Genomic DNA, 49,234 nt, shown 5'->3' on the forward strand with positions numbered 1-49,234 from the left:
GCGAAATAAAGGAGGAGGCCGAAGGCCGGGGGACATTCGCGGAGCAAGGTACCCCGTCGGCGTGATCGCGCCCCAAACAAGAGCGATGGCTCATCTCAAGGCCGCACAGACATTGCATGGTGAAAGATGTTGTTCGGGTCATACCGACGCTTCACCTTCCGCAGGAAGTCATAGAGCCCCTGGTCGCCGTAGTAGAGCTGCGACCAGAAGGGGTAGGCCAGCATGTCGCTGTCCGGGTAATTGATGTAGCAGCCCTCGTAGCGCTCGCCGGGGTAGGGCGTGCCGGCGTAACGCTCGGGCACGTCGGGTGTGCCGTACACGTCGCGGAAGAAATCACCGATCCAGCGCAGATGCCCGGCATCGTCCTTCGCATCGCGCCAGTAGGTCTGGTACTGCAGCTTCATGATCGAAGCGCGCTGCGGCACCGCCGTGTCGGCGATGCGCTCGGGCTTGTTGACGGCGCCGCCGTACGAATCCACCTGCACCAGCGACTGGCTGAGATCGACGCCCGGTATCACGCGCGTCAGGTGCGTGTAGATGCGCTGCGCCTCGCGGGTGCTGAAGTTCTGCTTCATGTAGGCCGACTTGTATTTGCCGCGCTGGTTGTCGCCCGAGCCGTTGAGGTACTGCGTGGCCGTGAGCCAGTCGTAGCGTGTCACCGTGTGCGGCTTGGAGCACAGCAACTGCCCCGCGTCGCGTTGCGGGGCCGGGCCCACGCCCGGCGGCCGGCCCTTGGCGGGCACCGGCGCGCAGGCGCGAAAGCGATCGAGGAATTCGTTGAGCACCGTCAGGTCGTTGCAGGTGCCGTCGGGGTTGCAGAACTGCGTCAGCATCACGATCTGGCCCGACGAGCGATGCGTGAGCTTGAGCAGCGAGAACATGCCCCAGGTGTCCGGCGACTTGCCGCGGGTCGCCCAGTATTCGCCGTAGGTGGAGAGCAAGGTGGCAAAGCGCTCGGGCGTCATGGTGGCCCAGTCGAAGGCGACCACCGCCAGCGCAACCTCGCGCGGCGCGGGCGGCAGGGTGTCGAACACGTAGCTGGTAATCGCGCCGAAGTTGCCGCCGCCCGCGCCGCGACAGGCGCGGAACAGATCGGGCTCGCGGCGCGCATCCACGGTGCGCGGCATCACCTTGCCGCGGGAGTCCACCGTGAGGATGTCTACCGCCGAAAGCCAATCGACCGTCAGCCCCTGCAGGCGCGACAGCAGGCCGTAGCCGCCGCCGCAGATGTGCCCGCCCGCGCCGACCGAGTAGCAAGAGCCGCCGGGCAGCGTGACGTTGCTGCGCTTGTACAGGTCGAGGTATTCGTTCCAGTTCTGCGTGCCGGGGCCGACACGGTAGCGCCCGTCGCCGCTGGTGGGGCTCGCCTGGTTGAGCAGGCTCAGGTCGAGGATCGCGCCGTCGGGGTTGTTGGAGACGAAGTCTTCATAACAATGCCCACCACTGCGCAACGTGGGCCGAAGGCCTGCATCGACGATGCGCTGCAGGGCGGCGGCCGCATCGCCGGCGTTCTCCGCCAGTTCGATGCGCGAAGCGGCGTCTGACTCCGTTGCAGGCCATCGCAGGTTGAAACCCTTTTTCAGGGTGTTGTAGCGAGCATCCTGGCGTGTCACGGTGATGGTCATGGGCACTTTCTGATGGTCGTCTTGCGACGGTGAGCGGGAAGCAGGCGCCTGAAATGAAAGACTTTTTCTTAATTTCCTTGATTTGACGAAAATATCGCGCTACGCCGCCTATATTGACGTCAATTATTGGATTGTTTGAAAGATATTTTCATAAGGACAACCCCGAATCGGTGCTCCTCAAAGTCAGGGGCCGCGGTACCGGCACTGCGTCGTATCCAGTTGAATATGACCCCACGACCCCTAAAGTTCTAACGCTCCCGGCAAAAATCGGTCAAACTGACGCACTCACCGGCCGTCGAATTCCGACTTGGAGCAAAGATGGACAAGGACGCTGAAGGCCTTGGCGCCGATTTCGAGCTGTGGCAGCAGCTCACTGACGACTACGAAGCAGCATTGGGCGCACTGGCCCGGGGTGAGCCGGGTGCGCGGGAGCGAGTGCTCCGGTTGTCTCTGGCGCTGCGGCAATTGCATCCGGACCTGTCCCCCGTCGACGACAACAGCTAGGACAGAAGCTCGCATTCAGCCGCGCGTCGTTTCCGTTTCCTCTTCTTCTCCCTCCGCCTGCGCCTGGAACATCCGCGTGAAGTCGCAGCATTCCTGCGCCAGCATCACGATGGACGAGGTGAGCGCGCTGCGATGCTCGCCCTTGTGCATCGCCACGTAGCGCACCACGGGCAAGGCTGGCGTCACGTCGATCACCGTAAGCATCCCCGCCGCCACCAGCGGCTGCAGGCACTCGCGCGGCAGGTAGCTCACGCCCAGCCCCGACACGGTGAGCCCGGTCAGCGCGACCAGGTTGCTCACCACGATCACGTTGGCGGGCTGTACGCCTTGCTCTTTCATCCATGCGTCGTAGGCGCGGCCCGTGCCGGAGTTGTTGCCCTGCACCAGCATGCGATGGCGCGCCAGTTCGTGCAGTCGCACGGTGCCGCCGGCCGGCACCACGCCGGGCTTGCACATCCACGCGCTCTTCACCTGGCCGATGACCTTGTGCGGCAGGCGCGAGTCGGCAAAGGTGTCGGGCACGATGACCAGGTCGAGCTCGTCGGCCAGCAGCTTGTCGCGCAGCTGCAGGCTGTCGTCCACGTCGGGCTCGAGGATCACCTTGGGATAGTGCTGCTGGATGAGGCCCACCAGCCGCGGCAGCCACGTCATCGCGGTGAGCTCGGTCACGCCCAGGCGGATGCGGCGCTCCACCACACCGGGCTTGCCGAACTGCTCGACGGCGGCGTCGCGCTGCTCCAGCAGCTTCCGGGCGAGCACGAACATCTCTTCGCCCTTCTCGGTGAGCCGCGCGGCGCGCTGGCTGCGGTCGAACAGCTCGGTGTCGAACAGCTGCTCCAGCTCGTGCACCCGCTTGGAGATGGCCGACTGCGAGGTGTTGAGCTGGTTGGCCGCCTGCGCGAAGCCGCCGAGCCGGGCGATCCAGTACAGGGCTTCGAGTTGCTTGAAGGTCATCACGGTGCGTTGCTCCTGTGAAGGCTGACTGAAAGAACGCTTTTATTCATGCGATTCGATCACAAAAAATCGCTTTTAGAAATTCATTGCGAGGCAGAAGATTCGCCAAAACCACCGCGTTCGACCAACGTCATCGACTCTTCAAGGAACTCTCCATGGACTTCAAGAAACTGCCCCTCGCGCTCGGACTTGTCTTTGCCTTCACCTGCGGCGCCGCCAGTGCCCAGGACGGCGGCACGCTGCAGAAGATCAAGGAGAGCGGCACGATCCAGATCGGCGCGCGCGACAGCCAGATCCCGTTCTCGTACAAGCTCAGCGCCGACAGCGCGCCCATCGGCTTCACCAACGACATCTGCCTGAAGATCGTCGACGCCGTGAAGGCCAAGCTGGGCCTGGCCAAGATCGAGGTGCGCTACACCATGCTCAACTCGACCAACCGCATTCCGCTGCTGCAGAACGGCACCGTCGACCTCGACTGCGCCACCACCACAAACACCACGCAGCGCCAGCAGCAGGTCGACTTCGCGCCCAGCCACTTCGTTACCAACATCACTGCCGCGGTGAAGAAGGCTTCGGGCATCAATGCACTGGGCGACCTCAACGGCAAGAACGTGGCCACCGTCTCGGGCAGCACCTCGATCCAGCTGCTGCGCGGCGCGCGCAAGAGCGGCACCATCGAAGTGAACGAGATCGCCGGCAAGGACACCTCCGACGGCTTCCTGCTGCTGTCCACCGGCCGCGCCGACGCCTATGTGCTCGACGACGTGCAGCTCGCCGGCATGATCGCCAGCGCGACCAACCCGGGCGACTACAAGATCCTGAAGGAATCGCTGCGCCAGGAGCCCTACGGGATCATGCTGCGCAAGGACGACCCGCAGTTCAAGGCACTCGTCGACGAGACCGTCACGGGCCTGATGAAGTCGGGCGCCATCGAGCAGCTCTACACCAAGTGGTTCATGTCGCCGATCCCGCCGAAGAACGCGAACCTCAACTTCCCGATGACGGATGCGGTGCGCGAGATCTACAAGAACCCGAACAACAAGGGCGTCTGAGCGATGACTCTCCAGCTTCCTGATCTCGACCGCGGCCAGGCCTTTTCCGATGCGCTGATGCGCGAGGTGAAAGCACGCTTCCTGCAGGTCGACCATGACCACCACGGCCGTGAGCGCCTGTACTTCGACAACGCCGGCGGCTCGTTCCGCCTCAAGGCCGCGGTCGAGCGCTTCGCGCAGGTCGATGCCATTCCCGACAACGCCGAGCGCATCCACGCCACGGCCGTCGAGCTGCAGAACATCCAGGCCAAGGGCAGCGCCGACCTGCGCACCATCCTCAACGCCACGGGCGGCAGCGTGTACGCCTCGTTCAGCGCCTCGGGCGCCATGTTCGACATGGTGCGCGCCGTCGCGGAGAACGTGCCGGGCACGAACATGGTCACCACCGTGCTCGAACACCCGTCGGCCTTCGACGCGATGAGCCTCTACGCCCAGCGCCTCGGCCGCGAGCTGCGCGTGGCGCAGAGCAACCCCGTCACCGGCGGTGTGGACGTGGAAGAGATCGTGCGGCTGGTCGACAAGGACACCTGCCTGCTCAACGTGATCTACGCGTCGAACATCTCCGGCGCCAAGCTCGACATGGCCGAAATCGTGCGCCACGCGCGCGAGATCAAGCCCGACCTGTACATCCTGGTGGACGCCGTGCAGCATGCGCCGCACGGCCTCATCGACCTGCAGAAGACGCCGGTGGACGGCATCAACCTCGCGCCCTACAAGTTCTTCGGCTGCCGGGGCTCGGGGCTGTCGTGGGTGTCCGAGCGCGCGGCCGTGCTGCCGCACCACAAGCTGGCGGGCAAGAAGCCCGACTACTGGGACCTGGGCAGCGCGGCGCCGTGGCAGTTCGCGGTGCTCACGGAAATCGTCGACTACGTTTGCTGGCTGGGCGGCCACTTCAGCGACGCCACCGACCGGCGCGCACTGTTCATCGCCGGCATCACGCACATCGAACTGCACGAGCGCGCGCTGCTGGCACTGCTGCTCGACGGCAACGCGAACACCACCGGCATGCGGGAGATGAAGGGCGTCAACGTCTTCCTCGACCACGAAGACCTGACGAAGCGCGACCTGATCCTGGGCATCGGCTTCGACCGTATCGACTGCACGCAGGCGGTGGTCGAGTACGGCAAGCGCGGCGTGACCGTCTACGAGCGTGTGGCGACCAGCATCTACTCGAAGCGAATGCTCGAATCCTTCGGGCTCGCGGGCACCGTTCGGGTGTCGCCGCTGCATTGCAATTCCGTCGCCGACATCGAGAAATTCCTGCGCATTACCCAGGAAATAGCCACCGACATCTGACTGTCACAAACCGTCATATTCGGTAGTTAGCATGTTTCTCTACCCCCGTTCACAGGGGGAGAGGAGCATGAGATTTGGAAATCCGCAAGCTGATCGCACCAGCGCTGGCCGTCGTCCTGCTGGCCGCGGTCGGGTCCGGCGTCTGGTATTCGAACACCCGCCTGCACGATGAATCGGCCACCGCCGCCGCCGCGCGCATCGAGCAGCAGAAACAGGTCACGCTGCGGGGCCTGATCGGCTCCGAAAAAGAAACCTTCTTTGCCGACCCGCGCGTGCAGAAGGCGCTGGCCGCGCAGGGCATCACCGTCACCGTCGAGAAGGCCGGCTCGCGTGCCATTGCCAGCCGCTACGACGCCACCAAGTTCGACTTCGGCTTTCCCTCGGGCGCGCCCGCTGCGGCGCAGCTCAAGACGCTCGCCAAGGCGCCGAACGTCTTCAACCCGTTCTACACGCCCATCGTGCTGGCCAGCTGGCGGCCGATTGCCGAGATCCTCGTGGCCAACGGCATCGCGCAGAAGCAGGGCGACTTCTACTACGTGGTCGACCTGCCGGGCCTGATGGCCATGATCGAGAAGGGCACGCGCTGGAAGGAGCTCAAGGCCAGCAGCGCGTTTTCCACCAGCAAGTCGCTGCTCATCAACTCGACCGACGTACGCACCTCCAACTCGGCGGCGATGTACCTTGCGCTCGCGAGCTACCTCGCCAACAGCCAGCAGATCGTGCAGAGCCAGGAAGACGTGGACCGCGTCATGCCCGTGGTTGCACCGCTCTTCCTGCGCCAGGGCTTCCAGGAGCAATCGTCGGCCGGGCCGTTCGAAGACTATCTCGCGCTCGGCATGGGCAAGGCGCCGCTGCTGGTGGCCTACGAGTCGCAAATGATCGAGTTCTGGCTGAAGAACCCCGACCGCCTCAAGAGCGACATGGTGCTGCTCTACTCCAAGCCCACCGTCTATTCGAAGCACGTGCTGGTGCCCTACACGCCCGGCGGCGCGCGGCTCGGAGCGGCGCTGGAGAACGACCCGGCCCTGCGCGAGCTGGCGCACGAATACGGCTACCGCACCGGCGGCGACGCCAAGGGCCCCGAAACCTGGGCCGCGCGCGGCGTGAAGGTGCCCGACGTGCTGGTCGACGTGATCGACCCGCCGAGCTTCGAGTGGCTCGAGCGAATGACCACGGGCATCGAAGCCCGCTTCAAGTGAACGACCGAACGACTGAACCAAGGAACGCATTCATGAACGCGCCTGTCACCGCAACCACCACCGCAACGGCCCCCGCGCCCATCGACCTGCAGCCGCCGCAGGCCTTCACGCTCGAACCGCCCGCGCCCGTTGCCCTGGTGCCGGTCGAGTCGGCCAGCGGCAAGGTGCGCCTGAAGCCCGAGGACGTGGCCGAGCTCGACGCGCAGGTGGCGCGCTTCATCGACGACATCACCGCGCACGACAGCCAGCATCCGCAGTTCAAGGAAGCCGTGGAGCGCATCCACTCGATGGGCAACAAGGACATCGAGGCCTCTGCATCGGTCTCCAACCGCATGCTCGACCGGCCCGTGGGTTCGCTGCGCAACGGGCTGTTCGACAAGGGCGCGCAGATCGGCCAGTCGCTGATCGACCTGCGCCACCAGGTGGAAGACCTCGACCCCTCGAAGCAGGGCGACCTGTTCTCGGCGCGCAAGCTGCTCGGCATCATTCCGCTGGGCAACAAGCTGCTCGCTTACTTCGAGCGCTACCAGTCGTCGCAGACGCATCTGAACGCCATCATCGAATCGCTCAAGCGCGGCAAGGACGAGCTGCTGCGCGACAACACCGCCATCGAACAGGAAAAGGTCAACCTCTGGACGCTGATGGAGCGGCTCGAGAAATACGTGCACATCGGCAAGGCCCTCGACGGCCAGCTCGACGCCAAGGCCCGCGCGCTGGAAACTACCGACCCCGAGAAGGCCCGCGTGATCCGCGAGGAAATGCTGTTCTATTCGCGCCAGAAGGTCACCGACCTGCTCACGCAGCTCGCGGTGAACATCCAGGGCTACCTCGCGCTGGACATGATCCGCAAGAACAACCTGGAGCTGATGAAGGGCGTGGACCGCGCCACCACCACCACCGTGGCCGCGCTGCGCACCGCAGTGATCGTCGCGCAGGCGCTGTCCAACCAGAAGCTGGTGCTCGACCAGATCAGCGCGCTCAATGCCACCACCGGCAACCTCATTGCCAGCACCAGCGAGATGCTGCGCGACCAGAGCAGTGCCATCCACCAGCAGGCGGCCTCCAGCACCATCGAGATCGCCAAGCTGCAGCAGGCCTTCGCCAACATCTACCAGACCATGGACACGATTGCCGACTTCAAGAGCAAGGCGCTCGACTCCATGCAGACCACGGTGGACACGCTGACGAATGAAGTCGCGAAGAGCCGCACTTATCTCGACCGCGTGCGCCGCCAGGAAACGACAGAGGCGCTGCAGTCGCCGCGCGGCGAGGTCGCGCTGTGAGCCTGCTGACCCGGCTGCTAGCTCTGACGGCTGTGGTGCTGGGCCTCGCGGCCTGTGGCAAGGAAGAGCCGCCACAGGCGATGAACGCCGCGCCGGCCGCGCAAGCCACCGCGACCTTCACCATCCTCGCGGGCTCCGAACTCAAGGACCTCGAAGCCCCTATCGTCGCCGCCGCGAAGGTGGCCGGCGTGGACGTGAAGCTCTCGTACGCCGGCACGCTCGATATCGTCGAGCGCATCAACGCCGGCGAGCGCTTCGACGCGATCCTGCCGCCCAACGGTGCGTATCCCGCGCTCGCGCTGCAGACCAAGCCGCTGGCGCGCGACAAGCTCTTCTATTCGCGCATCGCGCTCGGCGTGAAGAGCGCCAAGGCCGCGCAGCTCGGGTGGAACAAGAAACCGCCAGGCTGGGCCGAAATTGCGAAGGCCGCAGGCGCCGGCCAACTGCGCTACGGCATGACCAACGCCACCAGCTCCAACACCGGCATGAGCGCGCTGTTCGCCGTGGCCTCCGCGCTCGCGGGCAAGACCGAAGACCTGACCGCGCAAGACGTGGACGAGAAAACGCTGAAGGCCTTTCTCTCCGGCCAGAAGCTCACCGCCGGCAGCTCGGGCTGGCTGGCCGATGCCTACATCAAGGACCCGTCGGCCATCGACGCGATGGTCAACTACGAAGCCGTGATCCTGCGTGCCAACGAGAAGCTGCCCGCCGCCGACCAGCTCACGCTGATCTACCCGCGCGACGGCATGATCTCGGCCGACTACCCGCTGATGCTGCTCAACGCCGACAAGCGCGAGGCCTACACCCAGCTCGTGGCTACGCTGAAGGCCGCGCCGTTCCAGCGCGATGCACTCTCGACTGCCTTTCTGCGCCCCGCCAACCCCGAGGTTGCCGCCGCCGGCGCCTTGCCTACCGCCGCCGTGGCCGAGCTGGGCTTTCCCAACCGGCTGGAGGTGATCGACGCGGTGCTCGGCACCTACCAGTCGAAATGGCGCAAACCCGCCACATCGATCTTCGTGCTCGACCTCAGCGGCTCGATGGCGGGCAAACGGCTGGCGTCGATGCGCGAGGCGCTCAAGTTGCTGTCGGGTGCTGACGAAGCCACCACCGCCAGCGCCCGCTACAGCGCCTTCCAGAGCCGCGAGCGCGTGGTGCTGATCACTTTCTCCACCGAGGTGCAGGAGCCGGTGTGGGTGCGCTTCGATGCCGACCGGATCGATGCGGCCCGCGCCACGCTGCGCGAGCAGGCCGACGCGATGACGGCCAACGGCGGCACGGCCATCTATTCGGCACTCGCCGTCGCTGAAGAAGTGGCGCGCAAGGAACAGCAGCGCGAACCCGACCGCTTCGTGAGCATCGTGCTGCTGACCGATGGCGAGAACAACGCGGGCCTGAAGCCGCGCGAGTTCCGCGAGCGCTATGCCGCGGGCGGCCTGCCTGCGCGCATCTTCCCCATTCTCTTCGGCGAGGCCAACGTGAGCGAGATGCAGGAGATCGCGCAGCTCTCTGGCGGGCGCGAGTTCGACGGCCGCAAGCTGCAGCTGGGGCAGGTGTTCAAGGAAATCCGGGGCTACCAGTGATGCCGGAGCGCTCGCTCAAACTGCGCGCGCTGCTGTTTCTCTACGGCAACGGCAACATCCTCGGCTGCGCGCTGGCGCTGCTGGGGCCGGCACTGCTGTTTGCCGGCGTCATCGACACCGGGTGGCTGCTGATCACCGTCGGCCTGTACGTGGCCGGCTGGCTGCTGGGCCGCAGGGCACCCGAACTCGAACGCCGCATCGAAGACAGCCTCAGCGTCGAGCAGACGCTGGAGCGCCTCGACCGCGTGGTCGCGCAGGCGCAGCCGCACCTCACCGAAGACATGCGCAAGAGCCTGGACAACGTGCGCGGCTCGGTGGGCGAGGTGCTGCCGCGCCTCGTCGGTACGGGCTCGCACGGCGACGACCTGTTCACCGTGCGCGAGACCGTGCTGCGCTACCTGCCCGAAACGCTCGCCAACTACGTCGCGCTGCCGCCGGCCTTTCGCATCACGCATGCGGTGAAGGACGGCAAGACCGCGCGCCAACTGCTTGGCGAACAGCTGGGCCTGCTCGATGCAAAGCTGCGCGAGATCGTCGCCAACGTCGCTTCGAGCGATGCGGCCGCGCTGGTGGCCAACGGGCAGTTTCTTGAAAAGAAGTTTCGCCAGCCGGACTTTCTGGCGGGCTGAAGCGCTCTTTCAGAACGGGTAGTGCCGCGGCGTCGTCTGCACCGTGATCCAGCGCAGTTCCGTGAAGGCCTCCACGCCGGCCCGGCCGCCGAAGCGCCCGTAGCCCGATGCCTTGACACCGCCGAAGGGCATCTGCGCCTCGTCGTGCACCGTGGGGCCGTTGACGTGGCAGATGCCGGACTCGATGCGCTGCGCCACGTTCCACGCACGCGCCACGTCGCGGCCGAACACGGCCGATGAAAGGCCGAACTCGTTGTCGTTGGCAATGGCCACGGCTTCTTCCACGCCGCTCGCGCGCACCACCGCCTTCACCGGCGCGAAGGATTCCTCGTGGTAGATCTCCATTGCGGGCGTCACATGGTCGAGCACGGTGGCGGGCATCAGCGTGTTCTGGGCCTTGCCGCCGCACACCAGCTTCGCGCCCTTGGACAGTGCGTCGTCGATGAGCGCATTGCAGCGTTTCACCGTGCTCATATCGACCACCGAGCCGAGCACCACCGGGCCTTCGCGCGGATCGCCGAGCGGCAGTGCCTGCGCGCGGGCCGCGAACTTCGCGACGAATTCATCGGCCACCGCGTTGTCGACCAGGATGCGCACGGCGCTGGCCCTGCGCAGCAGCAAGCGCCTGCTGCACAGCGCCTTCGCGGACGACGACGAAACGCTGAACGGCTACATCCAGCACCGGCGACTGGCCGCGAGCATCCGCGAACTGCTCGACCCAGCAAACGCGGCAAGGTCGATCACCGACATCGCGCTGGCTTCGGGCTTCGGCAACCTCTCGCACTTCAGCCGAGTGTTCCGCGAGCACACGGGCGGCAGCCCGAGCGAATTCAGGCGGCAGGCGGCGTTGCGCTGATTGACGCAAATACTGCGTCTGCGGTGACGCAGAAAAGCGGCAACTCGGGCCGCAACAAATCAATGTTCGGGTCGATATCATCCTGGGCGGGTGCATCGAAGCAAGCCTGCAGGTCGATGACTTGCATGTTCCGGGGTACCCACATCAACAACGAGAAATTAATTTCCGGGAGGCCGTATGGCAATTCAAATTGACACGGATGGAATGATCATTCACGCGAAAGTCCGCAATGCGCGCAGCCCTGCGATCGAACGCGGTAGACGTACGAGCACGATCACAGGCATCGTTGTGCACCAGACCGATGCGGACACTTCAGCATCCTCGCTGAACAGCTACAAACGCCCAAAGGCCAATGGCGCGCACTTTCTTGTCGACACCGATGGAACTATTTACCAGACCGCCGCGATCTACCAGCGCACGAACCATGTCGGGCCACTGAAGGCGAGGTGCCTGATCACCGGGAAGTGCTCTCCGCGAGACTACCCTGCGGGCGTGAACGCGGTGGATCCGATGCATCGCATCGAGATGCGCAGGGCACCTAGCGACCGGTATCCAGGCAACATGGAGGGCATTGGCATCGAGATGGTGGGCAGGGCCAGACTACCAGCAGGGTTCCAGGTACCACGAAACAACAAACTCTCCACGGATGAATTGAGAGGACGGTACGGTGTATACGACACGCCGACCACCGCCCAGAACCAAGCACTCTCGTGGCTTGTCAAGGCGCTCGAGGACTCCATGCAGATCGCACCGAGCGAGATATTTCGACATCCAGAAGCCAGCAGAAAAAATACGACCGAGGCACAAGGTGCGAATTGGAATCTGGTGGTCCCGACGCCATGAGAAAAGTCATCGTTCTTGCGGTAACGCTGGCTACCGTAGCTATGGCCCTGTCAGTTCACGCGGCAGACAAGCGCTATCCGGCAGCCTTCGTAAAGTCGATCAAGATCGACAACCCGTCGGGGAAAACAGCGTGGGAGAACAAAGATTTTCTAGATTGTCAGGATGTTGTTTTGACCGTCGAAGATGTGTTCTATGCGCTACGTCATATGCGGAGGGTCTCAAAGAGGTCGTATCTCGTGCCGCAGGCGCAAGAAACCGGATGCGAGGGCAGTGCGCTCGTTACATTCAAGAACGGAAAAATCCTCGCTATCGGCATTGAGCCCACGGGGAGAATCAGTACCGCGGAGTTGGACGAGGCGCTTGGGCCCACGACTGATCCCGGAAGCTACTACGACTGCGAACCCTGCAACGATCGCAAGATGGCACTGCTCAAAGATGCTCTCAATCGGGCAGATGAACGGCGCCTCAAGCGACTGGAGGCAGAAGGTCGGATTCCACCAGGTCAGGCGAAACCACGGCTTAAAACTCTGCGGGAAAGCCGCGAGCCCAAGCCACCCCCCAAGAGCTGAAATCCACACGGTTGAACACGCTGCCTCCGACGGCAGGTGATCAAGAAGACCGTGGTGTCCTGTTTTCTGGTTGCACCGCATCGTCGACGCTCCAGGGCGCGTACACCTCGGCATGCAGGTCGGGCGAATTCACCTTCGCGAGCAGATCGCGCACGTCGTCCTTCACGCGCGCCAGCGACAGGCGCAGGCCGCGCACCCGCACGTATGCAGCGAAGTCGCACAGCGCCTCGATGCTCGTCGCGTCGAGGTCGGCCGACTCTTCCAGGCTCAGCACCATGCGCTGCAGCCCCGGCGTCGCGTCGATGCGCGCGCGGATCGATGCGAACACCGCATCCGCATTGCCGAAGAACAGCGGCACATCGGGCCGCGCGATCAGCACGCCCGGCGGCACCACGGCTTCGGGGTGGCGCGCGGTGTCTACAAAGTCGTGGCTCTGCCCAAGCCGGCCGAGCCAGCTCACGGTGGTGCGCGAGAAGCCGCGCAGCAGCAAAAGCAGGCTCACGCCGATGGCAGCCAGCAGCCCGTTGAGCACGCCCAGCAGCAGCACCGCGGCAATCGCCACCAGCGCCACCAGCCGGTCGCGCCGCCACTGGAAGTACGGCCGCAGCGCCGCCGGGCTCAGTGTGTGGCTTACCGCGTGGATCACGATGGCCGCCAGCAGCGGCTCGGGCGTGTGAGCGATCCACGGTAGCAGCGTGAGCACCGCCACCAGCACCACCAGCCCTGCCACGATGCCGGCCGCGCGAGTCTTCGCACCGGCCGATTCGTTGGCCGACGTGGCCGAATAGCCCGCGCCCACCGGCATGCCCTGGAACAGCGCCGACAGCAGATTCGCGCCGCCGAGCGCCAGCAGGTCGCGGTTGGCTGACACGTTGTCGCCATGGCGCATCGCGAAAGTGCGAATCGAGCCGTAAGACTCGGCATAGAGGATCAGCGCCATCGCGAAGGCCAGCCCGCCGAGGCTCTGCCACTGCTCCCGGTCGAGCTGCGGCACGCCCGGGTGCGAGAAGTCGAGCGAGATCGGCCCCACCGCCGCCACACCCCAGGCATGGCACAGGCCGCTCACGTCGAGCACGATGCCGGCCACGATCACCAGCAGGGCAGCCGGCACCGCGCGCCATCGTGCCAGGCCGCGCAGCAGCACCAGCGCGACAAGCGCCATGGCCGCGCCCGCAAGATTCCAGTGCCGCCATTCGGCCACCAGCCCCGCGGCGAGCCGGAAGAAATCGCTGTGCGCCGGCTGCACCGCGAGCACCTTTGGCAACTGCTTGACCACGATGGTGAGCGCCAGCCCCAGTGCGAAGCCGCGCAGCACCGGCTTGGCGATCAGGCTAGACACAGCGCCGAGTCGGGCGATGCCCGCAATCACGAAGAACACCCCGGCCAGCAGCACGATGCCCGCGCCCAACGCCAGCCGCGTGACCGCATCGACACCCGTCACCGACATCGTGGCCGCGAACAGCACCGCGGCGGAAGACGAAGTGGCCGAGACGATCGCGAAGCGGCTGCTGCCGAAGAGGCCGTACACCAGCAGGCCCGCAAACAGCGCGATCACGCCGGCCTGCGGTGGCAGCCCCGCTATGCCCGAATAAGCGACCGCCTCGGGCAGCAGCAGGCCCGCGATGGAGACGCCCGCGACGACGTCGGCAAGGCCGGGGCGGCGTGGGGCGGTCGTGGGCGTGGGCATCGGGGGAGTTTCTGCGGTCATGGGCAAGTTTGTTGTTGTCGCTTCATGCTGGCAATGGGTAGCGGACCGGAACCTGACGGCGCAGCGGGATACCGGCGCGCGACCGTGCATACTCTCGCGCGCCCTAAAAACCATATTTCAGCAAGGATCCCATGTCAGGACACGGCTTTCACGTGCACGGCCCGCACGACCACGAACTGGAACACGCTGCATCAGGCGGCCATGGCAGTGGCCATGACGACACAGCAGCAGCGCATTCCGGCGGCATGAGCATGACGAGCAAGATCGCGGTGTGCACCGCCGTGATCGCCACCGTCGGCGCGATCTTCTCGTACATGGGCGGGGCCACGCAGGCCAACGCCGGCCTCTACAAGAACAACGCCGCGATCAAGAAGACCGAGGCGTCGAACCAGTGGAATTACTTCCAGTCGAAGAGCACCAAGCAAGCGCTGGCCGAGTTCGCGCGCGACACCGCGACCGACGACACCCGCAGGCAGGGCTGGCAGGTCAAGGTAGCGCGCTACGAGCAGGAGAAGACCGACATCCAGACCGAGGCGAAGAAGCTGGAGGCGGAGGCGAGCCGGTGGGATGCGCAGTCTGATGAGCAGATGCATCAGCATCATCGGTGGGCTCAGGCTACTACTGTGTTGCAGGTGTCGATTGCGCTGGCTGCCATTGCGCTGCTGACGAAGAAGAAATGGCTTGAGCGGGCGATGTTTGGTGTGGCGGCTGCGGGGCTTGTGGTGGGTGGGTTGGCGGCGTTTCACATCTAGTGCGTACCGCCTTCGCTCAAGGCGACACGCAACGACTGCATCGTGGTGTCGGCTATTTCGATCCGCCGCTGCAGCTCCTCATTGACCACCCGCACCAGCGCGCTGAGCTCGGTGCGTGTCGGATAAACCTCTTCGGTATCGTTCACCCCCTGTGGAACGATGAGCTTTTCGAGACCCACGTACGCACGCTGCACCTCGTGAAGACTGTCGATGTCATCGCATGCTTGCAGCGCAAGCGATTCAACGCTGGTGGCTTCAGAAGATTCGGGAAATGAAGAGACTTGCGCGGACGCGCGAGCGGATGCAGCCATGAATGGCCTCCAAGTGATTGCGGTTTGCTGAAACCGACGCACTCAACGCCAATTGAGGGCGGCAGCTCGACGGGTTGGCGTACCGGGCAATCACTTGCGTGAAACCGGCAGGGCGCGAGCCCTCCCGTCGAGCCGCCAAAACTGGAGGCACGAACGACAAAGCCGCAGACTCTGCGGGGAAACTGCGGCTTGTGTCGCAGTGATTGCACGGGACGCCAATCCCGATCACGCCTGTTTTGACGTGACGGCGCGCAGTATAGCCACGCAGATACCTGTGATTCGAGGAGGGGCGGGATGGTCCTGCGCCTCACAGCCCCGGAGTTGGACCTGCTTCGGTGGAATGCTGCAGTGCGATACAAGCCAAGCCCATGACAGGTACGATTTCGCCGTGGCCGCATCCACACGGCCACCGTCTCCTCCCGCGTATGCCCCTAACCCGAGCAACCTCGTCCATGACCGCCTCCCACCGCCAGCCCGTTGCACTGAACAAAGCCTACCGCCTGCTGAACCACGGCCCCACCGTGCTAGTGAGCGCCGCGCATGGCGGCCAGCGCAACATCATGGCAGCGGCCTGGGCCATGCCGCTCGACTTCGATCCGCCCAAGGTGGCGGTGGTGCTCGACAAGAGCACCTGGACGCGTGTGCTGCTCGAAGGCGCCGGCAGCTTCGCGCTGCAGGTGCCGGTGCGTGCTCAGCTCGACCTGACCGAAGCGCTGGGCAACAGCTCTGGCCGCGAGATCGTCGAGAAGTCGGGGCAGGACAAGTTCGCCGCCTATGGCCTGGAGACCTTCGCGGGCACGGCCACCGATGCGCCGCTGCTCGAAGGCTGCGCGGCCTGGCTCGAATGCCGGCTGCTGCCCGAGCCCTCGATCCAGCAGCGCTACGACCTGTTCCTCGGCGAGGTGATCGCCGCGCAGGCCGATGAGCGCGTGTTTGCCAACGGTCGCTGGAACTTCACCGGGCACAATGAGCTACGCACCTTGCACCACGTGGCGGGCGGGCACTTCATCGTCGATGGCGATGCGGTCGACGCGCAGCCACTGCCGCCGCTGTCTCGCTAGAGGACGTTCAGGCTGAAGTCCCCCGCGCCGCGCGCGGCACCAGCATCGCCCGCAAGGCCAGCACGCCGCACACGGCTGCCGCCAGCGCCAGCAGCACGGCCCAGAGCAGGCGCGACGGCGACGCAGCGTCCAGCCAGTCGGCCAGCAGCAAGGTGGTTGTGTTGTAGGCGGCGTGCAGCGCAATGCACGGAATGAGTGAGCGCGTGCGCTCGTACAGCCACGCGAGCACGGTGCCCATCACGAAGCCGACCACGAACTGGTAGATGTTCATGTGCGCCGCGCCGAAGAACAGCGCCGACATGAAGATTGCCTGCCCCCGCGGATAGCGCTGCAGGAAGCCGCGCAGCACGATGCCGCGGAACAGCATTTCCTCCAGCAGCGGCGCCAGCACGCACACCGCGAGCACGGCGGCGATGCTGCCGTCGGCCATGCGGCTGAACATCGATTCTTCCCAGGCCGACAGCGGAACAACGCGCATCAGCAGGTTGAGCGCGGAAGTAATCGTCAGCAGCAGCGCGGGCACCAGCAGCAGCACCGGCGGCACCACGAGCATGAGCACTGCCCCGGCGGAAGCCGGCGACTGGTGGAACAGCTCGCGGTACGTGAGCTTCTGGGCGTGCATCACCACCGCGAACACGCAGCCGTTGCCCAGCACGGCTGCGAGCACACCGATCTGCATGGTGTTGAGCTCCAGCCATCCGTTGGCGTCGCGCAGCGCTGCGCCAATGACGAACTCGCAGAGGAACAGCGCCACGAACAGGAGGGCGGCTTGCACCGCCGAGGGAAAGGCGGCGCTTTTCGGGGAAGGCATTGGGCGGGGCGCGGAGGGAGGGTGGCGCGGATGTTACGCGACCGGCTTGTCAGCCTCGCCGCAGGTGTTGCGAGAGCGGCGCGAGCGCTATCCCGCTGCTGCCGTCCTGCGCTGCCAGCACCAGTTCGCGCAGCAATGCGTACTCGCGCAACCGGGCAGCGCCGTGCGGGTCGCCCGGCTCGATCCCGGCGGAGGGGTGGCACATGAGCACGTCGCCGGTATTGCATGCCGAGATCCATTCGGACAGGCGCTGCTCGTGTTGCTGCATGTCGCCCGAAAAATCGTAGACGCCCAGCAGGTGGGTGCTCACGGGAATGCCGCGCCGCGCGGCCAGTGCGGCCAACTGCGGGCCACCCAGTGCGTGGATGACTCGGGCCTTCAGCCGCTCGGGGCCCTGGCGCAAGCCCGGCGCCGTGCTGCGGATCCAGGGCGGCGACGCGGCATAGCGCCGCGCGATTTCCTCCACCAGCAGATCGCGCACGACCGGGAACTGGTGCACGTGCCGGTGCCCGTCGACGAAGGCGGGCGCACGGCCCATGGCGTCCTCGAAGCGCGTCAGCTGGTCGCGGATGTCGGCCTGCAGCCCCGGTGCGAACACCGTGCGCGTGTACGTCCGCGCGAGGAGCCCCAAGAGCCCGGGCTCAGTACCGCCGGCGCGCGCGGGCCGCGTGAGGTCCAGATGCAGGCCGGCATCGAAGCGCGCCGGATCGATGCGCCGGAGCATCCGCGTTCCGGTCAGCCAGGCATCGCGTCGCACCATGCAGCTGGTCGCGGAGATCTTTCCCTGCTCGGCCAGGTGGAACACGGCGGAGTTGATGCCCGCGCTCATGCCGAAGTCATCCGCGCAGATGCAGAGGTAGCGCAGGGCCTCACTCATCGCCGTTCGTTCCGGAGATCGGGGCGGGCGTGGCTTCCAGGCAATGCGGGTCGCTCGTGGCGCTGCCTGCGAAACGCCATGCGGCGACGCCGTCGTTCACCGCCACCAGTTGCGCGCGGAAGAGCCAAGGGTGCGTGAGCTGCGCCGTGTTCGAAGCGACGAGCCATGTGGTGCGCGGCAGACACAGCGTGGCCGCGAGTTGCGTGCGGTCGATCAGCGTGCGGGCCGCGCGCTCCGGCTCGAAGCGGCCGGCGTCGGAGATCTCCTTGCGCCAGTTGTCGCGGGTGTCCAGCGCTGCCGCCTTCCAGTCGTCCGACACCAATACCGGCCCGCGCAGGTTCCAGTAGAAGGGAATGTCGTAGTAGTAGCTGTCGAGCATCAGCACCTGGTCGCCGGGCGCCACTGCCTGCCCGGCCGGCAGCCGCAGCCGTGTGCCCGGCGGCGATGAAAGGATCGAAATGGCAACCACGCAGGCGATGCACACGGCGGCGGCCCCCAGCGCCATTACGCGCACCTTGGGTAGCAGCGTCTCCAGCACGCGGCCGGCGAGCACGCGCTGCGCGATCAGGTACGCCAGCGGCGGCAGGGCGGGCAGCACGTAGCCGACGAGCTTGGAGCGCGGCAGCGAGAAGAACACCACGATGACTGCGAGCCAGATCCACATCAACCAGTCGACATCGCCGAGCCGGGGGCGCGCGGTGCCGTCCTTGCCCCTGGGCACGAACACCCACGCGAACCATGGCAGCGTGAAGCCTGCGAGCACCGGCAGGTAGAACCAGAAGCCATGCTCGTTGTTGAAGCCCGATGAAGCAAAGCGCCGGAAGTGCTGCGTGATGACGAAGTAGTCGAAGAACTCCGGGTACTTCATCTGCATCGCGATGAACCATGGGCCGGCCACCGCCAGCACGATTGCCCAACCGGGCAGCCACAGCGCGAGCCGCAGTGTTGCGAGCCTGCGCGTTGCTGCGCACCAGATCGCGATCACCATCGCGGGCAGCACGAGGCCTATCAGCCCCTTGGCCAGCAAGCCGGCCGCGGCGAACAGGTAGGCGCCCGCGAGCAGCGCTCGCCACGGCTCCTCGCGCTCCTTCGCCATTGCGGCACCGGCCGCCAGAAGCACCGTGGCAGAGATGCAGCCGGCCACCAGCATGTCGAGGTTCGCGAACTGCGCGCCCAGGAAGAAGAAGGGCGTGGTCACCAGCACCACCGTCGACAGCAGCGCCTGCGGCACTGTCGCCCACCGGCGCAGGAAGAAGAACAGCGAAGCCGCAGCAGCGCCACCGCCAAGGACGGACGGCAGCCGTGCGGCCCATTCCACCGGCCCCGTCACCGCCATCGCGGCGGCGCCGATCCAGTAGAACAGCGGCGGCTTGTGGAAGAAGGGCAGGCCGTCGAGCCGAGGCACCAGCCAGTCGCCGGAGTGCAGCATCGCGAGCGCGACGCCGCCGTAGCGGCCCTCGTCAGGCGCCATCAGCGGACGGAGCCAGGCGGTGGCCAGCAGCCACGCGAAGAGCGCGGCAATGAGCCACAGCGGCCGGGGCACGGTCCGCCATGCAGAGGCGAGTTGCTTCATGGCTTGCCGGTCTCGATTCCCGTGCCGCGCTCTTCGCGCACCACATACAGCGGGCGGCCCTTGACCTCCTCGTAGATGCGCGCGATGTATTCGCCCACGATGCCGGTAGAGATCATCTGGATGCCGATGAAGAACATCAGGCTCACGACGATGGTGGTCCAGCCCGAGACGGCATTGCCGAACAACAGGTGGTCGATTGCCACGAAGGCGCCATAGCCGAAGGCCGGCAACGCCAGCAGCAGGCCCACCACGCTGACCATGCGCAGCGGCCAGGTGGTGAAGGCAGTGAGCCCGTCGATGGCCAGGCGCACCAGCCGGCGTGCGTTGAAGGTGCTGCGGCCTTCCGCGCGCGGTGCGGGCGTGTAAGGCAGCGCCACTGCGCGAAAGCCCACCCAGGCGTACAGCCCCTTCATGAAGCGGCTGCGCTCCGGAAGGCTCATGAGCGCATCGACCACCTTGCGGTCCATCAGGCGGAAGTCGCCCGCATCCTTGGGCACGGCGAAGCGGTCCGACGAATTGACGAGGCTGTAGAAGAGCCGGCTGCCGATCTGCTTGAAGCGGCTCTCGTCGCTGCGCTCTTCGCGCACCGCATACACCACCTCTGCGCCGGCCACCCACTGTGCGACCATCGTGTGGATGAGTTGCGGCGAATGCTGCAGGTCGCCGTCGAGCAGCACCACCGCATCGCCCGTGGCAGCGGCAAGGCCTGCAGTGAGTGCGGCCTCCTTGCCGAAGTTGCGCGACAGAGAGATGCAGCGAAAGCCCGAGAGCTCGCACCACGCCTCGGCCACCGCGGCGGTGTCGTCGGTGCTGCCGTCGTCCACCACGATGATCTCCCAGCGCATGTGCGTGGCCCAGAGGATGTCTTCGAGCAATGGCAGCAGGTGCCGCAGGTTGGCCGCTTCGTTGAAGCAGGGGATCACACAGGAAATGCTGCGCGCTCCGGTCGGCGGAGTGAAAGGCGTGGCTGCGCGTGGCGCGGGAACCTCGGCCTGCGGCAGCCTGGCCGGTGCGCGCGAATGCCTGCTGGCGTTGGTCGGGGAGATCATGGATGCCTCCAGAAAGAAGCGGCCGCTGTCTTGTCGTCGCGCGCGCGGCCAGCGTGCGACGCCGGAAAAGAAATGAACCGGTGCGCGATCCATTGCGCGGCGGCGAGCAGCCCTGCGATCGCGACCGCGAGCAGCAGGCCGGCTGCGATGTCGAGCGGGAAATGAACGCCCACGTAGACGCGCGCCCATCCGGTGATGGCGGCCAGCAGCAGCAGCGGCACGCTCAGCCTGCGCAGGCTGGGGCGCAGCAGGAAGGCCAGCGCCACCATGAACATCACCGTTGCGTGCGTGCTGGGCAGCGAGCCGCGACCCGCATGCTCGATGTACGAAGGCGCCAGCCCCAGCATGAAAGGCCGCGGAGCGTTGAGCGACAGCGCAATCGCGTGCGAGGCCATCGATGCGAAGCCCGCGAGCGCCGCCACGATGCAAAGGTAGGCCCGGTCGGCGCGATGCCGCCACAGCGCCACAACGAGCACGCCCGCGCACAGCCAACTGCCCCAGAGCGCGAAGGCCGATGCAACCGACAGCACCCACGGCGTCGGCTGGCTGCCGGCCGTGAGCCATTGAAAGAGTGTGAGGTTCAGCGCATTCATGGCGCCACCTTCTTCGGCAAGCTGGAGAAAACAATGGGCGTGCGACAGCACCCGGTGCGGCGCGCGCACCAGAAAAATCCGGACATGGTCAAACCTTTCGAGAGGGACGCAGGAGCCCGCAGCGCGAAGCAGCGGACCACCAGACGCGCGAGGCGTCGTGTCTCAGATCCCGGAAGGTGGTGCAGCAGTGGGCGGCAGAAGCCGCCAGGGCTGCGAGAGAGGCGGGGCACCGCCGTGCGGCGGCACGTGTTCGGGCGCTTCGCGCACGATGGGCATCACCAGCCGTGCGACAGCCACGGCCAGCGGCAGCAGTGCCAGCACCATCGCCATCAGCGTGTTCAGCCCGAGCTTGAAGGCATCGGGGTGGTCGATGCTCGCCGGCGCCTGGGTGAATACGGTGGTCTCACGGTCGGACGGATGATCCGCACGGTCGTCGGCTTCGAATTGAGTGGTTTCGCTGAGGTTGCGCAAGCGCAGCATCGGCTCGTCTTCCAGCCCGTCGCAGCGGAAATGCACCGCGATGAAGGGCTGCAGAAAGATCAGCAGGATGCCGGCAACGCACCACGCCTTGTAGTGCGCCTCAGCAAAACGACGGATGCGTGCGAGCAGCATGCACGAATGCTAGGAGGCTCGTGTGAACAGAACCTGATCGGGCGGGTCAGCATCCCGCAAGGTTGAGGATGACGTGCGTGTGAAAAGGCCTTCGTGGGCTGCTTCATCGACCCCTCGTGCCGCAAGGCTGCTTCTTGACCCTGGAGTGGCTTTGGGGCTTTCAATCGCCTGCATGAATCCAGCTCTTCAGCATCAGGCTTTTGACCGTGAAATGTCATTCGCGCGCGCCGCACTGGCAAACGGCGACACCGCACAAGGGTGGCGTGCGCTCGAACTTGCACACGTCATCGGGCAGTCGCGCTTCCTTCTGCATCTGCGCGTCCATATGGCGATGCTCGGTGTCGCGGTGCGGCACAACGACCTGAAGGAAACGGGCGCACAACTGTTGCGCTTGGCCTTGGTTCCATTGGGTCACATGCTTGGCCGCCTGCCCGCCTTCAACCCCGGCAGTGGCCGCGTGAGTGCGCTATCGCCTGCTGACTGGCCTGGCGAACTCGACCCTCACTCTCTCGAGCGGATCGATCCTTCGGCATCACCACGCCGTTGCTGAACGGCGCTCACGCGGAGACGAGCTCCGGCCGCCCGCTAAAGCAAAAACGGAATAAACCGCCGCGTGCCCCGCATGTAAGCACGGTAGTCATCGCCGAAGTGCGCGATGCACTCCTGCTCGTCGCGCAGCGCCGTCAGAAACAGCAGCACCGTGGCCGCAACAACCAGCGCCAGCGTGAGCCATGTGAACTGCTTGAGGAAGGCACCCCACGCCAGCAGCATCAGCGCCGTGTACATCGGGTGGCGGATATAGCGGAAGGCGCCGGTGCTGACGATGGCTGAGGTTTTCTCGAAACCGTACAACGTGGGGTCGTCGCTGCGCGCCTCGGTCGGCTTGCCCTGCGCCTTGAGCAGCCGCACCGCGTGGATCGGCAGCCAGATCGACAGCACGAAGAAGAGCGACGAGACGATCTGCTTGGGCGAGAACGGATCGTCGTGCCACATGGGCAGGTTCACGACGATCAGCACCAGCATGCATTCCCATGCGAAGAAGCGGTAGAAGCCGTGCGAGCCGGGCTGGCTCAGCGGGCCGCGCGACACGTACAGCAAAGCGGCCGTGCCGGCGACGAAAAGGAAGAGCTGAATCCAGAAGAGCATGGCGGGCGAATTTACACGGCCCGCGGGCATCAGCCCGAAATGGAAAACCCGCCGTCGACGGGAATGGCCGTGCCCGTCACGTAGTCCGACGCGGGGCTCGCGAGGAACACGGCGGTGCCGGCAATGTCGGCCGGCTGGCCCCAGCGGCCGGCGGCGGCGCGGGCCTTCACCCGCTCGTACAGGCCCGGAACCTGGCTGCGCGCGCCATCGGTCAGTTCGGTCTCGAACCAGCCCGGCAGGATCGCGTTGACCTGGATGTTGTCGGCCGCCCACGAGAGCGCCGTCGACTTGGTGAGTTGCACGATGCCGGCCTTGCTCGCGGCATAGGCTGGTGCGTAGGCCGCACCGAAGATCGACATCATCGAGCCGATGTTGATGATCTTGCCGCCGCCCGCGGCCTTCAGGTGCGGGTGCGCGGCGCGGCTGCACAGGAAGGCGCTGGTGAGGTTGGTGTTCATCACCTGGTGCCACTCGTCCAGCGAGAGCTGGTCGACCGGCTTGCGTATGTTGGTGCCGGCGTTGTTGACGAGGATGTCGAGCCGGCCGCAGCGCGCGGCGGCATCGTCGAACAGCTTCTGCACCGAGGCTTCGTCGCTCACGTCGGCTTCGAGCGCGAAGCTGTCGCTGCCCAGCGCCTTCAGCGCTTCGACGGCAGCGGCCGACTTCTGCGCATTGCGCGCGGCGACGATGACGCGCGCACCGGCCTTGGCAAGGCCCTGAGCCATGCCGAGGCCGATGCCTCCGTTGCCGCCCGTGACGAGCGCGACTTTGCCAGTGAGATCGAACATCAGGTTGAAGCGGGAGTGGAGGTGGTTTCGGGTTTCTTGGAAACGAGCGTCAGGATATCGTAGCTGGCGACCAGCTCGCCGTCCTGGTTCGTCACTTCCACGTCCCATGCCACCACGCCCTGGCCCTGGCCGCTCGCGTCTTTCTTGTTGCGATCGATCTTGCGCTTGCAGGTCAGGCGCGCCTGGATGGTGTCGCCAATGCCCACGGGCTTGGTGAAGCGCAGCGTGTCGAGGCCGTAGTTGGCCAGCACCGGTCCCGGCGATGGCGACACGAACAGCCCGGCTGCAGCCGACAGCACGAAGTACCCGTGCGCAATGCGCTTGCCGAAGGGCGACTGCTTCGCGGCCACCTCGTCGAAGTGCATGTAGAAGTAGTCGCCCGAGATGCCGCCGAAGGCCACGATGTCGGCCTCGCCGACGGTGCGGCGGTGCGTGAGCAGCGAGTCGCCGATGCGCAGGTCTTCGAAGTAGCGGCGGAAGGGGTGCACATCGCTCTCGCGCACGGCCGCGCCGCGCACGTGTTCGCCGGTGATGGCGGCCAGCATGGTGGGCGAGCCCTGCACCGCGGCGCGCTGCAGGTAGTGCTTCACGGCGCGCAGGCCTCCGAGTTCTTCGCCGCCGCCCGCGCGGCCGGGGCCGCCGTGCTTGAGCTGCGGCAGCGGCGAGCCGTGGCCGGTCGACTCGGCCGCGGCCTCGCGGTCGAGCACCAGCAGGCGGCCGTGCCATGCGGCAGCAACCGGGATCGCCTTGGCCGCGATGGCCGGGTCGCGCGTGACCAGCGTGCCCACCAGGCTGCCGCGGCCGCGCGCGGCCAGTGCCAGCGCTTCGTCGATGCCGTCGTAGGGCATCAGCGTGCTGACGGGGCCGAAGGCCTCGACGTCGTGCGCGGCGTCGTGTTCGAGCGGCTTGCGGCTCAGCAGCAGCGTGGGCGCGAAGAACGCGCCTTCGCTCACGCCGTCGCCCACCGGCGAGAAGCCGTCGCGCTCGCCGTACACCAGCTCCGCGCCCTTCAGCAGCGTGGCCACGCGTTCGGCCACGTCGGCTTGTTGGTCGCGCGAGGCGAGGGCGCCCATGCGCACTTCTTCGCGCGACGGATCGCCGACGACAGTTTTCGCGAGCCGCGCGCGCAGCCGCTCGGCCACCGCATCGAGATGCTGGCGCGGCACGATCGCGCGGCGGATGGCCGTGCACTTCTGGCCGGCCTTGGTGGTCATCTCGCGCGCCACTTCCTTCACGAAGAGATCGAACTCCTCGTCGTCGGGCGTCACGTCGGGCGCGAGGATCGCGCAGTTCAGCGAGTCGGCCTCGGCGTTGAACGGGATCGACTGGCGCACGATGTTCGGGTGCACGCGCAGCTTGGCAGCGGTATCGGCCGAGCCGGTGAAGGTCACCACGTCGGGGCCTTCGAGCCGGTCGAGCAGGTCGCCCGTGCTGCCGATCACGAGTTGCAGGCTGCCCGCAGGCAGGATGCCCGACTGCACGATGAGGCGCATCAGCGCTTCGGTGAGGTAGCTGGTGGCCGTGGCCGGCTTGCCGATGCAGGGCATGCCCGCGAGGAAGCTGGGCGCGAACTTCTCGAGCAGGCCCCAGATGGGAAAGTTGAACGCGTCGATGTGCACCGCCACGCCGCCGCGCGGCACCAGGATGTGCGTACCCGCGAAGCCGCCCTTCTTGCCGAGCGGGAAGGCCGGGCCTTCGTGCACGAGGTTGCCCGAGGGCAGCTCGTTGGTGCCGATGCTGGCGTAAGCGCTCAGCGTGCCCGCACCGCCCTCGATGTCGATCCAGCTGTCGGCGCGCGTCGCACCCGTGTGGGCCGAGACGGCGTAGAGCGCTTCCTTGTTCGCGGCCAGGTACTTGGCCAGCGCCTTCAGGCGTTCGGCGCGCTGCTGGAAGTCGAGCGCCATCAGCGCGGGAATGCCGGTGCGGCGCGCGTACTGCAGCGCCTCGGCGAAGTCGATGGCCTCGGCGTGCGTGCTCGCCACGGGCTGGCCGTTGACGGCACTGCGCAGTTGCTGCGCGGCCTGCTGGCCGATCCAGCGGCCGGCGATGTAGCTTTGGAGGGTGGTGGTCATGGTGCGTGTCCTTTGGTCAATGGCGCCGGGTCGAAGACTGGGTCAGTCCTTCTTGCCGATGCCCAGGTAGGTGTCGATGATTCGTTGGTCGTGCAGCAGGTCGCGCGCCTTGCCTTCGAGCGCCACGGCGCCCATTTCGAGCACATAGGCGCGGTCGGCCACCTGCAGCGCGGCGCGCGCGTTCTGCTCCACCAGCAGCACCGACACGCCGTGGCTGCGCAGCTGCGACACCACGCGCAGCACCTCGCGCACCACCAGCGGTGCAAGGCCGAGCGAAGGTTCGTCGAGCATCAGCAGGCGGGGCCGCGCCATCAGCGCGCGGCCGATGGCCAGCATCTGGCGTTCGCCGCCCGAGAGCGTCGATGCCATCTGCGGACGGCGTTCGCGCAGGCGCGGGAAGATCTCGAAGATCTCGTCCATGCGCGCACGCTGGTCGCGCTTGCCCTTGCGCCACTGGTAGAAGCCGCCGAGCAGCAGGTTGTCTTCGACCGACATCTCGCCGAACAGCTCGCGCCGCTCGGGCACCAGCGCCACGCCGCGCGCCACCATCGTTTCGACGCCGGGGCGGGCGATGCGCTCGCCGCCCAGCGAGAGCCGGCCGGTGGACTGCAGCAGGCCCATGGCAGCGCACAGCAGCGTGGTCTTGCCGGCGCCGTTGGGGCCGATCACGGTGACGATCTCGCCTTCGTTCACCTGCAGGCGCACGCTGTGCACCGCCTCCACGGTGCGGTAGGCAACGCAGAAGTCCTCGAGTTGAAGCAGAGGGTGGCTCATCGTGCGTCTTCCAGCAGTTCGTCGTCGGCGCCGCCGAGGTAAGCCTCGAGCACGCGCGGGTTGGCCTGCACTTCGGCGGGCGTGCCGGTGGCGATGACGGTGCCGAATTCGAGCACCGTGATGCGGTCGGCGAGGTTCATCACGAACTCCATGTCGTGCTCCACCACGAGGATGCCGAGGCCCTCGGCGCGCAGCTGGCTCAGCAGCACAGAGAGGGCTCGCTTTTCAAGATGGCGCAGGCCGGCGGCGGGTTCGTCGAGCAGCAGCACCGAAGGCTGGCCAGCGAGTGCGCGGGCGATTTCCACCACGCGCTGCTGTCCCAAGGAAAGCGATGCGGCGGGCGTGTCGGCATGTGGGCCGAGGCCGCAGCGTTCGATCTGCTTGCGGGCTTCGGCCATCAGCGCGGCTTCTTCGGCGCGGTCCAGCCGCAGCATTGCCGCGAGCCAGCCGCGCTTTGCGCGCAGGTGGGCGCCGAGCGCGACGTTCTCGACCACGCTGCGCTGGCCGAGCAGGCGCACGTGCTGGAAGGTGCGGCCCAGGCCCAGTGCGGCAAAGGCGCGCGACGGCTTCGTTGCCATCGACTGGCCCGCGAGCTTCACCTCGCCCGAGGTGGGATCGTCCACGCCCGAGATCATGTTGAAGAAGGTGCTCTTGCCAGCGCCGTTCGGGCCGATCAGCGCGTGGATCTCGCCGGCCTTCAGCGTCATCGAGATCGAGTTGTTGGCGACGAGGCCGCCGAAACGCTTGCTCACGTCGCTGGCTTGCAGCAGCAGTTCGCCACTGGGTGGCAGGGCGCGTTGTGCGAGCTGCACGGTAGAGGGAGTCTTGGCGAGCGCTGCTGCGGCGGCGGCCTTGCCCGCCGAGTCATCGCGCACCCAGCGGCGCACGATGCGCGCCAGCGTGGGCCACAGGCCATCGGAGAAGCGCTGCAGCACGAAGAGCATCAGCAGACCGAACACGATCACTTCGAAATTGCCGCTGCTGCCGAGCAGCGCGGGCAGGATGTCCTGCAGCTTTTCCTTCAGCAGCGTGATCAGCGTTGCGCCCAGCACAGCGCCCCACAGATGGCCCGCGCCACCGACCACCGCCATGAACAGCAGCTCGATGCCGATGTTCAGGTTGAAGGGCGTCGGGTTCACGAAGCGCTGCAGGTGCGCGTAGAGCCAGCCCGACACCGCCGCGAGCAGCGCGGCCAGCACGAACAGCTTGATGCGGTGGCGTGCCGTGTCCACACCCATCGACTCGGCCATGAGCCGCCCGCCCTTGAGCGCGCGGATGGCGCGGCCTTCGCGCGAATCGAGCAGGTTGTGCAGCGCCCAGAGCGCGAGCAGCAGCGCCGCCCAGATCACCACGCCCAGCATGCGCGGCGTGGCCAGCGACACGCCGGCCACCACCAGCGGCGGCACGCCGGTAATGCCGGTCTGCCCGCCCAGGAAGTCCATGTTGCCCAGCAGGTAGTACAGGCTCAGGCCCCAGGCGATGGTGCACAGCGGCAGGTAGTGGCCTTGCAGCTTGAGCGTGACCGAACCCAGCGCCCAGGCCAGTGCGAAGGTGAACACCAGGCCCAGCAGCAGGCCGGCCCATGGCAGCAGCGCCGGGCTGACCGCGCCGCCCAGCCACGCGGCGGCGGTGGGCGACGTGCAGATCCACGCCGTGGCATACGCGCCCATGCCCACGAAGGCGGCCTGGCCGAAAGAGGTCATGCCGCCCACGCCGGTCAGCATGACCAGCCCGGCAGCGACCAGCGCATACAGGCCGATGTTGCTGAGCACCGAGACGGTGAATTCGGGCAGGAAGCCCCAGGCCAGCGCCAGCAGCACCACGCACACCAGCGTGAGCTGGCGCGGCGTGACCAGCGGCTTGCCTTCGGGTTGTGCGGGCACGGCAATGTTGTTCGAAGAAGACGCGCTCATTCTTCGTCCTCCACATGATGGCTGTTGAGCGAACGCCACCACAGCACGGGAATGATCAGGGTGAAGACCAGCACTTCCTTGAACGGGCTGGCCCAGAAAGAGGCGAACGATTCGAGCTGGCCGACCAGCAGCGCGCCGGCCAGTGCCAGCGGATAGCTTGCGAGCCCGCCGACGATGGCGGCGACGAAGCCCTTCAGGCCTATGAGGAAGCCGGTGTCGTAGTACACCGTGGTGATCGGCGCGATCAGCAGGCCCGAGATGGCGCCGATGAGCGCCGCGAGCGCAAAGCTCAGGTCGCCCGACAGTTCGGTCGGAATGCCCGAGAGCCTTGCGCCCACCCGGTTGATGGCGGTTGCGCGCAGCGCCTTGCCCACCATCGAGCGGCCGAAGAACAGGAACATGGCAATCACCAGCAGCAGCGTGACGCCAACCACCACCAGCGATTGCCCGCTGACCGGAATGCCGCCGATGTCGAAGCGCGCCTCGGAGAACGGCGTGGTGCGCGAACCCTCGGCGCCGAAGAACAGCAGGCCCAGGCCGACCAGCACGCCATGCAGCGCGACCGAGACGATCAGCAGCATCAGCACGTTGGCATCCGCCAGCGGCCGGTAGGCCAGGCGATAGAGCAGCGGGCCGAGCGGCATGATGAGCAGCAGCGTGGCGAGCGTCTGGCCCGTCATCGAGGTCGGCTTGAGCAGCAGCACCAGCGCGGCCGCCGCCGCCGGCAGCACCACGCACCAAGCGATCGCGGAGGCCCAGTCGACCACCGCGCCGCGCTTCCAGCGCCAGAACTCCACCAGCAGCACCGCGACAGCCAGCACCAGCAGAAGCCACAGCGTGGCCGGCACGCGGCCGGCCTGCAGCATCGCCATGGAGAGCGCCCCGAAGGCGACGAACTCGCCCTGGGGAATGAAGATGACGCGCGTGACTGAAAACACCAGCACCAGCGCGAGCGCCATCAAACCGTAGACGGCACCGTTGACGATGCCGTCCTGCCCCAGCAAAAGGGCGATCTGCGAATCCATATAACAACAGCCTTCGGGCGGCGCCCGTTAGTCAGATCGGGAACACCGAGGAACCGGCTTTGCCGGGCCTCCGGTGTTGCCCCCGGTAGGGGGTAGGAGAAGCGACACGAAGTGCGCGAAGCCTGGGGGCGAGCCCAGTTGATCAGGGCTGGTATTTCCAGGCGCCGTTTTCGATTTTGACCATCACGCGGGCGCGTTGGTCCAGGCCCAGGTGGTCCTTCTCGGTCATGTTGAAAACGCCATGCGCGCCGGACACTTCCTTGGTCTGCTCCAGCGCATCGCGCAGTGCGGCGCGGAACTCGGGCGTGCCAGGCTGTGCCTTCTTCAGCGCGACCGGCACGGCCGAGCTCATCAGCAGGCCGGCGTCCCAGGCGTGCGCGCCGAAGGTCGACACCGTGCCCTTGCCGTAGGCGGCTTCGTAGGCTGTCACATAGGTCATGGCCGACTTCTTCACCGGGTTGCTGGCGGGCAGCTGGTCGGCCACGAGCACCGGGCCGGCCGGCAGGAAGGTGCCTTCCACGTCCTTGCCGCCGACGCGCAGGAAGTCGGCGTTCGCCACGCCGTGCGTCTGGTACATCTTGCCGGTGTAGCCGCGCTCCTTGAGCGCCTTCTGCGGCAGCGCGGCCGGCGTGCCCGCACCCGCGACCAGCACGGCGTCGGCCTTCGAGGCCATCATCTTCAGGACCTGGCCCGTCACCGAGGTGTCGGTGCGCGCATAGCGTTCGTTGGCGACCACGGTGATCTTCTTCAGCGCCGCGGCCTTGGCGAATTCTTCAGACCAGCCTTCGCCGTAGGCGTCGGCAAAGCCGATGAAGGCAACGGTCTTCACGCCGTTGGAGGCCATGTGTTCGGCAATGGCGAGCGACATCATGATGTCGTTCTGCGGCGTCTTGAACACCCAGCGCTTCTTGGCGTCCACCGGCTCGACGATGCGGGCCGAGGCGGCCACCGAGATCATCGGCACCTTGGCCTCGCTGACCACGTCGATCATGGCGAGCGAGGTGGGCGTGGTGGAAGAACCCAGCACGATGTCGACCTTGTTCTCGGTGATGAGCTTGCGCGTGTTGGCCACGGCTGCGGTGGTGTCCGATGCGTCGTCGAGCACGATGTAGTTGATCTTCTGGCCCCCGAGAGTCTTGGGCATCAGCGAGATGGTGTTCTTCTCGGGGATGCCGAGCGAGGCGGCTGGGCCGGTGGCCGAGACCGTCACGCCGACAGTGACGTCGGCCCACGATGCGGCGGCGGTGGCGCACAGCGCGGCGATCAGCAGGGGCTTGAAGAAGAATTTCATTTGGTCTTGTCTCCGGGTTGAAAAAAACGTTGAAGTGCTAGCGCTCGTCGAATGAGAGCGTTACTCGTTCGGTCAGGGGGTGGGCCTGGCAGGTCAGGATGAATCCCGCGGCTACTTCATTCTTGTCGAGCGCGAAGTTTCTTTCCATGCGGACTTCCCCGTCAACGCACTTTGCGCGGCAGGTGCCGCACACGCCCGAGGTGCACGAGAAGGGCACTTCAAGGCCCGCAGCCGATGCCGCGTCGAGGATGCTGGGTTGCCCTTCGGTGTAGGTGATCTCGCGCTGCAGGCCGTCGCGCACGATGACGATGCGCGCCTGCTTGGCGTCTCCGGGCTGCGCCTCGTGCACCACCGCGCCCACCTGGGTGGCCGAGGGCAGGGCGACGCCGAAGCGTTCGATGTGGATGCGGTCTTCGGGCACACCGGCTGCCAGCAGCGCGGCCTCGGCTTCGTCGTTCATCTGGAACGGGCCGCACACGTACACGTGGTCGATCTGCGCAGCCGGCACCACGCTCTTGAGGAACTCGCCGATCTTCTCGCGGTTCATCACGCCGAAGCCCAGCGGCGAATCGGTGTGCTCGTCGGAGAACACATGCTGCAGCACGAGGCGCGTCATGTAGCGGTTCTTCAGGTCCTCGATTTCTTCCTTGAACATCGTGGACTGGAGCTGGCGGTTGCCGTAGATCAGCGTGAAGCGGCTCGCGGGCTCGCGCGCCAGCACCGTCTTCATGATCGACAGGATGGGCGTGATGCCGCTGCCGCCCGCAATGCCGACGTGGTGGCGAGCCGAAGCCGGCTCGATGGGCACGAAGAAGCGGCCTTGCGGCGCCATCACCTGCAGGGTGTCGCCGGGCTGCAGGCTGGCGTTGATCCAGTTGGAGAACACGCCGCCGCGCACCTTGCGCACGCCGACGCGCAGCTCGCCGTCGTCGAGGCCGGCGCAGATCGAATAGGAACGGCGCAGGTCCTGGCCGTCGATGTCGTGGCGCAGGGTGAGGTACTGGCCCTGCGTGAAGCCGAAGACTTGCTGCAGGTCGCCCGGCACTTCGAACGAGACGATGACGGCCTCGGCCGTATCGGGCTCGATGGCCTTCACGCGCAAGGGGTGGAAGAGGGTGCTCATCGCTTGGGGCGCTTTTTAGATTGGCTTGAAATGTTCGAAAGGCTCGCGGCAGGCCATGCAGCGATAGAGCGCCTTGCAGGCGGTCGAGCCGAAGGCCGAAAGGCGCTCGGTACGCTCGCTCGCGCAGCGCGGGCAGGCGATGCGTTCGCCTGCGATGCGGCCGAAGAGCTTGATCGGCATTGCGGTATTGGCCGCGGCTTCGGGTGTGAGGTGGGCCGGTGGCGCGATGCCGTAGGCCTTGAGCCTGGCGCGGCCTTCGTCGCTGATCCAGTCGCTGCTCCAGGCGGGGGCGCGGCGCAGGGTGGCGCGGGCGCGGCCGAGGCCGGCTTGCTCGATTGCGGCCAGCACGTCGTGCTCGATGGCTTCGGTCGCGGGGCAGCCGGAGTACGTCGGCGTGAGCACGATCTCCAGGCCGTCGTCGTGCTCGATCACGTCGCGCACGATGCCGAGGTCGCAGACCGACACGGCCGGCACCTCGGGGTCGAGCACGGTGTGCAGCACGGCCCACGCGGCATCGACGCGCGAGGCTGCCATGAGGTCGGCCGTGGTCACCACACGCCCCCGGGGTAGCTGCGCTGCAGGTGCTGCATCTCCGCGAGGATGTAGCCCATGTGCTCGCTGTGCACGCCGCGCTTGCCGTTGCTGCGGAAGGCAGCTTCCTTGGGCATGGCGAGGCCGGCCGCGTCGAGTACCTGCTGCATCTCGCCGAGCCAAGGGTCGCGCAGCTCGCTCCACGCCGGGCCGAGGCCGCTGGCGCTGGCTTCGGCATCCACCGCGTCGCTCTCGAAGAGCTCCGGCACGTAGAGCCACAGTTGCTTCAGCGCTTTTTCAGTGCGTTGGCGCGATTCGTCGGTGCCGTCGCCCAGGCGCACCACCCAGTCGCCCGAGTGCTGCTGGTGGTAGCGCGCTTCCTTCACGGCCTTGCCGGCGATGGCGGCCACTTCGGCGTCGTTCGACGCGGCGAGGCGCTGCCACAGCAGCTTGAGCAGCGTCGAAACCATCGTGTTGCGCACGACGGCAAAGGCGAAGTCGCCACGCGGCAGTTCGGCGATGGTGAGGTTGAAGTAGTCGCGCTCGTCGCGCAGGTAGGCCAGCTGGTCTTCGTCGTGTTCGCGGCCGGCTCCTTCGAGCTTGCCGGCGTGCGTGAGCAGCGCGCGCGCCTGGCCGACGAGGTCGAGCGCGATGTTGGCCATCGCGATGTCTTCCTCCAGCACAGGCGCGTGGCCGCACCATTCGCCCAGGCGCTGCGCGAGCACCAGGCAGGTGTCGCCGATGCGCAGCAGGTACTGCACGGCGGGCGTGCGGTTCAGTTCGATCGATGCTTGCATGGTCCTGGCCTTGCTCACATGTGGTCGACCGACTTGGGCAGCGCGTAGAAGGTCGGGTGGCGGTACACCTTGTCTTCAGCCGGGTCGAAGAACATGTCCTTGTTGCCCGGGTCGCTGGCCACGATCTGCTCGGAGCGCACCACCCAGATGCTGCTGCCTTCCTGGCGGCGCGTGTACACGTCGCGCGCCATCTGGATCGCCATCTTCGAATCTGCCGCGTGCAGGCTGCCGCAGTGCTTGTGGTCGAGGCCGGCCTTGCTGCGAACGAACACTTCCCACAGGGGCCACTCTTGCTTGCTGTCTTGGGTATTTGGGGCGCTCATGCGGCCTCCTTCATTGGTTGCTTGTTGGCGTGGGCCATCGCGGCTTCGCGCACCCATGCGCCGTCTTCCCAGGCGTCGACGCGCGCCTGCAGCCGCTCGCGGTTGCAGGGGCCGTCGCCGGCGATCACGCGCCAGAACTCGCTCCAGTCGATGGCGCCGAAGTCGTGCGCCTGGCGCTCTTCGTTCCACTTCAGGTCGGGGTCGGGCAGGGTCACGCCGAGGATGGCCGCCTGCTCGACGGCGGCGTCGATGAACTTCTGGCGCAGCTCGTCGTTGCTGAAGCGCTTGATGCCCCAGCGCATCGATTGCGCGCTGTTGGGCGACTGGTCGTCCGGCGGGCCGAACATCATGATCGACGGCCACCACCAGCGATCGACCGCGTCCTGCACCATCGCCTTCTGTGCGTCGGTGCCGTGGGTCATCATGGTGAGCAGGGCTTCGTAGCCCTGGCGCTGGTGAAAGCTCTCCTCGCGGCAGATGCGGATCATGGCGCGGGCGTACGGCGCGTACGAGCAGCGGCAGATCGGCACCTGGTTCATGATGGCCGCGCCGTCGACCAGCCAGCCGATGGTGCCCATGTCGGCCCAGGTCAGCGTGGGGTAGTTGAAGATCGAGCTGTACTTGGCCTTGCCGCTGTGCAGCGCGTCGAACATCTGGTCGCGCGAGGTGCCCAGTGTTTCGGCAGCGGCATACAGGTAGAGGCCGTGGCCGCCTTCGTCCTGCACCTTGGCCAGCAGGATGGCCTTGCGCTTGAGCGTGGGCGCGCGGCTGATCCAGTTGCCTTCGGGCAGCATGCCGACGATTTCGGAGTGCGCGTGCTGGCTGATCTGGCGCACCAGCGTCTTGCGGTAGTGCTCGGGCATCCAGTCTTTTGCCTCGATGAAGTCGCCGGCATCGATGTGCGCGTCGAAGCGCTCTTCGAGCCGCATTTCCTCGGCGGAGCGCACGACCTTCTGCTTGCCGTCGCCTACGTCCTTGCCCATGGTGTCCATTGCCTGGGTGTACATGTGCGTGTCCTTTCGGTGGGGTGTGAGGGGCGGCTCAGCGCGGGCGCGTGTCGATCACGCGGCGTGCCTTGCCGGTCTGGGTGCGTTCCATCTCGTTGGGCGCGTGAACCACCACGCGCGCGGAAATGCCGATGAGCGTCTTCACGCGGTGCTGCACCCATTCGCCGATGGCGGTGCGGTCCGCCGAGGCGGCGTCGGCGGGGTTGAGCTCGCAGTGCACCTCGACCTGGTCGAGCTTGTCGGCGCGGCTCACGTGCACCTGGTAGAGGCCCGACAGCGCCTTGTGCGCGAGCACGATTTCTTCGACCTGCGTGGGGAAGACGTTGACGCCGCGGATGATCATCATGTCGTCGCTGCGCCCGACGATCTTGCCCATGCGGCGGAACGAACGCGAAGTGGGCGGCAGCAGGCGCGTGAGGTCGCGCGTGCGGTAGCGCACGATGGGCATGGCCTCTTTGCTCAGCGAGGTGAAGACCAGTTCGCCTTCTTCGCCGTCGGCCTTCAGCTCGCCGGTCTCGGGGTCGATGATCTCGGGGTAGAAGTGGTCTTCCCAGATGACGGGGCCGTCCTTGCTCTCGACGCATTCGCTGGCCACGCCGGGGCCCATCACTTCGCTCAGGCCGTAGATGTCGACGGCGTCGATGCCGGCCTTGGCCTCGATGTCGCGGCGCATGGCTTCGGTCCACGGCTCGGCGCCGAAGATGCCGACCTTCAGCGAGCTGTCTTTGGCGTCGAGGCCCTGGCGCTCGAACTGCTCGATGATCACCTGCATGTAGCTGGGCGTGACCATGATGATGTTCGGCTTGAAGTCCTGAATGATCTGCACCTGCTTCTCGGTCTGGCCGCCCGACATCGGGATGACGGTGCAGCCCGCGCGCTCGGCGCCGTAGTGCGCGCCGAGGCCGCCGGTGAAGAGGCCGTAGCCGTACGACACGTGCACCATGTCGCCGGGCCGCCCGCCCGCAGCGCGGATGGAACGCGCCACGAGATTGGCCCAGGTGTCGATGTCCTTCAGCGTGTAGCCGACCACGGTCGGCTTGCCGGTGGTGCCCGACGACGCATGGATGCGCGCGACGTTTTCGCGCGGCACGGCGAACATGCCGAAGGGGTAGTTGTCGCGCAGGTCGCTCTTCACCGTGAACGGAAACTTCGACAGGTCGGCGAGCGACTTCAGGTCGTCGGGGTGCACGCCCTTGGCATCGAAGGCCTTGCGGTAGTGCGGCACGTTGTCGTAGGCGCGCTGCAGCGTGGCGCGCAGGCGGGTGAGCTGCAGCGCGGCGATCTCGTCGCGGCTGGCGGTTTCGATGGGGTCGAGGTCGCCGGGGGCGGGGTGCTTCACGGTCATGTCTGTTGTCTCCTCAGGCGGCAGCGGCGTTCGGGACGGCGGGGCGGCCCTTGGCTGTGTAGGAACGGCCGCGGAACATCGCGATGCGCTCGCCGCGCTGGTTGATGATTTCGGTGTCGTACAGGCCGGTGCGGCCGGCCTTGGACACCTCGTGGCAGCGCGCGGTGAGCAGGTCGCCCTCGCGCGCCGGGGCGATGAAGTCGATGGCAAAGCCCGAGGCCACGGTCAGCTCGTTGTACGAGTTGCAGGCAACGGCGAAGGTCGAGTCGGCCAGCGTGGCCATGAAGCCGCCGTGGCAGATGGCGTGGCCGTTGAGCATGTCGGCGCGCACGCGCATCTCGATGGTGGCCTGGCCGGGGCCGACCTCGACGATGCGCATGCCCAGGCCCTTGCTGGCGTTGTCGTTCTCGAACATGCCGTCGCGGACGTACTCGGCCGTCTGCTGGGGTGTGCGGGTGGTGTCGGTCATGGCTCAGCGATCCTTGAACACGGGCGCGCGCTTGGCGCGGAAGGCTTCGACGCCTTCGCGGTAGTCGTTGGCGTTGCCCATGTCGCGCTGGAGGCGGGCTTCTTCGGCGAGTGCCGTGTCGAGGTCCATGTCTTGCGCGGCGGCCATGGCCTGGCGCGTGGCGACGAGGGCGCGGGTCGGCATGCCGGCCAGCTTCAGTGCGAGCGCCGCCGTGGTTTCAGTCAGCGCCGCGTCGTCCACGCATTGCCAGATCAGGCCGATGCGAGCGGCTTCTTCCGCCGGCAGCTTGTCGCCCAGCAGCGCGATGCCGAGTGCGCGAGCCGAACCCACGAGGCGCGGCAGCAGCCAGGTGCCACCGGTGTCGGGCACGAGGCCGATCTTGGTGAAGGCCTGGATGAAGCTTGCCGAACGGGCCGCCACCACGAGGTCGCAGCACAGCGCGAGGTTGGCGCCCGCTCCGGCCGCAACACCGTTGACGGCTGCGATCACCGGCACCGGCATCGAGCGCAGGCGCGCGACCAGCGGGGCGTAGTAAGTGGAGATGACGTGGCCCAGGTCCTTGGGCGCGGCGCCGGGTGTCGAGTCGGGGGCGACCGAAGGGTCGGCCAGGTCTTGCCCTGCGCAGAAGGCGCGGCCTGCGCCCGTGAGCACCACGCAGTGCACGCTCTCGTCTTGAGCCGCCAGCTCCAGTGCCGCCATGAGTTCGGCGTGCAGCTGCGTCGTGAAGCTGTTGAGCGCCGCGGGGCGGTTGAGGCTCAACGTGCGCACGGCGCCGGCGTTGCCGGTGAGTACCAAAGGCTCAGTCATCGCGTGTCTCTTTCATCCTTTGTGGGAGCGGATCGGAGTGCAAACACTATTGACCGACCGTTCGGTTGATTTTAGTATCGAGCCTGCTACCGGCACAAGCGGGAGCTATTCAGGGCAAACCCTGAGTCCCGCGAAAAACAAAGGAGACCGAATGCCCAGCTATTCCATCGACGGCGTAATTCCGGTCGTCGACCCGAGCGCGTACGTGCACCCCACTGCCGTGCTGATCGGCGACGTGATCGTCGGCCCGAACTGTTATGTGGGCCCCTGCGCCAGCCTGCGCGGCGACTTCGGCCGCATCGTGCTGGAGGAGGGCTCGAACGTGCAGGACCACTGCTGTGTGCACGGCTTTCCCGACAACGACACGGTGATCGAGGTCAACGGCCACGTCGGCCATGGCGCGATCCTGCACAGCTGCATCGTGCGGCGCGACGCGCTGGTGGGCATGAACGCTGTGGTGATGGACGAGGCCGAGATCGGCGAGAAGGCCATCGTCGCGGCCTGTGCCTTCGTGCCGGCCGGCATGAAGGTGCCGGCACGTTCGCTGGTCGCGGGCATTCCGGCAAAGGTGAAGCGCGAGTTGAGCGAGGAGGAGATCGCGTGGAAGCTCGAAGGCACGCAGACCTACCAGGACCTCACAGTGCGCAGCCTCGCGAGCCTGCATGAGGTGGCGCCGCTCGCGCAGGTGGAGGCAGGCCGTCCGCGCCTGCCGGCTACCGAGGTGCGTTCGCTCATTGCCACCAAGCGGGGCTGACCTCATCCGCGCTTCGTGCAAGATCGCGCGTTGTCCCCAACAGTCCAACCCAGGAAACCGACCCGATGCCGCGTGGAAGATCCGCCACTTACGACGATCAGCGTGAACTGATCCTCGCGCAGGCCGCCCAGCTGTTCGCGCGCAGCGGCTATCCCGCCACCTCGATGAACCAGGTGGCCGAGGCCTGCGGCCTCTCGAAGGCCACGCTCTATCACTACTACAAGGACAAGAGCAGCCTGCTGATCAGCATTGCCGAGACGCACGTCTCCAAGCTCGCGGCGCTGGTAGCCGAGGAAGAGGCCTCGACGCACACCGACGAGCAGCGCCTGCGCCGCTTCATCTACCGCATCGTCGAGGAATACGCCGGCGCGCAGGACGCGCACCGCGTGCTGACCGACGACGTGCGCTTTCTCGCGGAAGCCGACCGCGAACGCGTGCTCGACAAGGAGCGCGAGGTGGTCGCGGGCTTTGCGCGTGCGGTGTCTGCGCTGCGCCCCGGTGCGCCGAGTGACGACCTTGCCAAGCCGCTGACCATGCTGTTGTTCGGCATGATCAACTGGATGTTCACCTGGATGAAGCCCGGCGGCCGGCTCGACCACGCGGCCATTGCGCCGATCGTGGCCGATCTGTTCCTGGGGGGCATCGGGGCGGTCAAGACGCCCGATGCGCCGGCTGCCAAGCCGCGAAGGCCTGCTAAAGAATCCGGTTGAACCAGAGCAGCGACAGCCCCGCCGACAGCAGCGTCAGCACCGCCGCGCACATCGCGAAGAGCGCCGAGATTTCGGTTTCCTTTTTCTCCACCGTGAGCTTGGAGCTCAGTGTCTCGTAGACCTTCTTCAGGTCGTTCGCGGTGCCGGCGTAGAAGTACTCGGCGTTCGTCTTGTTGGCGATGGCCTTGAGCGTGTCTTCGTCAAGCCGCACGCGCATCGACCAGCCTTCGAAGCCGATGGTTTCGCCATCGACGGTGCCCACGCCCACCGTGTAGATGCGCACGCCGCGGTCGGCCGCGGCCTTGGCTGCGTCGAGCGGGTCGACCCCGGTGGTGCGCTGGCCGTCGGTCAGCATGATGATCGCGGCGGAGGTGAAGGAACCCGGCGCCACGGGCGTGAACTCCTTGAGCTTCTTCTCGTTCTGGTCGATAGGCATGCCGCGCTGGCGGCTCGGCGCGCTGAACTGCTCGACGTCGATGCCCGCATCGGGGAACAGCGTGGCCAGCGACACCACGATGGCATTGCCCGTAGCGGTGGCGCGCTGCAGCTGGAAGCTGTCGATGGCGGTCACCAGGTCTTCGTGGTTGGTGGTGGGCAACTGCGCCACCTGCGCGCTGCCCGCGAAAGCGACGATGCCCACCTTCACGCTGCGCGGCAGGTCCTTGATGAAGCTCTTGGCTGCCTCCTGCGCCGCCACGAGCCGGTTGGGCTGCACGTCGGCCGCGCGCATGCTGCCCGACACGTCCATCGCCAGGATGATGGTCTGCTGGTTCGACGGCAGCACCACCACCGCCATCGGCCGCGCCGCGGCCACCAGCATCGCGGCCATGGCCAGCAGGAAAAGCATGGGCGGAATGTGCCGCCGGATGCTCTGCCCGGCGCCCATGGCTTCGCGCACGATCGACAGGCTGGCGTAGCGCACGGCCAGCTTCTTCTTGCGCCGCAGCAGCCAGAGGTAGAGCAGGATCAGCAGCGGCAGGGCCGCCAGCAGCCAGAGGAATTGAGGCCAGAGAAAAGTCATGCTGCCACCGCCTTCATGCCAGCTGGGCCTCCGATGCGCGTGCGGCGCTTGCGCATATCGGCGAAACGGACGATGGCTTCCACCAGGTCGTCCTGGGTCGAGAGCTCGAGTGCGTCGACGCCTGCCCTTGCCAGCGCCTCGCGCAGTGCGGTTTCACGTTCGGACGCCAGGCGCGCGAAGCGCTTGCGAAAACCGGCGTCATGGGTGTCGACCCACAGCTGCTCGCCGGTCTCGGCATCGCGCAGCGGCACCAGGCCGAGGTCGGGCAGTTCGAGTTCGAGCGGGTCGAACAGGCGCACGGCGATCACTTCATGGCGTTGCACCAGCTGGCCCAGCGGGCGCTCCCAGCCGGGCTCGCTCAGGAAGTCGGACACCACGAACACGGTGGAGCGGCGCGGCATCAGCGTGGCGGCCGACTTGAGCAGGCCGTCCAGGCGCGTCATGCCTTTCTGCGTGGGGGCGGTCTCGGCCTTGCCGGCGCGCTTTTCCATCGCATGCAGCAGGTGCAGCACGTGGCGCCGTCCGCTGCGCGGCGGAATCACCGCTTCGAGGTCGCTGCCGTATACCAGTGCGCCGACCCGGTTGCCGTGCCGCGTGAGCAACCGCGCCAGCACGCCGACGAAGCCCGCCGAGATCTCGCGCTTGGCCTTCAGGCCCGAGCCGAAATCGACCGAGCGGCTCAGGTCGAGCACGAACCACGCGGCCATCTCGCGGTCTTCGGTGAACACGCGCACATGCGGCGTCTGCAGCCGCGCGGTGACGTTCCAGTCGATGTGGCGCACGTCGTCGTGGTGCTGGTACTCGCGCAGGTCGGCCAGGTCGAGCCCGGTGCCGCGCATCAGCGTGCGGTAGTCGCCCTGCAGCAGGCCGTCGAGGCGGCGGATCACGGTCCATTCGAGCCGGCGCAGCGCGCGTTCGGCCCCGCCGGCTTCTGCGGCGAGCCGTTCGTCGTTTGCGGCCGCGGGGGCCTTACGCCACCAGCTTTTCATGCGATTTCAGGGAACACCGCGGAACCGGCTTTGCCGGGCCGCTGGTGTTGCCCCCTGCAAGGGGGTTGGCGAAGCGACACGAAGTGCGCGAAGACTGGGGGTGTGCTCATTTCAGGCCACCAGCTTTTCATGTTCGAGCGGTTTCGGTGGAGCGGGGACTGCACGCATGATCTTCTCGACCAGGCCATCGGGCGTCAGGCCTTCGGACAAGCCTTCGTAGGAGAGCGTCACGCGGTGGCGCAGCACGTCGGGCACCAGCGCCGTCATGTCTTCCGGCAGCGCATAGCTGCGGCCGCGCAAGAGTGCCAGGGCGCGCGCGCCTTCGGTCAGGCTGATGCTCGCGCGCGGGCTGGCGCCGAAGGTGATGAAGCGGCGCAGGTCCTTCAGGCCGTGCTTCTCGGGCGTGCGCGTGGCCGACACCAGCTTCACGGCGTATTGAATGAGCGAAGGGTCGACGTACACGCGCCGCGCCTCGGCCTGCAGCGCCGCGAGCTGCTCGGTGGTGGCGACCGGCGTGGCGTTGACGGGCGGGCCGATCACGCGCTGGACGATGACGAATTCCTCCTCGTCGCTCGGGTAGTCGACCAGCACCTTCATCATGAAGCGGTCGACCTGCGCCTCGGGCAGCGGGTAGGTGCCCTCGGTCTCGATGGGGTTCTGCGTGGCCATCACGAGGAAGGGGCGCGGCACCTTGTGCGTTTCGCCGGCGATGGTGACCTGGCGCTCCTGCATCACTTCGAGCAGCGCGCTCTGCACCTTGGCCGGCGCGCGGTTGATTTCGTCGGCCAGCAGCAGGTTGGCGAACACGGGGCCCAGCGAGGTGCTGAACTCGCCGGTCTTCTGGTTGTAGATGCGCGTGCCCACGAGGTCGGCCGGCACCAGGTCGGGCGTGAACTGGATGCGCTTGAACTGGCCGCGCACGGTGTCGGCCAGCGTCTTGATGGTGAGCGTCTTCGCAAGGCCCGGCACGCCTTCGACCAGCAGGTGCCCGCCCGCAAGCATGCCGACCATCACGCGCTCCAGAAAGCGGTCCTGGCCCACGACCACGCGCTTCACCTCGTAGAGGATCTGTTCCATCAGTTCGGCGGTGCCGGCGGGCGTGGGGTTGACGGTCTCTGCTGTGCTCATGCGAAGGACTTTCGAAGAAGGATCGGTCAGAACGGTGGCGAACCCGCGGCGGAAGCGGCGTTCTCGATGGGCACCGCGAAGCCGATGCCGATGAAAGTGCGCTGCTGCGTCGGGTTGAGGATGGCGGTGACGATGCCGAGCACCTCGCCGTCCATATTGATCAGCGGCCCGCCTGAATTGCCCGGATTGGCTGCGGCATCGAACTGGATCAGGTTGCCCAGCTCCTGCTTGCCCTCGGGCGAGCGGAACGAGCGCTTCAGGCCCGACACCACGCCAGCCGACACCGATGGCCCGATGCCGAACGGAAAGCCCACGGCCGCCACCTGGTCGCCGGGGCGCAGGTCGGCGGTCGAGCGCATGGTGGCGGGGATCAGGTCGTCGGGAATCTTCTGCGCCTGCAGCACCGCGAGGTCGTTCTCGGGCTGCACGCCGGTGATGGTGGCGATGGCTTCCAGCCCGTCGTAGAAGGTGACCTTGATCTTGTCGGCGCCTGCGACCACGTGCAGGTTGGTGAGGATCACGCCCTTGTCGACGATCACCACGCCCGTGCCCACGCCGCGCTCGACCTCGCCCGGGGCCTCGCCGTCGTTGGGGGCTTCAGGCGGCTTGCCCTTGGCGATGTTGCGTCCGCGCTTCTGGGTTTTGGCTTCGGGCGTGTGCTTTTCTTCGCCGTAGCTCACCACCCGCACCACCGAGGGCCGGATGATGTCGGCCGCCTTGGCCGCGGGCGAGGGCAGGGTGTTGGTCTGCAGCGTGCGCAGCACGGCCGCGTCGATGTCTTTTTGCGTGAGTGCCTTGGCACCCGGGCGCGGCATCCACAGGGCGGCGCCGGTGACCAGCGCGGCCGACAGCAGGAAGAGCAGCGCGAAGCTGCGGCGACCGGGTTGCCAGCCGGGTTTTTTCGCGGGAGCAGCCTGCAGGGACTGGCCCCCGCCGGCGTTTTCAGCCGATGCTGGCGCATCCGCCCGTTCGGCCGCCTCGTCTGCGGCCGGTGGCAGCGTGCGGGGCGAACGGCTGTAGAAAGCGGGCCTGCGCATCGGAGCACCTCCGGCTAAAAAATCGCGTGAAGGAGTTCACAGTAGCACGCTTTCCGCGCCTGCGCATCCCATCAGGCATCATCGTGCGATGGCTACCTTCGTCGATACCCACTGCCATCTGGATGCGCCCGAATTCGGTGCGGAGATGCCGGCCCTTCGCGCCCGCGCCGCCGGGCTGGGGGTGGCGATGTGCGTGATCCCGGCGGTGGCCGTCTTCAATTTCGCCGCCGTGCGCGAACTGGCCCACGCGCAGGGCGATGCCTACGCGCTGGGAATCCACCCGTTGTGCACCGGCGAGGCGAAGGACGAAGACCTTGAAACCCTCGATGCCGAACTGACCGCACGGCGCGGCGACCCGCGGCTCGTGGCGGTCGGCGAGATCGGGCTCGACTACTTCGTCGAGGGGCTCGACGGCCCGAAGCAGGAGCGCTTTTTTCACACTCAGTTGCAACTGGCACGCAAGCATGGGTTACCTGTACTCATCCACGTGCGGCGCTCGGTCGACAAGGTGCTCAAGCATCTTCGCCAGACGGCGGGCGGCAGGCCGTGGCAGGGCATTGCCCATGCCTTCAACGGTAGCGAGCAGCAGGCCCATGCGTGCATCGATCTCGGGTTGAAGCTGGGCTTCGGCGGCGCGGTGACCTTCGAGCGGGCCCTGCAGCTGCGGCGACTGGCAACCACGCTGCCAATCGAGTCGATCGTGATGGAGACCGATGCGCCCGACATCCAGCCGCACTGGCTGTACCGCACGCAGGCCCAGCGCGACGCCGGCGAACCGCAGGGCCGCAACGAGCCGGCCGAGCTGCCGCGCATCGCCGAAGTGGTGGCCGGCCTGCGGGGCATGGGCATCGACGAACTGGCCGCGGCCACCACCCGGAACGCGCTCGAAACGCTTCCGCGTCTCGAAAACCTCATGGCCATGTCGGAACGCCCGCCGCAACCCGCGTAGGCCAATGCCCCGACCTGCCCGGATGCGTGCAGATGGCGTGGATTTGCTGTCATCCTTGAACTTCACCAGTTCGTTGCTGGTTCAGTGGCAAGTCAGTCACTCAAAACTTCATCCAACAAGGAGCTTTACATGACCACGTCTTTCATTCGCACCGTGCCCGTCGTCCTCGCGCTGGCGCTCGCCTCCATCGGCGTGTCGGCCGTGGCCCAGACCACCGCGCCTGCTGCCACCGCCCCGGCCCCGGCCGAGCCCTCCACCACTGAAAAGGTGAAGGAAGCCGGCAAGGACGCCGTGGACGCGACCAAGCGCACCACCAAGAAGGCCGTCAACGCCACCGAAAAGGGCGCCAAGAAGGCCTGGAGCGCCACCAAGCGCACGACCAAGAAGGCGACCACCGCCACCAAGCATGCGGCCACCAAGACCGGCGAAGTCGTCGAGAGCGCCGGCCACAAGACGGCCGACGGCATGCGCAGCACCGGCAAGGCCATCGGCGAGAAGATCCCCGGCACGGCCGAGAACGAAGCCGCCAAGAAGTAATTTCGGGCCTGTTTCGGTCCTCTCTCGAAAGAACCCGCTTCGGCGGGTTTTTTCATGGGCCGCGCAAGTGCACGCGGGACGGTGGCACGATTGCCGCCCATGAATCCACCCGCCGCATCCGATGCCGCCAGCTCCATGCTCACGGGGTTGGCGCCCATCGTCTCGCCTGCAACGGCCGTGCTCATCCTCGGCAGCTTCCCCGGGGTCAAGTCGCTCGAGCGGCAGCAGTACTATGCACACCCCCAAAACCAGTTCTGGAAGATCTTGCAAGCTGTCTGGCCCGAAGTCCCCTTGCCGTCGGGCGTAGACAGCTACGCGCAGCGCTGCCGCTGGCTGCTCGACCGCGGCCTGGGCGTGTGGGACGTGTACGCGTCTTGCGAGCGCGAGGGCAGCCTCGACTCGGCCATCCGCGCGCCCGTGGCGAACGACATTGCCGGGCTGCATCTGCCGAAGCTCGCCGCCATTGCGCACAACGGCGGCGAGAGCTTCAAGCATGCGCGCCATACGCGCACCCTCGGCGTGCCGGTCTACCAGCTGCCTTCCACCAGTCCTGCCAATGCGTCGTGGAGCTTCGAGCGCAAGCTTGCGGCGTGGCGCGAGGTGCTGGCCACCCACAAACTAGTCGTCTGACGGCATCGATGGCATCGAGCAAAACTTCTATTTCTCTCCCCGAAGTCAATTTCTCCGACTGGGGCGACATCCGCTACCTGCACCTGGGCACCGAATGGGTCCAGGGTTCGATGAAGCTCGACGCGCCTTTCGAGATCGAACTCGAATACGTGCAGCGCATGATGGCCTGGCTGCTGTTTGCCGACGGCAAGACCGTCGCCACCCGCCATGCGATGCAGCTCGGCCTGGGTGCGGCCACGCTCACCAAGTTCAGCCGCAAGATCCTGCGCATGCGCACCACCGCGATCGAGCTCAATCCTCAGGTCGTGTCGGCCTGCCGCGGCTGGTTCAAGCTGCCGCCGGACGACCCGAAGCTGCGCGTGGTGATCGCCGACGCCGCAGCCGAGATCCGCAAGCCCGAATGGCACGGCACTGTCGATGCCTTGCAGGTCGACCTGTACGACCACGAGGCCGCCGCGCCTGTGCTCGACAGCGAAGACTTCTATGCCGACTGCCGCGCGCTGCTCACCGAAGACGGCTGCATGACGGTCAATCTCTTCGGCCGCTCGTCGAGCTACGAGCGCAGCCTCGAAAAGATCGCAGGAGCATTCGGCGCCGATGCCGTCTGGGCCTTCAAGCCGACGCGCGAAGGCAACACGGTGGTGCTCGCGCAGCGCACGCCGAGCCGTCCGAAGCGCGAGGCGCTTGCCGAGCGCGCCCAAACGATCCAGACTCGCTGGGGCTTGCCCGCGCCGAAATGGTTGCGAGTCTTCAAGCCCCTGAATATTTCAATCACTCGACCTGCCGGCTCATGAGCGCTGTTCCCGCTGTTTCTGCTCCCGCCCCCCTGGCCGCCCGCCACGAAGGCCCGCTCGACCTGCGGCGCCTTATTGAATGGCTCGCCGCCGATGGCGTGATTTCCCCGGTCGAAGCCAAGCGCACCATCGCGCGCTGCGCGCAGGCCGAAAGCCGGCAGGCACCGCTGGTGCGGCTGGCCAACGTGGCCATGACGCGCGAGAGCGACAACAAGCCGCTGGACCTTGAAATGCTTACGCAATGGCTCGCGGGCCGCGCCGGGCTCACGTACCTGCGCATCGACCCGCTCAAGGTCGACGTGGGCAAGGTGGCCGACACCATGAGCGCCGCCTACGCGGAGCGCCACAAGGTGCTGCCGGTGCAGGTGCTGCCCAACGAGGTGGTGGTGGCCACGGCCGAGCCCTTCCTCACCGACTGGATCGCCGAGGTCGAGCGCCAGGCGCGCCGCTCGGTGCGCCGCGTGGTCGCCAACCCGGCCGACATCCAGCGCTACACGGCCGAGTTCTTCGCGCTGGCGAAGTCGGTGCGCGCCGCGCAGAAGGCCGGTGGCAACACCGGCGGCGCGAGCTTCGAGCAGCTGGTGGAGCTCGGCAAGAGCAACAAGCAACTCGACGCCAACGACCAGAGCGTGGTGCAGGTGGTCGACTGGCTGTGGCAATACGCCTTCGACCAGCGCGCGAGCGACATCCACCTGGAGCCGCGCCGCGAGCAGGGCGTGATCCGCTTTCGCATCGACGGCATCCTGCATCCGGCCTACCAGATGCCGATGGGCGTGATGAACGCGATGGTCGCGCGCATCAAGCTGCTGGGCCGCATGGACGTGGTGGAAAAGCGCCGCCCGCTCGACGGCCGCATCAAGACCCGCAACATGCGCGGCGACGAAGTCGAAATGCGCCTGTCGACCCTGCCGACCGCCTTCGGCGAGAAGATGGTGATGCGGATCTTCGACCCCGACACGGCAGTGAAAGACCTCGACGCGCTGGGCTTTGCGCAGCACGACGCGCAACGCTGGGAACAGCTGGTCACGCGGCCCAACGGCATCATCCTGGTGACTGGGCCCACGGGCTCGGGCAAGACCACTACGCTGTATTCCACGCTCAAGCGCGTGGCGACCGAAGAGGTCAACGTGAGCACGGTGGAAGACCCGATCGAAATGATCGAGCCCTCGTTCAACCAGACGCAGGTGCAGCCGCAACTGGACTTCGGGTTTACCGAAGGCCTGCGCGCGCTGATGCGGCAGGACCCGGACATCATCATGGTCGGCGAAATCCGCGACCTCGCCACCGCCGAGATGGCGGTGCAGGCCGCGCTCACCGGCCACCTGGTGTTCAGCACGCTGCACACCAACGACGCGCCGAGCGCCATCACGCGGATGATGGAGCTGGGCGTGCCTTCGTACCTCATCAACGCGGTGATGCTGGGCGTGCTCGCACAGCGGCTGGTGCGCACGCTGTGCCCCAACTGCAAGCAGCCCGACGACACCGTCACCCGCGAGAAGCTGGAGACCATCGTCAAGCCGTGGCAGATCACGGGCTCGGTGCGCGCCTACAAGCCGGTGGGTTGTGTCGATTGCCGCATGACCGGGTACATGGGCCGCATGGGACTGTACGAACTGCTGAGCATCAGCGAGGCGTTCAAGGCGCAGGTCACGAAGGAGCCCAACCTGGGCGGGCTGCGCAGGCAGGCCGTGATCGACGGCATGCGGCCGCTGCGGCTGGCCGGCGCGCTGCGCGTGGCCGAAGGCGTGACGACCATCGAAGAGGTGCTGAGCGCCACGCCGCCGCTGGAATAGTCCGGCAGTTCAGCATCTGAGAGGCCGCTGAGACCTTTCGGGTTATCCCTAGGCCTTTGGTTAGTGGAATCCACATCAGTCTGACCGGAAGCTGACTCGACAATCCCGCATCGAAATTTGTTCGAGGAGACTGTTCGTGAAGATCAAGAGTCAGAAAGACTTTTTCTCGGGTCTGATGTTCACGGTGGTGGGTGTGGCGTTCGCATGGGGCGCCACCACCTACACCGTGGGCACCGGGGCCCGCATGGGTCCGGGTTATTTCCCGTTGATGCTCGGTATCCTGATGGCCCTCATCGGCCTCGGGATCATGTTCAGCGGGCTCACCGTTGAAACCACCGACGGCGAAAAGATCGGCAAGTGGGCCTGGAAGCAGGTGGTGTTCATCCTGGGCGCCAACCTCGCATTCGGCATCCTGCTCGGCGGCCTGCCGAGCATCGGCGTGCCGGCCATGGGCATGATCATCGCCATCTACGCGCTGGTGATCATCTCCAGCCTCGCGGGCCATGAGTTCAAGCTGCCCAGCGTGCTCGTCCTGGCCACTGTGCTGGCCGTCGGCAGCTATGTCGCGTTCATCTGGGCGCTGAAGCTCCAGATCCAGGTCTGGCCGACCTTCATCACCGGCTGAGAAGAAAGCTGCTCACATCATGGAATTGGTTGAACACCTCTCGATGGGTTTTGGCGTTGCCTTTACCTTCACCAACCTGCTGTACTGCCTCGTCGGCTGCATTCTGGGCACGCTGATCGGCGTGCTCCCGGGCATCGGCCCGGTCGCGACCATCGCGATGCTGCTGCCCGCCACTTACGCGCTGCCGCCCGTGTCGGCGCTGATCATGCTGGCCGGCATCTACTACGGCGCGCAGTACGGCGGCTCCACCACCGCGATTCTGGTCAACCTGCCGGGCGAATCATCGTCGGTGGTGACCGTGATCGACGGCTACCAGATGGCGCGCAAGGGCCGCGCGGGTCCGGCACTCGCTGCCGCCGGCCTGGGCTCGTTCTTCGCTGGTTGCGTGGGCACGCTGATCCTGGCCGCCTTCGCTCCGCCGCTGACCGAGCTGGCCTTCAAGTTCGGCCCGGCCGAATACTTCTCGCTGATGATCCTGGGCCTGATCGGCGCCGTGGTGCTGGCTTCGGGCTCGCTGCTCAAGGCCATCGCGATGATCGTGCTGGGCCTGCTGATGGGTCTGGTCGGTACCGACGTGAACTCGGGTGTCGCTCGCTACAGCTTCGACATTCCGGAGCTCACCGACGGCATCGGCTTCGTGGCCATCGCCATGGGTGTGTTCGGTTATGGCGAAATCATTGCCAACCTCTCGCGCCCCGATGACGAGCGTGAAGTGTTCACTGCCAAGGTCTCGGGCCTGTTCCCGACCAAGGAAGACTTTAAGCGCATGGTTCCCGCGGTGCTTCGCGGCACGGCACTGGGCGCGGCTCTTGGCATCCTGCCTGGCGGCGGTGCGCTGCTGGCGGCTTTCGCGGCCTACACGATCGAGAAGAAGACCAAGCTGAAGCCGGGCGAAGTGCCCTTCGGCAAGGGCAACATCCGCGGCGTGGCGGCTCCCGAGTCGGCCAACAATGCCGGTGCGCAAACTTCCTTCATCCCGCTGCTGACGCTGGGCATTCCGCCCAACGCGGTGATGGCGCTGATGGTGGGCGCAATGACGATTCACAACATCCAGCCGGGCCCGCAGGTCATGACCAGCAACCCCGAGCTGTTCTGGGGCCTGATCGCCTCGATGTGGAT

The 49,234-nt window shown here is 66.6% G+C and carries 52 protein-coding genes and 1 pseudogene; 22 read left to right on the plus strand and 31 right to left on the minus strand.

From position 1 onward, the window contains the following. Positions 1-95: 95 nt before the first annotated feature. Entirely contained in the window at positions 96-1,625 is a 1,530-nt protein-coding gene (locus tag AC07O3_RS33765; RefSeq protein WP_495341449.1) for an FAD-binding oxidoreductase, read from the minus strand. A gap of 318 nt (positions 1,626-1,943) precedes the next feature. Here AC07O3_RS33765 and AC07O3_RS33770 point away from each other — a divergent pair, with 318 nt between their 5' ends. After that, positions 1,944-2,129 (plus strand): hypothetical protein, encoded by a 186-nt coding sequence (locus tag AC07O3_RS33770; protein ID WP_093048758.1) that lies wholly within the window; start codon positions 1,944-1,946, stop codon positions 2,127-2,129. Positions 2,130-2,144: 15 nt separating this feature from the next. Here the strand turns inward: AC07O3_RS33770 and AC07O3_RS33775 are convergent, their stop codons facing one another. Further along, positions 2,145-3,083 carry a LysR family transcriptional regulator gene (locus AC07O3_RS33775; protein ID WP_093048761.1) on the minus strand — a complete coding sequence of 313 codons (939 nt, stop codon included), beginning with the start codon at positions 3,081-3,083 and terminating at the stop codon, positions 2,145-2,147. 155 nt (positions 3,084-3,238) lie between these two features. Between AC07O3_RS33775 and AC07O3_RS33780 the strand changes: the two genes are divergently transcribed. From AC07O3_RS33780 to AC07O3_RS33805, 6 genes are all read left to right on the plus strand, one after another. Further along, positions 3,239-4,135 carry a transporter substrate-binding domain-containing protein gene (locus AC07O3_RS33780; RefSeq protein WP_093048764.1) on the plus strand — a complete coding sequence of 299 codons (897 nt, stop codon included), beginning with the start codon at positions 3,239-3,241 and terminating at the stop codon, positions 4,133-4,135. A gap of 3 nt (positions 4,136-4,138) precedes the next feature. Continuing rightward, positions 4,139-5,431 (plus strand): aminotransferase class V-fold PLP-dependent enzyme, encoded by a 1,293-nt coding sequence (locus tag AC07O3_RS33785; protein ID WP_495341450.1) that lies wholly within the window; start codon positions 4,139-4,141, stop codon positions 5,429-5,431. A gap of 74 nt (positions 5,432-5,505) precedes the next feature. Next, on the plus strand, positions 5,506-6,630 hold the full coding sequence (locus tag AC07O3_RS33790; protein WP_495341451.1) for a hypothetical protein: 1,125 nt from the start codon (positions 5,506-5,508) through the stop codon (positions 6,628-6,630). A gap of 32 nt (positions 6,631-6,662) precedes the next feature. After that, the gene (locus tag AC07O3_RS33795) at positions 6,663-7,913 is read left to right on the plus strand and encodes a toxic anion resistance protein (protein WP_093172419.1); all 1,251 of its coding nucleotides are present in this window, start codon (positions 6,663-6,665) and stop codon (positions 7,911-7,913) included. Next, positions 7,910-9,493, plus strand: coding sequence for a vWA domain-containing protein (locus AC07O3_RS33800; RefSeq protein ID WP_495341452.1), 1,584 nt, complete (start codon positions 7,910-7,912; stop codon positions 9,491-9,493). The genes AC07O3_RS33795 and AC07O3_RS33800 overlap by 4 nt, the downstream gene beginning before the upstream one ends. Beyond that, the gene (locus AC07O3_RS33805; protein WP_354337403.1) at positions 9,493-10,122 is read left to right on the plus strand and encodes a hypothetical protein; all 630 of its coding nucleotides are present in this window, start codon (positions 9,493-9,495) and stop codon (positions 10,120-10,122) included. Before AC07O3_RS33800 ends, AC07O3_RS33805 begins: the two co-directional genes overlap by 1 nt. Positions 10,123-10,131: 9 nt before the next feature. Here AC07O3_RS33805 and AC07O3_RS33810 read toward each other — a convergent pair. Then, a pseudogene (locus AC07O3_RS33810) lies at positions 10,132-10,725 on the minus strand (aldehyde dehydrogenase family protein); the annotation flags it as partial. On the opposite strand from AC07O3_RS33810, the gene AC07O3_RS33815 reads away from it, so the two are divergent. Continuing rightward, entirely contained in the window at positions 10,712-10,978 is a 267-nt protein-coding gene (locus tag AC07O3_RS33815) for a helix-turn-helix transcriptional regulator (RefSeq protein WP_495341453.1), read from the plus strand. The pseudogene AC07O3_RS33810 and the gene AC07O3_RS33815 overlap by 14 nt on opposite strands. On the opposite strand, the gene AC07O3_RS33820 is transcribed toward AC07O3_RS33815, so the two are convergent. Continuing rightward, a complete protein-coding gene (locus tag AC07O3_RS33820) occupies positions 10,953-11,105 on the minus strand; it encodes a hypothetical protein (protein WP_176928691.1) in 153 nt (50 codons plus the stop codon). The genes AC07O3_RS33815 and AC07O3_RS33820 overlap by 26 nt on opposite strands. A 50-nt stretch (positions 11,106-11,155) precedes the next feature. Here AC07O3_RS33820 and AC07O3_RS33825 point away from each other — a divergent pair, with 50 nt between their 5' ends. Together AC07O3_RS33825 and AC07O3_RS33830 are read left to right on the plus strand one after the other, a co-directional pair. Beyond that, a complete protein-coding gene (locus AC07O3_RS33825) occupies positions 11,156-11,821 on the plus strand; it encodes a peptidoglycan recognition protein family protein (RefSeq protein WP_426391685.1) in 666 nt (221 codons plus the stop codon). Beyond that, on the plus strand, positions 11,818-12,390 hold the full coding sequence (locus tag AC07O3_RS33830) for a hypothetical protein (protein WP_093048784.1): 573 nt from the start codon (positions 11,818-11,820) through the stop codon (positions 12,388-12,390). Before AC07O3_RS33825 ends, AC07O3_RS33830 begins: the two co-directional genes overlap by 4 nt. Before the next feature lie 40 nt (positions 12,391-12,430). Here AC07O3_RS33830 and AC07O3_RS33835 read toward each other — a convergent pair whose 3' ends face one another. Beyond that, positions 12,431-14,098, minus strand: coding sequence for a SulP family inorganic anion transporter (locus AC07O3_RS33835; protein WP_495341454.1), 1,668 nt, complete (start codon positions 14,096-14,098; stop codon positions 12,431-12,433). Positions 14,099-14,229: 131 nt separating this feature from the next. Here AC07O3_RS33835 and AC07O3_RS33840 point away from each other — a divergent pair, with 131 nt between their 5' ends. Next, on the plus strand, positions 14,230-14,850 hold the full coding sequence (locus AC07O3_RS33840) for a DUF4337 domain-containing protein (protein WP_495341455.1): 621 nt from the start codon (positions 14,230-14,232) through the stop codon (positions 14,848-14,850). Here the strand turns inward: AC07O3_RS33840 and AC07O3_RS33845 are convergent. After that, on the minus strand, positions 14,847-15,161 hold the full coding sequence (locus tag AC07O3_RS33845) for a hypothetical protein (RefSeq protein ID WP_495341456.1): 315 nt from the start codon (positions 15,159-15,161) through the stop codon (positions 14,847-14,849). The two genes, AC07O3_RS33840 and AC07O3_RS33845, sit on opposite strands and share 4 nt — an antisense overlap. Before the next feature lie 452 nt (positions 15,162-15,613). Between AC07O3_RS33845 and AC07O3_RS33850 the strand changes: the two genes are divergently transcribed. After that, entirely contained in the window at positions 15,614-16,222 is a 609-nt protein-coding gene (locus tag AC07O3_RS33850) for a flavin reductase family protein (RefSeq protein ID WP_495341457.1), read from the plus strand. Between the two features lie 7 nt (positions 16,223-16,229). Here the strand turns inward: AC07O3_RS33850 and AC07O3_RS33855 are convergent, their stop codons facing one another. The 6 genes from AC07O3_RS33855 to AC07O3_RS33880 form a co-directional block, all read right to left on the minus strand. Beyond that, complete coding sequence (locus AC07O3_RS33855) at positions 16,230-17,033, minus strand: CPBP family intramembrane glutamic endopeptidase (protein ID WP_093048799.1); 804 nt, start codon at positions 17,031-17,033, stop codon at positions 16,230-16,232. Positions 17,034-17,082: 49 nt separating this feature from the next. Then, complete coding sequence (locus tag AC07O3_RS33860; protein ID WP_495341458.1) at positions 17,083-17,910, minus strand: ChbG/HpnK family deacetylase; 828 nt, start codon at positions 17,908-17,910, stop codon at positions 17,083-17,085. Continuing rightward, positions 17,903-19,483, minus strand: coding sequence for an ArnT family glycosyltransferase (locus tag AC07O3_RS33865; protein WP_495341459.1), 1,581 nt, complete (start codon positions 19,481-19,483; stop codon positions 17,903-17,905). The genes AC07O3_RS33860 and AC07O3_RS33865 overlap by 8 nt, the downstream gene beginning before the upstream one ends. Continuing rightward, positions 19,480-20,532, minus strand: coding sequence for a glycosyltransferase family 2 protein (locus AC07O3_RS33870; RefSeq protein ID WP_495341460.1), 1,053 nt, complete (start codon positions 20,530-20,532; stop codon positions 19,480-19,482). The genes AC07O3_RS33865 and AC07O3_RS33870 overlap by 4 nt, the downstream gene beginning before the upstream one ends. Further along, on the minus strand, positions 20,529-21,125 hold the full coding sequence (locus AC07O3_RS33875; RefSeq protein WP_093172401.1) for a phosphatase PAP2 family protein: 597 nt from the start codon (positions 21,123-21,125) through the stop codon (positions 20,529-20,531). The genes AC07O3_RS33870 and AC07O3_RS33875 overlap by 4 nt, the downstream gene beginning before the upstream one ends. 162 nt (positions 21,126-21,287) lie before the next feature. Continuing rightward, positions 21,288-21,737 carry a hypothetical protein gene (locus AC07O3_RS33880; RefSeq protein ID WP_495341461.1) on the minus strand — a complete coding sequence of 150 codons (450 nt, stop codon included), beginning with the start codon at positions 21,735-21,737 and terminating at the stop codon, positions 21,288-21,290. A gap of 172 nt (positions 21,738-21,909) precedes the next feature. Here AC07O3_RS33880 and AC07O3_RS33885 point away from each other — a divergent pair, with 172 nt between their 5' ends. Next, positions 21,910-22,287, plus strand: coding sequence for a DUF3703 domain-containing protein (locus AC07O3_RS33885; protein ID WP_093048810.1), 378 nt, complete (start codon positions 21,910-21,912; stop codon positions 22,285-22,287). A 35-nt stretch (positions 22,288-22,322) separates the two neighbouring features. On the opposite strand, the gene AC07O3_RS33890 is transcribed toward AC07O3_RS33885, so the two are convergent. The 15 genes from AC07O3_RS33890 to AC07O3_RS33960 form a co-directional block, all read right to left on the minus strand. Continuing rightward, complete coding sequence (locus AC07O3_RS33890) at positions 22,323-22,883, minus strand: methyltransferase family protein (protein ID WP_495341462.1); 561 nt, start codon at positions 22,881-22,883, stop codon at positions 22,323-22,325. 29 nt (positions 22,884-22,912) lie between these two features. Further along, positions 22,913-23,671 (minus strand): SDR family NAD(P)-dependent oxidoreductase, encoded by a 759-nt coding sequence (locus tag AC07O3_RS33895; protein ID WP_093172397.1) that lies wholly within the window; start codon positions 23,669-23,671, stop codon positions 22,913-22,915. Further along, positions 23,671-25,743 (minus strand): phenylacetic acid degradation bifunctional protein PaaZ, encoded by a 2,073-nt coding sequence (gene paaZ, locus AC07O3_RS33900; RefSeq protein WP_093048818.1) that lies wholly within the window; start codon positions 25,741-25,743, stop codon positions 23,671-23,673. The genes AC07O3_RS33895 and paaZ overlap by 1 nt, the downstream gene beginning before the upstream one ends. A gap of 42 nt (positions 25,744-25,785) precedes the next feature. Further along, on the minus strand, positions 25,786-26,517 hold the full coding sequence (locus tag AC07O3_RS33905) for an ABC transporter ATP-binding protein (protein WP_093048821.1): 732 nt from the start codon (positions 26,515-26,517) through the stop codon (positions 25,786-25,788). After that, the gene (locus AC07O3_RS33910; protein ID WP_093075796.1) at positions 26,514-28,430 is read right to left on the minus strand and encodes a branched-chain amino acid ABC transporter ATP-binding protein/permease; all 1,917 of its coding nucleotides are present in this window, start codon (positions 28,428-28,430) and stop codon (positions 26,514-26,516) included. Before AC07O3_RS33910 ends, AC07O3_RS33905 begins: the two co-directional genes overlap by 4 nt. After that, positions 28,427-29,455 (minus strand): branched-chain amino acid ABC transporter permease, encoded by a 1,029-nt coding sequence (locus tag AC07O3_RS33915; RefSeq protein ID WP_093172393.1) that lies wholly within the window; start codon positions 29,453-29,455, stop codon positions 28,427-28,429. Before AC07O3_RS33915 ends, AC07O3_RS33910 begins: the two co-directional genes overlap by 4 nt. A 142-nt stretch (positions 29,456-29,597) precedes the next feature. Further along, positions 29,598-30,746, minus strand: a complete 1,149-nt coding sequence (locus AC07O3_RS33920; RefSeq protein WP_093075793.1) for an ABC transporter substrate-binding protein — start codon at positions 30,744-30,746, stop codon at positions 29,598-29,600. A 37-nt stretch (positions 30,747-30,783) separates the two neighbouring features. Further along, the gene (paaE, locus tag AC07O3_RS33925; RefSeq protein WP_093048832.1) at positions 30,784-31,869 is read right to left on the minus strand and encodes a 1,2-phenylacetyl-CoA epoxidase subunit PaaE; all 1,086 of its coding nucleotides are present in this window, start codon (positions 31,867-31,869) and stop codon (positions 30,784-30,786) included. Between the two features lie 15 nt (positions 31,870-31,884). Then, a complete protein-coding gene (paaD, locus tag AC07O3_RS33930; RefSeq protein ID WP_354337390.1) occupies positions 31,885-32,403 on the minus strand; it encodes a 1,2-phenylacetyl-CoA epoxidase subunit PaaD in 519 nt (172 codons plus the stop codon). A gap of 14 nt (positions 32,404-32,417) precedes the next feature. Then, on the minus strand, positions 32,418-33,197 hold the full coding sequence (gene paaC, locus AC07O3_RS33935; RefSeq protein ID WP_440533611.1) for a 1,2-phenylacetyl-CoA epoxidase subunit PaaC: 780 nt from the start codon (positions 33,195-33,197) through the stop codon (positions 32,418-32,420). 14 nt (positions 33,198-33,211) lie between these two features. Next, a complete protein-coding gene (paaB, locus tag AC07O3_RS33940) occupies positions 33,212-33,520 on the minus strand; it encodes a 1,2-phenylacetyl-CoA epoxidase subunit PaaB (RefSeq protein WP_495341463.1) in 309 nt (102 codons plus the stop codon). Beyond that, the gene (gene paaA / locus AC07O3_RS33945; protein ID WP_495341464.1) at positions 33,517-34,527 is read right to left on the minus strand and encodes a 1,2-phenylacetyl-CoA epoxidase subunit PaaA; all 1,011 of its coding nucleotides are present in this window, start codon (positions 34,525-34,527) and stop codon (positions 33,517-33,519) included. The genes paaB and paaA overlap by 4 nt, the downstream gene beginning before the upstream one ends. 34 nt (positions 34,528-34,561) lie before the next feature. After that, a complete protein-coding gene (paaK, locus tag AC07O3_RS33950) occupies positions 34,562-35,872 on the minus strand; it encodes a phenylacetate--CoA ligase PaaK (RefSeq protein ID WP_495341465.1) in 1,311 nt (436 codons plus the stop codon). A 13-nt stretch (positions 35,873-35,885) separates the two neighbouring features. After that, entirely contained in the window at positions 35,886-36,341 is a 456-nt protein-coding gene (gene paaI, locus AC07O3_RS33955) for a hydroxyphenylacetyl-CoA thioesterase PaaI (RefSeq protein ID WP_495341466.1), read from the minus strand. A gap of 3 nt (positions 36,342-36,344) precedes the next feature. Next, positions 36,345-37,148, minus strand: a complete 804-nt coding sequence (locus AC07O3_RS33960) for an enoyl-CoA hydratase-related protein (protein ID WP_495341467.1) — start codon at positions 37,146-37,148, stop codon at positions 36,345-36,347. A 151-nt stretch (positions 37,149-37,299) separates the two neighbouring features. Between AC07O3_RS33960 and AC07O3_RS33965 the strand changes: the two genes are divergently transcribed. Next, complete coding sequence (locus AC07O3_RS33965) at positions 37,300-37,902, plus strand: phenylacetic acid degradation protein PaaY (RefSeq protein ID WP_495341468.1); 603 nt, start codon at positions 37,300-37,302, stop codon at positions 37,900-37,902. Positions 37,903-37,967: 65 nt separating this feature from the next. After that, entirely contained in the window at positions 37,968-38,612 is a 645-nt protein-coding gene (locus AC07O3_RS33970; protein WP_097199909.1) for a TetR/AcrR family transcriptional regulator, read from the plus strand. On the opposite strand, the gene AC07O3_RS33975 is transcribed toward AC07O3_RS33970, so the two are convergent. The 4 genes from AC07O3_RS33975 to AC07O3_RS33990 all read right to left on the minus strand — a co-directional run bounded on the left by AC07O3_RS33975 (position 38,596) and on the right by AC07O3_RS33990 (position 42,787). After that, positions 38,596-39,633 carry a VWA domain-containing protein gene (locus AC07O3_RS33975; RefSeq protein ID WP_093172381.1) on the minus strand — a complete coding sequence of 346 codons (1,038 nt, stop codon included), beginning with the start codon at positions 39,631-39,633 and terminating at the stop codon, positions 38,596-38,598. The two genes, AC07O3_RS33970 and AC07O3_RS33975, sit on opposite strands and share 17 nt — an antisense overlap. After that, on the minus strand, positions 39,630-40,622 hold the full coding sequence (locus AC07O3_RS33980) for a DUF58 domain-containing protein (protein WP_495341469.1): 993 nt from the start codon (positions 40,620-40,622) through the stop codon (positions 39,630-39,632). Before AC07O3_RS33980 ends, AC07O3_RS33975 begins: the two co-directional genes overlap by 4 nt. A 111-nt stretch (positions 40,623-40,733) precedes the next feature. After that, positions 40,734-41,750 carry an AAA family ATPase gene (locus tag AC07O3_RS33985; RefSeq protein ID WP_093048863.1) on the minus strand — a complete coding sequence of 339 codons (1,017 nt, stop codon included), beginning with the start codon at positions 41,748-41,750 and terminating at the stop codon, positions 40,734-40,736. A gap of 26 nt (positions 41,751-41,776) precedes the next feature. Beyond that, positions 41,777-42,787: a S1C family serine protease gene (locus AC07O3_RS33990; protein WP_093048866.1), complete on the minus strand. Its 1,011-nt coding sequence runs from the start codon at positions 42,785-42,787 to the stop codon at positions 41,777-41,779. An 88-nt stretch (positions 42,788-42,875) separates the two neighbouring features. Here AC07O3_RS33990 and AC07O3_RS33995 point away from each other — a divergent pair, with 88 nt between their 5' ends. The 7 genes from AC07O3_RS33995 to AC07O3_RS34025 all read left to right on the plus strand — a co-directional run. Beyond that, positions 42,876-43,736, plus strand: coding sequence for a TatD family hydrolase (locus AC07O3_RS33995; protein WP_093172379.1), 861 nt, complete (start codon positions 42,876-42,878; stop codon positions 43,734-43,736). 129 nt (positions 43,737-43,865) lie between these two features. Beyond that, the gene (locus AC07O3_RS34000) at positions 43,866-44,273 is read left to right on the plus strand and encodes a hypothetical protein (protein WP_093075777.1); all 408 of its coding nucleotides are present in this window, start codon (positions 43,866-43,868) and stop codon (positions 44,271-44,273) included. 99 nt (positions 44,274-44,372) lie between these two features. Then, positions 44,373-44,903, plus strand: coding sequence for a DNA-deoxyinosine glycosylase (locus AC07O3_RS34005; protein WP_093048874.1), 531 nt, complete (start codon positions 44,373-44,375; stop codon positions 44,901-44,903). A gap of 8 nt (positions 44,904-44,911) precedes the next feature. Next, entirely contained in the window at positions 44,912-45,697 is a 786-nt protein-coding gene (locus AC07O3_RS34010) for a class I SAM-dependent methyltransferase (RefSeq protein WP_093048877.1), read from the plus strand. Then, positions 45,694-47,490 carry a type IV pilus assembly ATPase TfpB gene (gene tfpB, locus AC07O3_RS34015; protein WP_093048880.1) on the plus strand — a complete coding sequence of 599 codons (1,797 nt, stop codon included), beginning with the start codon at positions 45,694-45,696 and terminating at the stop codon, positions 47,488-47,490. The genes AC07O3_RS34010 and tfpB overlap by 4 nt, the downstream gene beginning before the upstream one ends. Before the next feature lie 136 nt (positions 47,491-47,626). Next, complete coding sequence (locus AC07O3_RS34020) at positions 47,627-48,115, plus strand: tripartite tricarboxylate transporter TctB family protein (RefSeq protein WP_093048883.1); 489 nt, start codon at positions 47,627-47,629, stop codon at positions 48,113-48,115. A gap of 19 nt (positions 48,116-48,134) precedes the next feature. Beyond that, on the plus strand, positions 48,135-49,234 hold a 1,100-nt coding region (locus tag AC07O3_RS34025), incomplete at its 3' end, for a tripartite tricarboxylate transporter permease (protein WP_495341470.1).

Source organism: Variovorax sp. GW821-FHT09D05, assembly GCF_059416325.1.

Bases quoted from the DNA above. Each gene is read 5' to 3' on its own strand.
- AC07O3_RS33855 (WP_093048799.1), bottom strand. From the start codon at position 17,033: ATGCCTTCCCCGAAAAGCGCCGCCTTTCCCTCGGCGGTGCAAGCCGCC.
- paaD (WP_354337390.1), bottom strand. From the start codon at position 32,403: ATGGCAGCCTCGCGCGTCGATGCCGCGTGGGCCGTGCTGCACACCGTG.
- paaK (WP_495341465.1), bottom strand. From the start codon at position 35,872: ATGACCGTGAAGCACCCCGCCCCCGGCGACCTCGACCCCATCGAAACC.
- AC07O3_RS34010 (WP_093048877.1), top strand. From the start codon at position 44,912: ATGGCATCGAGCAAAACTTCTATTTCTCTCCCCGAAGTCAATTTCTCC.
- AC07O3_RS33865 (WP_495341459.1), bottom strand. From the start codon at position 19,483: ATGAAGCAACTCGCCTCTGCATGGCGGACCGTGCCCCGGCCGCTGTGG.
- AC07O3_RS33830 (WP_093048784.1), top strand. From the start codon at position 11,818: ATGAGAAAAGTCATCGTTCTTGCGGTAACGCTGGCTACCGTAGCTATG.
- AC07O3_RS33885 (WP_093048810.1), top strand. From the start codon at position 21,910: ATGAATCCAGCTCTTCAGCATCAGGCTTTTGACCGTGAAATGTCATTC.
- paaI (WP_495341466.1), bottom strand. From the start codon at position 36,341: ATGACCGACACCACCCGCACACCCCAGCAGACGGCCGAGTACGTCCGC.
- AC07O3_RS33860 (WP_495341458.1), bottom strand. From the start codon at position 17,910: ATGAGTGAGGCCCTGCGCTACCTCTGCATCTGCGCGGATGACTTCGGC.
- AC07O3_RS33905 (WP_093048821.1), bottom strand. From the start codon at position 26,517: ATGAGCCACCCTCTGCTTCAACTCGAGGACTTCTGCGTTGCCTACCGC.
- AC07O3_RS33835 (WP_495341454.1), bottom strand. From the start codon at position 14,098: ATGACCGCAGAAACTCCCCCGATGCCCACGCCCACGACCGCCCCACGC.
- tfpB (WP_093048880.1), top strand. From the start codon at position 45,694: ATGAGCGCTGTTCCCGCTGTTTCTGCTCCCGCCCCCCTGGCCGCCCGC.
- AC07O3_RS33970 (WP_097199909.1), top strand. From the start codon at position 37,968: ATGCCGCGTGGAAGATCCGCCACTTACGACGATCAGCGTGAACTGATC.
- AC07O3_RS33840 (WP_495341455.1), top strand. From the start codon at position 14,230: ATGTCAGGACACGGCTTTCACGTGCACGGCCCGCACGACCACGAACTG.
- AC07O3_RS33920 (WP_093075793.1), bottom strand. From the start codon at position 30,746: ATGAAATTCTTCTTCAAGCCCCTGCTGATCGCCGCGCTGTGCGCCACC.
- AC07O3_RS33820 (WP_176928691.1), bottom strand. From the start codon at position 11,105: ATGCAAGTCATCGACCTGCAGGCTTGCTTCGATGCACCCGCCCAGGAT.
- paaZ (WP_093048818.1), bottom strand. From the start codon at position 25,743: ATGACCACCACCCTCCAAAGCTACATCGCCGGCCGCTGGATCGGCCAG.
- AC07O3_RS33765 (WP_495341449.1), bottom strand. From the start codon at position 1,625: ATGACCATCACCGTGACACGCCAGGATGCTCGCTACAACACCCTGAAA.
- AC07O3_RS33780 (WP_093048764.1), top strand. From the start codon at position 3,239: ATGGACTTCAAGAAACTGCCCCTCGCGCTCGGACTTGTCTTTGCCTTC.
- paaE (WP_093048832.1), bottom strand. From the start codon at position 31,869: ATGAGCACCCTCTTCCACCCCTTGCGCGTGAAGGCCATCGAGCCCGAT.
- AC07O3_RS33805 (WP_354337403.1), top strand. From the start codon at position 9,493: ATGCCGGAGCGCTCGCTCAAACTGCGCGCGCTGCTGTTTCTCTACGGC.
- AC07O3_RS33850 (WP_495341457.1), top strand. From the start codon at position 15,614: ATGACCGCCTCCCACCGCCAGCCCGTTGCACTGAACAAAGCCTACCGC.
- AC07O3_RS33915 (WP_093172393.1), bottom strand. From the start codon at position 29,455: ATGGATTCGCAGATCGCCCTTTTGCTGGGGCAGGACGGCATCGTCAAC.
- AC07O3_RS33975 (WP_093172381.1), bottom strand. From the start codon at position 39,633: ATGACTTTTCTCTGGCCTCAATTCCTCTGGCTGCTGGCGGCCCTGCCG.
- AC07O3_RS33960 (WP_495341467.1), bottom strand. From the start codon at position 37,148: ATGACTGAGCCTTTGGTACTCACCGGCAACGCCGGCGCCGTGCGCACG.
- AC07O3_RS33825 (WP_426391685.1), top strand. From the start codon at position 11,156: ATGGCAATTCAAATTGACACGGATGGAATGATCATTCACGCGAAAGTC.
- AC07O3_RS33815 (WP_495341453.1), top strand. From the start codon at position 10,712: ATGCGCACGGCGCTGGCCCTGCGCAGCAGCAAGCGCCTGCTGCACAGC.
- AC07O3_RS33875 (WP_093172401.1), bottom strand. From the start codon at position 21,125: ATGAATGCGCTGAACCTCACACTCTTTCAATGGCTCACGGCCGGCAGC.
- AC07O3_RS33910 (WP_093075796.1), bottom strand. From the start codon at position 28,430: ATGAGCGCGTCTTCTTCGAACAACATTGCCGTGCCCGCACAACCCGAA.
- AC07O3_RS33890 (WP_495341462.1), bottom strand. From the start codon at position 22,883: ATGCTCTTCTGGATTCAGCTCTTCCTTTTCGTCGCCGGCACGGCCGCT.
- AC07O3_RS33775 (WP_093048761.1), bottom strand. From the start codon at position 3,083: ATGACCTTCAAGCAACTCGAAGCCCTGTACTGGATCGCCCGGCTCGGC.
- AC07O3_RS33785 (WP_495341450.1), top strand. From the start codon at position 4,139: ATGACTCTCCAGCTTCCTGATCTCGACCGCGGCCAGGCCTTTTCCGAT.
- AC07O3_RS33985 (WP_093048863.1), bottom strand. From the start codon at position 41,750: ATGAGCACAGCAGAGACCGTCAACCCCACGCCCGCCGGCACCGCCGAA.
- AC07O3_RS33880 (WP_495341461.1), bottom strand. From the start codon at position 21,737: ATGCTGCTCGCACGCATCCGTCGTTTTGCTGAGGCGCACTACAAGGCG.
- AC07O3_RS33795 (WP_093172419.1), top strand. From the start codon at position 6,663: ATGAACGCGCCTGTCACCGCAACCACCACCGCAACGGCCCCCGCGCCC.
- paaB (WP_495341463.1), bottom strand. From the start codon at position 33,520: ATGAGCGCCCCAAATACCCAAGACAGCAAGCAAGAGTGGCCCCTGTGG.
- AC07O3_RS33895 (WP_093172397.1), bottom strand. From the start codon at position 23,671: ATGTTCGATCTCACTGGCAAAGTCGCGCTCGTCACGGGCGGCAACGGA.
- AC07O3_RS33845 (WP_495341456.1), bottom strand. From the start codon at position 15,161: ATGGCTGCATCCGCTCGCGCGTCCGCGCAAGTCTCTTCATTTCCCGAA.
- paaC (WP_440533611.1), bottom strand. From the start codon at position 33,197: ATGCAAGCATCGATCGAACTGAACCGCACGCCCGCCGTGCAGTACCTG.
- AC07O3_RS33870 (WP_495341460.1), bottom strand. From the start codon at position 20,532: ATGATCTCCCCGACCAACGCCAGCAGGCATTCGCGCGCACCGGCCAGG.
- AC07O3_RS33980 (WP_495341469.1), bottom strand. From the start codon at position 40,622: ATGAAAAGCTGGTGGCGTAAGGCCCCCGCGGCCGCAAACGACGAACGG.
- AC07O3_RS34005 (WP_093048874.1), top strand. From the start codon at position 44,373: ATGAATCCACCCGCCGCATCCGATGCCGCCAGCTCCATGCTCACGGGG.
- AC07O3_RS33995 (WP_093172379.1), top strand. From the start codon at position 42,876: ATGGCTACCTTCGTCGATACCCACTGCCATCTGGATGCGCCCGAATTC.
- AC07O3_RS33990 (WP_093048866.1), bottom strand. From the start codon at position 42,787: ATGCGCAGGCCCGCTTTCTACAGCCGTTCGCCCCGCACGCTGCCACCG.
- AC07O3_RS34000 (WP_093075777.1), top strand. From the start codon at position 43,866: ATGACCACGTCTTTCATTCGCACCGTGCCCGTCGTCCTCGCGCTGGCG.
- AC07O3_RS33770 (WP_093048758.1), top strand. From the start codon at position 1,944: ATGGACAAGGACGCTGAAGGCCTTGGCGCCGATTTCGAGCTGTGGCAG.
- paaA (WP_495341464.1), bottom strand. From the start codon at position 34,527: ATGTACACCCAGGCAATGGACACCATGGGCAAGGACGTAGGCGACGGC.
- AC07O3_RS33965 (WP_495341468.1), top strand. From the start codon at position 37,300: ATGCCCAGCTATTCCATCGACGGCGTAATTCCGGTCGTCGACCCGAGC.